54 protein-coding genes (1 of these 54 running past the window's edge) are annotated in these 57,671 nt (G+C 69.2%); 46 read left to right on the top strand and 8 right to left on the bottom strand.

Annotated features, from left to right (window positions below):
• From mutS to OXU32_13220, 31 genes are all read left to right on the top strand, one after another.
• Positions 1–2,331, top strand: partial view of a DNA mismatch repair protein MutS gene (mutS, locus tag OXU32_13370; GenBank protein ID MDE0074942.1) — the 3' portion only. 276 nt of this gene lie to the left of the window's left edge; 2,331 of the gene's 2,607 nt are visible here — the last part of the coding sequence; its start codon lies beyond the left edge, outside the window; the stop codon is at positions 2,329–2,331.
• Between the two features lie 47 nt (positions 2,332–2,378).
• On the top strand, positions 2,379–2,723 hold the full coding sequence (locus OXU32_13365) for an energy transducer TonB (GenBank protein ID MDE0074941.1): 345 nt from the start codon (positions 2,379–2,381) through the stop codon (positions 2,721–2,723).
• 28 nt (positions 2,724–2,751) lie between these two features.
• Positions 2,752–4,143: a pyridoxal-phosphate dependent enzyme gene (locus OXU32_13360; protein ID MDE0074940.1), complete on the top strand. Its 1,392-nt coding sequence runs from the start codon at positions 2,752–2,754 to the stop codon at positions 4,141–4,143.
• A gap of 25 nt (positions 4,144–4,168) precedes the next feature.
• Entirely contained in the window at positions 4,169–5,194 is a 1,026-nt protein-coding gene (locus OXU32_13355) for a D-alanine--D-alanine ligase (protein MDE0074939.1), read from the top strand.
• Positions 5,191–6,045 (top strand): rhomboid family intramembrane serine protease, encoded by an 855-nt coding sequence (locus OXU32_13350; protein MDE0074938.1) that lies wholly within the window; start codon positions 5,191–5,193, stop codon positions 6,043–6,045. The genes OXU32_13355 and OXU32_13350 overlap by 4 nt, the downstream gene beginning before the upstream one ends.
• A gap of 83 nt (positions 6,046–6,128) precedes the next feature.
• Positions 6,129–8,219: an elongation factor G gene (gene fusA, locus OXU32_13345; GenBank protein ID MDE0074937.1), complete on the top strand. Its 2,091-nt coding sequence runs from the start codon at positions 6,129–6,131 to the stop codon at positions 8,217–8,219.
• A 15-nt stretch (positions 8,220–8,234) separates the two neighbouring features.
• Entirely contained in the window at positions 8,235–8,984 is a 750-nt protein-coding gene (locus OXU32_13340) for a YebC/PmpR family DNA-binding transcriptional regulator (GenBank protein ID MDE0074936.1), read from the top strand.
• Between the two features lie 25 nt (positions 8,985–9,009).
• The gene (gene ruvC / locus OXU32_13335; protein ID MDE0074935.1) at positions 9,010–9,510 is read left to right on the top strand and encodes a crossover junction endodeoxyribonuclease RuvC; all 501 of its coding nucleotides are present in this window, start codon (positions 9,010–9,012) and stop codon (positions 9,508–9,510) included.
• Positions 9,507–10,106, top strand: a complete 600-nt coding sequence (gene ruvA / locus OXU32_13330; protein MDE0074934.1) for a Holliday junction branch migration protein RuvA — start codon at positions 9,507–9,509, stop codon at positions 10,104–10,106. The genes ruvC and ruvA overlap by 4 nt, the downstream gene beginning before the upstream one ends.
• On the top strand, positions 10,103–11,167 hold the full coding sequence (gene ruvB, locus OXU32_13325; GenBank protein MDE0074933.1) for a Holliday junction branch migration DNA helicase RuvB: 1,065 nt from the start codon (positions 10,103–10,105) through the stop codon (positions 11,165–11,167). The genes ruvA and ruvB overlap by 4 nt, the downstream gene beginning before the upstream one ends.
• Entirely contained in the window at positions 11,164–12,258 is a 1,095-nt protein-coding gene (gene queA, locus OXU32_13320; GenBank protein ID MDE0074932.1) for a tRNA preQ1(34) S-adenosylmethionine ribosyltransferase-isomerase QueA, read from the top strand. The genes ruvB and queA overlap by 4 nt, the downstream gene beginning before the upstream one ends.
• Positions 12,255–13,415 carry a tRNA guanosine(34) transglycosylase Tgt gene (tgt, locus tag OXU32_13315; GenBank protein ID MDE0074931.1) on the top strand — a complete coding sequence of 387 codons (1,161 nt, stop codon included), beginning with the start codon at positions 12,255–12,257 and terminating at the stop codon, positions 13,413–13,415. The genes queA and tgt overlap by 4 nt, the downstream gene beginning before the upstream one ends.
• Positions 13,416–13,463: 48 nt before the next feature.
• Entirely contained in the window at positions 13,464–13,805 is a 342-nt protein-coding gene (yajC, locus tag OXU32_13310; protein MDE0074930.1) for a preprotein translocase subunit YajC, read from the top strand.
• 10 nt (positions 13,806–13,815) lie between these two features.
• Positions 13,816–14,334 (top strand): peptide deformylase, encoded by a 519-nt coding sequence (gene def / locus OXU32_13305; protein MDE0074929.1) that lies wholly within the window; start codon positions 13,816–13,818, stop codon positions 14,332–14,334.
• Positions 14,331–15,278 carry a methionyl-tRNA formyltransferase gene (gene fmt, locus OXU32_13300; protein MDE0074928.1) on the top strand — a complete coding sequence of 316 codons (948 nt, stop codon included), beginning with the start codon at positions 14,331–14,333 and terminating at the stop codon, positions 15,276–15,278. Before def ends, fmt begins: the two co-directional genes overlap by 4 nt.
• Complete coding sequence (locus OXU32_13295) at positions 15,275–15,895, top strand: thiamine phosphate synthase (protein ID MDE0074927.1); 621 nt, start codon at positions 15,275–15,277, stop codon at positions 15,893–15,895. Before fmt ends, OXU32_13295 begins: the two co-directional genes overlap by 4 nt.
• Positions 15,892–16,119, top strand: a complete 228-nt coding sequence (gene thiS, locus OXU32_13290) for a sulfur carrier protein ThiS (GenBank protein MDE0074926.1) — start codon at positions 15,892–15,894, stop codon at positions 16,117–16,119. Before OXU32_13295 ends, thiS begins: the two co-directional genes overlap by 4 nt.
• A gap of 130 nt (positions 16,120–16,249) precedes the next feature.
• Positions 16,250–17,035, top strand: coding sequence for a thiazole synthase (locus OXU32_13285; GenBank protein MDE0074925.1), 786 nt, complete (start codon positions 16,250–16,252; stop codon positions 17,033–17,035).
• 16 nt (positions 17,036–17,051) lie between these two features.
• On the top strand, positions 17,052–18,362 hold the full coding sequence (locus tag OXU32_13280; GenBank protein ID MDE0074924.1) for a 16S rRNA (cytosine(967)-C(5))-methyltransferase RsmB: 1,311 nt from the start codon (positions 17,052–17,054) through the stop codon (positions 18,360–18,362).
• A gap of 122 nt (positions 18,363–18,484) precedes the next feature.
• A complete protein-coding gene (locus tag OXU32_13275) occupies positions 18,485–19,312 on the top strand; it encodes a PASTA domain-containing protein (protein MDE0074923.1) in 828 nt (275 codons plus the stop codon).
• Positions 19,309–19,866 (top strand): TlpA disulfide reductase family protein, encoded by a 558-nt coding sequence (locus OXU32_13270; GenBank protein ID MDE0074922.1) that lies wholly within the window; start codon positions 19,309–19,311, stop codon positions 19,864–19,866. The genes OXU32_13275 and OXU32_13270 overlap by 4 nt, the downstream gene beginning before the upstream one ends.
• Before the next feature lie 44 nt (positions 19,867–19,910).
• Positions 19,911–20,558, top strand: coding sequence for a YbbR-like domain-containing protein (locus OXU32_13265; GenBank protein MDE0074921.1), 648 nt, complete (start codon positions 19,911–19,913; stop codon positions 20,556–20,558).
• Entirely contained in the window at positions 20,555–21,598 is a 1,044-nt protein-coding gene (gene tsaD, locus OXU32_13260) for a tRNA (adenosine(37)-N6)-threonylcarbamoyltransferase complex transferase subunit TsaD (GenBank protein ID MDE0074920.1), read from the top strand. Before OXU32_13265 ends, tsaD begins: the two co-directional genes overlap by 4 nt.
• An 89-nt stretch (positions 21,599–21,687) precedes the next feature.
• On the top strand, positions 21,688–22,548 hold the full coding sequence (locus tag OXU32_13255; protein ID MDE0074919.1) for a prolipoprotein diacylglyceryl transferase: 861 nt from the start codon (positions 21,688–21,690) through the stop codon (positions 22,546–22,548).
• The gene (locus OXU32_13250; GenBank protein ID MDE0074918.1) at positions 22,545–23,429 is read left to right on the top strand and encodes a metallophosphoesterase; all 885 of its coding nucleotides are present in this window, start codon (positions 22,545–22,547) and stop codon (positions 23,427–23,429) included. The genes OXU32_13255 and OXU32_13250 overlap by 4 nt, the downstream gene beginning before the upstream one ends.
• Positions 23,426–25,675: a BamA/TamA family outer membrane protein gene (locus OXU32_13245; GenBank protein MDE0074917.1), complete on the top strand. Its 2,250-nt coding sequence runs from the start codon at positions 23,426–23,428 to the stop codon at positions 25,673–25,675. Before OXU32_13250 ends, OXU32_13245 begins: the two co-directional genes overlap by 4 nt.
• Positions 25,675–30,189: a translocation/assembly module TamB gene (locus OXU32_13240; GenBank protein MDE0074916.1), complete on the top strand. Its 4,515-nt coding sequence runs from the start codon at positions 25,675–25,677 to the stop codon at positions 30,187–30,189. Before OXU32_13245 ends, OXU32_13240 begins: the two co-directional genes overlap by 1 nt.
• Positions 30,186–33,077, top strand: coding sequence for an excinuclease ABC subunit UvrA (uvrA, locus tag OXU32_13235; protein ID MDE0074915.1), 2,892 nt, complete (start codon positions 30,186–30,188; stop codon positions 33,075–33,077). Before OXU32_13240 ends, uvrA begins: the two co-directional genes overlap by 4 nt.
• Positions 33,078–33,264: 187 nt before the next feature.
• Entirely contained in the window at positions 33,265–33,684 is a 420-nt protein-coding gene (locus tag OXU32_13230; GenBank protein MDE0074914.1) for a YbjN domain-containing protein, read from the top strand.
• 4 nt (positions 33,685–33,688) lie between these two features.
• Entirely contained in the window at positions 33,689–34,552 is an 864-nt protein-coding gene (locus OXU32_13225) for a PspA/IM30 family protein (GenBank protein ID MDE0074913.1), read from the top strand.
• Between the two features lies 1 nt (position 34,553).
• A complete protein-coding gene (locus OXU32_13220) occupies positions 34,554–35,405 on the top strand; it encodes a D-amino acid aminotransferase (protein MDE0074912.1) in 852 nt (283 codons plus the stop codon).
• Between the two features lie 7 nt (positions 35,406–35,412).
• Here the strand turns inward: OXU32_13220 and OXU32_13215 are convergent, their stop codons facing one another.
• Both OXU32_13215 and OXU32_13210 read right to left on the bottom strand, forming a co-directional pair.
• Positions 35,413–35,697, bottom strand: a complete 285-nt coding sequence (locus OXU32_13215; protein MDE0074911.1) for a hypothetical protein — start codon at positions 35,695–35,697, stop codon at positions 35,413–35,415.
• A 28-nt stretch (positions 35,698–35,725) separates the two neighbouring features.
• Positions 35,726–36,187 carry a hypothetical protein gene (locus OXU32_13210; protein MDE0074910.1) on the bottom strand — a complete coding sequence of 154 codons (462 nt, stop codon included), beginning with the start codon at positions 36,185–36,187 and terminating at the stop codon, positions 35,726–35,728.
• A gap of 200 nt (positions 36,188–36,387) precedes the next feature.
• On the opposite strand from OXU32_13210, the gene OXU32_13205 reads away from it, so the two are divergent.
• The 4 genes from OXU32_13205 (at position 36,388) to OXU32_13190 (ending at position 39,867) form a co-directional block, all read left to right on the top strand.
• Positions 36,388–36,927 (top strand): phosphoribosyltransferase family protein, encoded by a 540-nt coding sequence (locus tag OXU32_13205; GenBank protein MDE0074909.1) that lies wholly within the window; start codon positions 36,388–36,390, stop codon positions 36,925–36,927.
• A 63-nt stretch (positions 36,928–36,990) separates the two neighbouring features.
• Positions 36,991–38,331, top strand: a complete 1,341-nt coding sequence (locus OXU32_13200; GenBank protein ID MDE0074908.1) for a hypothetical protein — start codon at positions 36,991–36,993, stop codon at positions 38,329–38,331.
• A gap of 157 nt (positions 38,332–38,488) precedes the next feature.
• Positions 38,489–39,373, top strand: coding sequence for a hypothetical protein (locus tag OXU32_13195; protein ID MDE0074907.1), 885 nt, complete (start codon positions 38,489–38,491; stop codon positions 39,371–39,373).
• Entirely contained in the window at positions 39,370–39,867 is a 498-nt protein-coding gene (locus OXU32_13190) for a hypothetical protein (protein MDE0074906.1), read from the top strand. Before OXU32_13195 ends, OXU32_13190 begins: the two co-directional genes overlap by 4 nt.
• A gap of 24 nt (positions 39,868–39,891) precedes the next feature.
• On the opposite strand, the gene rho is transcribed toward OXU32_13190, so the two are convergent.
• Positions 39,892–41,142, bottom strand: coding sequence for a transcription termination factor Rho (rho, locus tag OXU32_13185; GenBank protein ID MDE0074905.1), 1,251 nt, complete (start codon positions 41,140–41,142; stop codon positions 39,892–39,894).
• Between the two features lie 188 nt (positions 41,143–41,330).
• Here rho and OXU32_13180 point away from each other — a divergent pair, with 188 nt between their 5' ends.
• From OXU32_13180 to trxB, 6 genes are all read left to right on the top strand, one after another.
• A complete protein-coding gene (locus tag OXU32_13180) occupies positions 41,331–41,690 on the top strand; it encodes a hypothetical protein (GenBank protein ID MDE0074904.1) in 360 nt (119 codons plus the stop codon).
• 86 nt (positions 41,691–41,776) lie between these two features.
• Complete coding sequence (locus OXU32_13175; GenBank protein MDE0074903.1) at positions 41,777–42,559, top strand: ABC transporter permease; 783 nt, start codon at positions 41,777–41,779, stop codon at positions 42,557–42,559.
• Entirely contained in the window at positions 42,556–43,302 is a 747-nt protein-coding gene (locus tag OXU32_13170) for an ATP-binding cassette domain-containing protein (GenBank protein MDE0074902.1), read from the top strand. The genes OXU32_13175 and OXU32_13170 overlap by 4 nt, the downstream gene beginning before the upstream one ends.
• Positions 43,299–44,285 (top strand): MlaD family protein, encoded by a 987-nt coding sequence (locus OXU32_13165; protein MDE0074901.1) that lies wholly within the window; start codon positions 43,299–43,301, stop codon positions 44,283–44,285. Before OXU32_13170 ends, OXU32_13165 begins: the two co-directional genes overlap by 4 nt.
• Before the next feature lie 2 nt (positions 44,286–44,287).
• Complete coding sequence (locus tag OXU32_13160) at positions 44,288–45,292, top strand: NAD(P)/FAD-dependent oxidoreductase (GenBank protein ID MDE0074900.1); 1,005 nt, start codon at positions 44,288–44,290, stop codon at positions 45,290–45,292.
• 52 nt (positions 45,293–45,344) lie between these two features.
• Complete coding sequence (gene trxB, locus OXU32_13155; protein MDE0074899.1) at positions 45,345–46,328, top strand: thioredoxin-disulfide reductase; 984 nt, start codon at positions 45,345–45,347, stop codon at positions 46,326–46,328.
• Positions 46,329–46,398: 70 nt separating this feature from the next.
• Here trxB and OXU32_13150 read toward each other — a convergent pair whose 3' ends face one another.
• The gene (locus OXU32_13150) at positions 46,399–47,163 is read right to left on the bottom strand and encodes an SDR family oxidoreductase (protein MDE0074898.1); all 765 of its coding nucleotides are present in this window, start codon (positions 47,161–47,163) and stop codon (positions 46,399–46,401) included.
• Between the two features lie 186 nt (positions 47,164–47,349).
• Here OXU32_13150 and OXU32_13145 point away from each other — a divergent pair, with 186 nt between their 5' ends.
• Genes OXU32_13145 through OXU32_13130 form a run of 4 tightly spaced genes read left to right on the top strand, consistent with a single transcriptional unit; the run spans position 47,350 to position 52,114 of the window.
• Positions 47,350–48,081: an SDR family oxidoreductase gene (locus OXU32_13145; GenBank protein ID MDE0074897.1), complete on the top strand. Its 732-nt coding sequence runs from the start codon at positions 47,350–47,352 to the stop codon at positions 48,079–48,081.
• A 37-nt stretch (positions 48,082–48,118) separates the two neighbouring features.
• Positions 48,119–49,090 (top strand): NAD-dependent epimerase/dehydratase family protein, encoded by a 972-nt coding sequence (locus OXU32_13140; GenBank protein ID MDE0074896.1) that lies wholly within the window; start codon positions 48,119–48,121, stop codon positions 49,088–49,090.
• Between the two features lie 25 nt (positions 49,091–49,115).
• The gene (locus OXU32_13135) at positions 49,116–50,354 is read left to right on the top strand and encodes an aminotransferase class I/II-fold pyridoxal phosphate-dependent enzyme (protein ID MDE0074895.1); all 1,239 of its coding nucleotides are present in this window, start codon (positions 49,116–49,118) and stop codon (positions 50,352–50,354) included.
• The gene (locus tag OXU32_13130) at positions 50,351–52,114 is read left to right on the top strand and encodes a glutamine--tRNA ligase/YqeY domain fusion protein (protein ID MDE0074894.1); all 1,764 of its coding nucleotides are present in this window, start codon (positions 50,351–50,353) and stop codon (positions 52,112–52,114) included. Before OXU32_13135 ends, OXU32_13130 begins: the two co-directional genes overlap by 4 nt.
• 13 nt (positions 52,115–52,127) lie before the next feature.
• Here the strand turns inward: OXU32_13130 and OXU32_13125 are convergent, their stop codons facing one another.
• A complete protein-coding gene (locus OXU32_13125) occupies positions 52,128–52,583 on the bottom strand; it encodes a PIN domain-containing protein (protein MDE0074893.1) in 456 nt (151 codons plus the stop codon).
• A gap of 25 nt (positions 52,584–52,608) precedes the next feature.
• Positions 52,609–52,857 (bottom strand): DUF2191 domain-containing protein, encoded by a 249-nt coding sequence (locus OXU32_13120; protein MDE0074892.1) that lies wholly within the window; start codon positions 52,855–52,857, stop codon positions 52,609–52,611.
• Between the two features lie 167 nt (positions 52,858–53,024).
• On the opposite strand from OXU32_13120, the gene OXU32_13115 reads away from it, so the two are divergent.
• A complete protein-coding gene (locus OXU32_13115) occupies positions 53,025–55,097 on the top strand; it encodes a prolyl oligopeptidase family serine peptidase (protein MDE0074891.1) in 2,073 nt (690 codons plus the stop codon).
• Positions 55,098–55,149: 52 nt separating this feature from the next.
• Here OXU32_13115 and OXU32_13110 read toward each other — a convergent pair whose 3' ends face one another.
• Positions 55,150–56,148 carry an Rpn family recombination-promoting nuclease/putative transposase gene (locus OXU32_13110; protein MDE0074890.1) on the bottom strand — a complete coding sequence of 333 codons (999 nt, stop codon included), beginning with the start codon at positions 56,146–56,148 and terminating at the stop codon, positions 55,150–55,152.
• A gap of 254 nt (positions 56,149–56,402) precedes the next feature.
• The gene (locus OXU32_13105) at positions 56,403–57,608 is read right to left on the bottom strand and encodes a 6-bladed beta-propeller (protein ID MDE0074889.1); all 1,206 of its coding nucleotides are present in this window, start codon (positions 57,606–57,608) and stop codon (positions 56,403–56,405) included.
• Positions 57,609–57,671: the final 63 nt, after the last annotated feature.

Here is a 57,671-nt window from a genome sequence, read left to right as displayed (position 1 = left end):
GCCAGCGCGGCCAAGGGGCTGGTGCGCCGCGAGGTGGTGGAGACCATCACGCCGGGCACGGTGGTTCACGACGAGTTGCTGGAGGCCCGGCGCAACAACTTCCTGGTCGCACTCGCGCCCGCGGGAAGGGAGACGCGCGGTCTGGCGGCCCTCGACCTGTCCACGGGCGAGTTGGTCCTCGAGGTGGTGGGCGAGGAGGCGCTCGCCGCCCGCATGGGTGAGCTGGCGCCGGCCGAGCTGCTGCTGCCAGGCTCTCTCGAACGGGAAGCCCTGCCGGGCGCGCCGCCGGATACGCTGCTCACCCGTCGCGACGACTGGATCTTCGGGGAAGAGGCGGCGCGCGAGGAGGTCCAGCGCGCCTACGGAGTGCTCTCGCTGCAGGGTTTCGGCATCGAGGCGGGCGATACGCCTGCGGTGCGCGCCGCGGGCGCCCTGCTCGCCTACGTCGCCGAGATCCGCCCGGGCGGGGTGGCCCACCTGCAGGCTCCCGCCATGCGCCGTCCCGGCTCGACCATGGTCGTCGACGAAATGACGCGCCGAAACCTGGAGTTGACCGAGCCGCTGCGCCCGGGAGACCAGGGCGCCACGCTCATCTCGGTGCTCGACGACACCGTCACCGCCATGGGCGCCCGCACGCTGCGGAGCTGGCTGCTGGCGCCGCTGCTGGAAGCAGGCGCGATCTGGAAGCGTCAGGAGACGGTGGGGGAGTTCTTCGAACGGTTCGAGGTGCGGCGCGAGGTCCGCGGGGCGCTCTCGGAGGTTGCCGACCTCGAGCGGCTGGCAGGGAAGATCTCGCTCGGCCGGGTCATGCCCCGCGACCTGCTCGCTCTGGCGCGCTCTCTCGACCAGGTCCCACCGGTCCGCCGGGCGCTGGCTACGGCCGAACTCCCCCGACTGCAGGAGCGGGGCGCGGGCCTGGACGCCATGGAGGACGTACGCGAGATGCTCGGTCGGGCCATCGCCCCGGACGCGCCCGCGACGCTGCAGGAAGGCGGCGTGATCAAGCCCGGCTACGACGAGGACCTGGACGCGCTCCGCCAGACCCGCGCCGATGCGCGCACCTCGATCGCGACGCTGCAGGCGCGCGAGCGGGAGCGCACGGGCATCGGCTCGCTGAAGGTCGCCTACAACAAGGTCTTCGGGTACTACCTGGAGGTCACCCGGGCGAACCTGGGCCGGGTCCCGGACGACTACGTGCGCAAGCAGACGCTGGCCAACGCGGAGCGCTTCTTCACCCCCGAGCTGAAGGAGTGGGAAGGCCGCATTCTGGACGCGGAGGACCGGATCGCCACCCTGGAGGCGGAACTGTTCGCGTCGGTGCGGGGCGAGGTGGCCGAGGAGGTTGCGCGGCTGCAGAAACTCGGGCGCGCGCTCGGGCGTCTCGATGCGCTGGCGGGACTCGCGGAGGTGGCGGAGCACCGCGGCTACGTCCGCCCCGAAGTTCATTCCGGCTACGCGGTCGAGGTGCGCGCCGGCCGGCACCCGGTGGTGGAGGCGGTGATGCCCGCCGGCAGCTTCGTCCCCAACGACCTGGTGCTGGACGAAGACGGCCGGGTGGTCGTTCTGACCGGCCCCAACATGGCGGGCAAGAGCACCATCCTGCGCCAGGTCGGGCTCATCCAGCTGCTCGCCCAGATGGGGTCCTTCGTGCCCGCCGACCGGGCAAGGCTGCCGGTCTGCGACCGGGTCTTCACCCGGGTCGGGGCGAGCGACAACCTGGCCCGCGGCCAGTCGACCTTCATGGTCGAAATGAATGAGTCCGCCGCGATCGTCCACGGCGCCACCGCGGACAGCCTGGTGCTGCTGGACGAGATCGGCCGCGGCACCTCCACCTACGACGGGGTCTCCATCGCATGGGCGGTCACCGAGCACCTGCACGAGGTGGTGGGCGCCAAGACCATCTTCGCGACCCACTACCACGAGCTCACCCAGCTGGGCGAGCTGCTTCCCGCGGTGCGCAACCTGAACGTGGCGGTGCGCGAGTCCGGCGAGGACATCGTCTTTCTGCGCCGTCTGGAGGAGGGAGGCGCCGACCGGTCCTACGGAATCCAGGTTGCGCGGCTCGCGGGCATGCCGCCGGCGATCGTGGAGCGGGCAAAGGAACTTCTGGCGGAACTGGAGGGAAGACGTACACGTGACGGAGGGTGTCTCGGGCGCAGGGGCGAACACCGGCCTTCATCGGCCATGGAGCCTGGCCAGCTTTCCCTTTTCGCTGCGGAAGCGGAGCTGTCCGCCCGCCTTCAGGAAATCGATCTCGACAACATGACCCCACTGGAATCCATGACGCTGCTCGCGGATCTGCAGCGTCTTGCGCGCGGCACGCGAGAGTGATGCCGTCGCCGTGCCGGCACAGGCGTTCCCGGGCCGGGACCGGGCGCTTGGCAATCCTGGCTCTCGGGGTCCCCGCTCTCGCGGCCTGCGCAGGCGATGGCGACGTGGAGGAGCCCGCGCCCCTCGGCGACGCGACCCCCATCGAATACCCGCTCGAGATGTGGGATCAGGGGATCGAGGGCGAGACCGTGCTCCAGGTGCGCGTCAACGAGCTGGGGGAGGTGGATTCCGTCGCGGTGATCGAGACCAGCGGCCACGAGCCGCTCGATTCGGCCGCCGCCGAGGGCGCGCGTGCGATGCGCTTCCAGCCCGGCCGAAGGGACGGCCGGGACGTACCGGTATGGGTACGCATCCCGGTGCAGTTCTCCAGGCAGTCGGGCCCCGAATCGTGATGCGCGGCAGAGCGGAGGGATCGCGGCCATGAGCGTCCGCAATCGCGAGCCCTACGACAACGTCATGGAGATGGTGGGGTGGACCCCGCTGGTGCGGCTGCACCAGGTGTCCGCCGACTGCCGCACCCCCGTCTACGGCAAATGCGAGTTCATGAGCCCCGGCGGTTCGGTGAAGGATCGCATCGGGCTCGCCCTGGTGAGCGCGGCGGAGCAGGACGGGACGCTGCGGCCGGGGGGCGTGATCGTCGAAGCCACCAGCGGCAACACCGGGCTGGCGCTCGCGATGGCTGCGGCGACCCGCGGGTATCGCTGCATCTTCACCATGCCCGACAAGATGAGCCAGGAGAAGGTGAAGCTGCTGCGCGCCTTCGGGGCGGAGGTGGTGATCACCCCCACGGCCGTCGGGCCGGATCACCCCGACCACTACCAGCAGGTCGCCCGCCGCATCGCCCGCGAGACTCCCGGTGCGGTGCTCGCCGACCAGTTCTACAACCTCGAGAACCCGAAGGCCCACTACGCCACGACCGGGCCGGAACTCTGGGAGCAGAGCGGGGGGCGCATCACCCACCTGGTGGGCGGGGCGGGCACCGGGGGCACCATCTCCGGCGCCGGCGCATACCTGAAGGAGCGGAATCCGGCGGTCGAGGTGGTGGGCGTGGATCCCGTGGGCTCGGTGATCTCGTCGTTCTTCAACACCGGCGAGATGGGGGAGGGCCACCCCTACCTGGTGGAGGGGCTCGGCAACGACAAGATCCCGGGCGCGCTCAACCTCGACGTGGTGGACGCCTACGTGACCGTAAGGGACGGCGAGGCCTTCCGCATGGCCCGGCGGCTCACCACGCAAGAGGGGCTCTTCGTGGGCGGCTCCTCGGGACTCAACACGCACGCGGCCGTGGAGCTGGCGCGCCGGCTGGACGACCCGGAGGCCTTCGTGGTCGCGATTCTGTGCGACTGGGGAGAGCACTACCTTACCAAGATGTACGACGACGAGTGGATGCGGGAAAACGGCTTCCTGGAGCGCGCGCGCAGGAGTGTCCACGACCTGGTGCGCGCCAAGGAGCCGCTGGGCTTCCGGCTGCTGACGGCGACGCCCTCCACCCCCGTGCGCATGGCGCTGTCCACGCTGAGCAGCCACGGCGTCTCGCAGTTGCCGGTGGTCCGCGACGGGGACTGCGTGGGCTCGCTGAGCGAGGGGCGGCTCATGGCGCGGGTCATTCAGGACCCCGGGGTGCTGGACGACCCGGTGGAGACGGTCATGAGCTCGCCCTTCCCGGTCGTTGACAGCCATCTCGACGCCGACAAGGCGACGCGGCTGTTGACCCGGGAGAATCCGGCGGTCCTGGTGAGGACCAACGGCAGGCTCGAGGACATCCTCACCCGCTTCGACATCGTGCGAACGCTCACGGGAGCGGCCGGTTGAGCGGCGCCCGGCCGGGGACGGGGTGATGAAGGTCGCCGTGCTCATGGGCGGCAGCTCCGAGGAGCGGCCGGTATCGCTCGTCTCCGGCGCCGAGGTCGCCGCCGCCCTGCGCGGTCGCGGCCACGAGGTCGTGGCGGTCGATCCCGCCTCGGGGGTGCTCAGCCGGGAACGGGAACGGGAGCTGCGCGAGTCGGGGGTGACCCGGGAGGCGCCGCCCTCCACGGGGCCGGGCGGCAGCGATCCTCTGCTCCTCCTCGGCGAAGCGTTGCGGGCGTGCGCGCCCGACGTGGTCTTCCCGGCGCTCCATGGGGGGGCCGGCGAGGACGGCACGGTCCAGTCGCTGCTCGACCTGATCGGGGTTCCCTACGCGGGGAGCGGGCACACCGGCTGCGCCCTGGCCATGGACAAGGACCTCACCAAGCGGCTGCTGCGCGACGCCGGCATCCCGACCCCCGAGTGGATCACGGGACGCGTGTCCCCGGAGCGCGTCGCCGCCGAACTGGGGCTGCCTCTGATCGTCAAGCCCCCGAGGGGCGGGTCGACGCTGGGCCTCACGCTGGTTCATCGCGCCGACGGGATTCCCGCAGCGGAGGGGCAGGCGCTGGCATACGGCGGCGAGGTCATGTTCGAGCGCTACGTGCGGGGACGGGAGCTGACCGTCGGCATCCTGGGCGAGGAGGCACTGCCGCCCGGTGAGATCATCCCCGAAAACGAGATCTTCGACTACGAGTGCAAGTATCAGCCGGGAATGGCGCGCGAGATCTTCCCGGCCCGCATCCCGGAGGATGTCGCCGCCGGACTCCGCCGGCAGGCGCTGGCGGTGCATGGCGTCCTCCGGCTGGAGGGCTTCAGCCGGGTCGACTTCATACTGGACTCCGCGGGCACCCCATGGTGCCTCGAGGCGAACGCGCTTCCGGGGCTCACCCCCGCCAGCCTGCTGCCGCGGGCCGGACGCGCCGCCGGGCTGTCCTTCGGCGAACTGTGCGAGCGCATCGCCATCCTGGCGCTGTCCGGACGCGCCGCGCCCGTCGCCGCCGGCTCGCGCGCATGAGCTGGTCGTCCTTCGAGCCGGGCTACGGAGCCTCCGTGCTCACGCCGTGGGTGAAGCGGCTGCTGATCGCCAACGCCGCGATCTTCCTGTTCATGTGGATCAGCGGAAGCGCGGGCTTCTTCGTGGAGTGGTTCGCCTTCCGGCCGTCCCGCATCCTCACGCGTCCGTGGGGCGCGCTGACCTACATGTTCCTGCATGCGGGCTTCTGGCATGTGTTCATCAACATGCTGATGCTGTTCTTCTTCGGCCTGCCGCTCGAGCGGCGATGGGGTTCGCGCGAGTTCATCAAGTATTACCTGCTGTGCGGACTCGGAGGAGTGGCCCTCAGCTTCGTCTTCCAGTCGTCGTCAATCATCGGGGCGTCGGCGGCGGTGTACGGCCTGATGGTCGCCTTCGCCATGACCTGGCCGGACGCGCCCATCTACATCTGGGGGATCTTCCCCGTCAAGGCGAAGTGGCTGGCCGCCTTCCTCTTCGTGGTGAGCACGCTGAGCGCCTTCGGCGGAGGAGGGGACGGAATCGCCCATTTCGCCCATCTGGGGGGGCTGGTCACGGGGTTCGTCTATCTCAGGACCGACTGGCGAACCCCCGAGTGGCTGCGGGGGCGCGGGGGCGCGGGTTCCTCCCGTCCTGGCGGAAGATCCGGCTCCGGTACGACCCCCGGAGGGCGGTCAAGGCGCCCGCCGAGTTCCTCCGGTGCGCGGAGAGGTGGCCGGAGGGCCGACGAAGAAGCCCTGCTGGACGAAGTGGACGCCATCCTCGACAAGATCTCGCGCAGCGGGATGAGGTCGCTGACGCGCAAGGAACTCGAACTTCTCAACGAGGTTTCCCGCAGGCGCCGCTCTTCCTAGGTTCCGCTCCCGGCGGTATCCGCCGTAACCACGACGCCGCGCCGCGTCGCCTCAACTCAACACCCTGTTTTTCAGGAGGTCAGATGGCGGAAGGGAAGGAATACCTGACGGAGAACATCCGCAACGTGGCCGTACTCGGTCACGGCGGCTCCGGAAAGACCATGCTGGTGGACGCCCTCGCCTTCGTAGGGGGCACCGCACGGCGCAAGGGCAACGTGGCGGAGGGTCACGCCCTCACCATGACCGCGCCCGAGGAGATCCAGCACGGGATCTCGATGCAGCTCACTCCCGCCTTCAGCGAGTGGAAGGGTACCAAGATCAACCTGATCGACACGCCCGGATACCTGGACTTCACCGGGGAGGCCCTGGCGGCGGTCCGGGTGGCGGACGCGGCCGTCATCGTGGTGAGCGCGACCTCCGGCGTCGAAGTCGGGACCGAGCGGGTGTGGCGCTACTGCGAGGAGCGCGGCATCCCGCGCATGTTCTTCGTTTCGATGATGGACAAGGAGCACGCCGACTTCCGCAAGGTCTTCGAGGACATCAGGGAGAAGCTCGCGGAGAGCGCGCTGCCGGTGGAGATACCGGTGGGCGCGGGGCCCGGTTTCCGCGGGATCATCAACCTGTTCAGCGGGCGCACGCACATGTATCGCGACGGTTCCGCCACCGGCGAGTACGATGAAGCCGACGTCCCCGCCGACCTCGAGGACATCTTCGAGGAGTGGACCACCGAACTGCAGGAAACCCTCGCGACCACCGACGAGGAGCTTCTGGACCGCTACCTGGAGGGTGAGGAGATCACGCGCGAAGAAGCTCTCGAGGCCATGGCCATCGCGATGGAGCGGGATGAGGTGGTCCCGGTTCTCTGCGGATCCTCGACGCGCGTCTACGGGATCCGGGCACTGCTGCGCAAGATGGTAGAGCTCTTCCCCGATCCGTCCGAGTCAGGCAGCCACTCCGCGTCCCGGCCGGGCCTGGACCAGGAGGCGGAACTCCAGGCGACCGATGACGGATCGTTCGCGGCGCTGGTCTTCAAGACCGCGACCGAGCCGCATGTGGGCGAACTCTCCTACTTCCGCGTGTTCAGCGGCGTCGCGGTCAACGGGATGGACGCACACAACGCGGGCCGGGGCTCGAGCGAGAAGCTGAACCACGTTTCCATACCTCTGGGACGGGAGCGCCTGGAGGTGCCGCGGCTGCACGCCGGCGACATCGGCGTGGTGGCAAAGCTCAAGAACACCGCCACCAACGACACGCTGTCCTCGCCCGGCCGGCCTCTCGTTCTCGACAGGATCGACTTCCCGAAGCCGGACGTGTCCGTGGCGATGAAGGGCGCGACCCGCGCCGACGACGACAAGATCGGCGAGGCCCTGCAGAAGCTGCACGACGAGGATCCGACCTTCCATGCCGAGTTCAACCCCGAACTGGGACAGACCATCGCGCGGGGGCTAGGGGAACTGCACCTGGACGTCCAGATGCAGCGCATGAAGCGCAAGTACAACGTCAGCGTCGAGACCGAGCAGCCCAGGATCGCCTACCGGGAAACCATCACGCGAACCGCGGAAGGGCGCGGACGCTTCAAGAAGCAAACCGGCGGGCGGGGTCAGTTCGGCGACTGCTGGGTGCGCCTGTCGCCACGCCCGCGCGGCGACGGTTACGAGTTCGTGGACAACATCAAGGGAGGCGTCATCCCCGGGAAGTACGTGCCTTCGGTGAACAAGGGCATACAGGAGGCGGCAGGCAAGGGCATCCTGGCCGGGTTCGCGCTGGTGGACTTCGCGGCCGAATGCTACGACGGCTCCTACCACTCGGTGGACTCCTCCGACATCGCGTTCAAGGTGGCCGGGTCGCTGGCCTTCCGCGAAGTCGCGTCCAGGGCGGGTCCGGTGCTGCTGGAGCCGATCATCGAGGTGGAGGTGTCGACGCCTGACGAGTACATGGGCGACATCATGGGCGACATCACGCAGCGTCGCGGCAAGGTGCAGGGCATGGTGCCCGGCAACGGAAGCACCACCGTGCAGGCGCTCGTCCCGGAAGCCGAACTCTACAAGTACGCCACCGCCCTGCGCTCCATGACCCAGGGGCGCGCCCACCACACGCGCACCCTCGCCGGCTACGAACCGATGCCGGCGCACGAGGCCCAGCAGGTGATCGAGGCGCTCAAGGCGGAGGAGTAGGGCAGGAGGCAGCCCGTGGCGGGACACAGCAAGTGGGCGCAGATCAAGCGCAAGAAGGCCGTCAACGACGCGAAGCGCGGACAGATGTTCACCAAGCTCATCCGCGAGCTGACGGTGGCCGCGCGCGACGGCGGAGGAGATCCCAACTTCAACCCGCGCCTGCGCCTGGCGGTGGACACCGCCAAGGCCGGCAACATGCCCCAGGAGAACATCGAGCGGGCGATCAAGAAGGGGACCGGTGAGCTCGCCGGCGTCAACTACGAGGAAGTGGTCTACGAGGGCTACGCCCCCGGCGGGGTCGCGCTCTACATCGAGACCCTGACCGACAACCCCAAGCGCACGGTGGCGGCGGTGAGACACCTCCTCACCAAGAACGGAGGCAGCCTGGGAACTGCCGGGTCGGTGGCGTGGCAGTTCGACCGCAGGGGTCAGATCTACATCGAGGCGGCCGGGCACTCCGAGGAGGAGGTGCTGGAAGCGGCGCTGGAAGCGGGAGCGGAGGATGTCGTGCAGGAAGGGGGCGATTTCATCGTCACGACCGATCTGGCTTCCTTTCACCAGGTTCAGGACGACATGCGGGAGGCCGGAATCAGCGTCGCGCAGGCGGAGCTGGCGATGATTCCGCAGAACGAAGTGGACGTGGCGGGCAAGACCGCGGAAAGACTGGTCCGTCTGATGGAGGCGCTCGACGGATCGGACGACGTGCAGAAGATCTCGTCCAACGGCAACATCGACGAGGACACCCTGGCCCGGCTGTCGCAATGAGGGTCGGCCGGCCGCGAAGCGGACGGTGAGGGCGCCGGACGGGGCGCTGATCGTGCTCGGGGTGGATCCGGGCACGGCGCGCACCGGCTACGGCGTGGTGGCCAGCGGCGAGGGCAGGTTGTCGCTGCTCGAATGCGGGGTGGTGCGCACCCGGCCCCGGCGCCCGCTTGCGGATCGCATCCGCCACATCTTCGAGGCGATGCAGTCGATCGTCCAGCGCTTCGAGCCCCACGTGCTCTCCGTCGAAAAGGTGTTCCAGGGGAAGAACCCGCAGAGCGCGCTTACGCTCGGCCATGCACGGGGCGCCATCCTGTTGGCGGGCGCGCTCGCCGGGGTCCAGATTGCCGAGTACTCGCCGACCGCGATCAAGAGCGCGGTCGTCGGCACCGGCCGGGCCACCAAGGAACAGGTGGGGTTCATGGTCAAGACACATCTGCGGCTGGTCTCCCCGCCGTCGCCGGACGACGCGGCCGACGGGGTGGCGGCCGCGCTCTGCCACTGCCTGATCGGGGACCGGCCCGGATGATCAGCCGGCTGCACGGGGTTCTGCTCGAGCAGGACATGGATTCGGTCGAGGTGGAGACCGCGGGCGGCGTCGTGTATCAGGTTCACGTGCCGGCCACGGTGGCAGGACGCCTGCCGCCCTCCGGCGAGCAGGTGCGGCTGCGCACGGTGCAGGTCGTGCGCGACGATTCGGTCGCCCTGTACGGCTTCCTGGAAGTCCACGAGCGCGACATGTTCCAGCGCCTGCTGGGGACGACCGGGGTCGGCGCCAAGCTGGCGCGCGAGATGCTCTCGACCTACTCCGCCCGGCGTCTGGCACAGGCTCTCGCCAACAAGGAGACGGCCGTGCTCACCCGCGTGAGCGGGGTGGGAAAGAAGACGGCCGAATTGCTCATCCTCAGGCTCAGCGACAAGGTGCGCGACCTCGCGCTGGCCCCGGCCGGGGGCGAGGCGGCGCCTCACGGCGCGCGGGAGGCGGTCAACGCGCTCATGGCTCTGGGGTACTCCTTCGCGCAGGCGGACGAAGCCGTTCGCGGCGTGACGGCCGGCGGAGGCGCGGGAGAGGAGATGAAGACCGAGGAACTGATCCGGAGGGCGCTGGAGCGCATTGGCCGGTGACGGATCGCTACGACGTGACCACGCCCCGTGAGCTCTCCGGGGAGGGTGGTGCGGAGCTGTCCCTCCGCCCGGCCAGCCTGGCGGAGTTCATCGGTCAGGCGAAGGTCCGGGAAACGCTCTCCATCGCGATCGCGGCGGCCCGCAAGCGGGGCGACGCGCTCGACCACCTGCTCTTCCATGGTCCTCCCGGGCTCGGCAAGACCACCCTGGCGCTCCTGCTCGCCTCCGAGATGGGGGTCGGCGTCAAGTTGACCTCCGGGCCGGTGCTGGAGAAGCCCGGAGACCTGGTGAGCATCCTCACCAACCTGAACGCCCGGGACATCCTCTTCATCGACGAGATCCATCGGCTGCGGCCCATCGTCGAGGAATTCCTCTACCCCGCCATGGAGGATTTCCGCGTCGAGATCCGGCTCTCCGACGGACCGGCCGCGCGCACCGTCACCATGCAGATCGAGCGCTTCACCCTGGTGGGCGCCACGACCCGCTTCGGGCTGCTCACGGAACCGATGCGCGCGCGTTTCGGGATGGTCGAGCGGCTCGACTTCTACGGGCCCGAGGAGCTGACCCGGGTGGTTCAGCGGAGCGCGGACATCCTGGGGGTGGATACGACGGAAGAGGGCACCTTCGAGCTGGCGCGTCGCGCTCGGGGCACCCCCCGGGTGGCCAACCGGCTGCTGCGGCGGCTGCGCGACTACGCCGAGGTGCGCGCCGACAGCGTGATCAGCGGCGAGGTCGCGCGCGCGGGGCTCCGGCTGCTCGAGGTGGACGAGTACGGGATGGACGAGATGGATGCGCGCGTGCTGCGCACCATCATCGAGAAGTTCGGCGGGGGCCCGGTGGGGCTGGCTTCGCTGGCGGTGGCGCTGAGCGAGGACGAGGGAACCCTGGAGGAGGTCTACGAGCCGTTTCTGATCCAGAACGGCTTTCTGGAGCGCACCCCGCGCGGGCGCAAGACCACGGAGCGCGCCCACCGGCGGTTCGGCCATCCATCGACCGGGAAGGAGGGGCGCTCGGACGCCGGACCGGGCGGAGACGGCCAGTCGTCGCTCTTCCGGTCATGAAGGCCGGACGCGACGCCACCCGGGACTTCGGCTATCACCTCCCCGAAGACCGCATCGCGCGCTACCCGGCAGCGCGGCGCGACCGGAGCCGCCTGCTGGTCGCGCCCGGCTCCGGGGGACCCTTCGAGCATCGGGTGTTCCGCGACCTTCCCGGCCTGATGCGGGCCGGCGACGTCCTGGTGGTGAACGAGTCGCGGGTGCTCCCCGTGCGCCTGCTGGGAGCCAAGCCGACGGGCGCGCGCGCCGAGGTGTTCCTGCTGCGGCCGCTGGGGGAGGAGCGCCCATCGGTCGCGGGTGGCAACGATGGGCGCGGGCGCCCCGCCGGCGGCCACATGTGGGAGGCGCTGGTGCGGCCCGGCGGCAAGCTCAAGCCCGGGCGCACGGTGGAGGTCGCCCCCGACCTGGTGGTCCACATCGTCGACTCGACCCCCGACCACGGCCGCATCGTGCGCGTCGAGACTCCGCTGCCGGTCGAGGAGGCGCTCGAGCGCTACGGCCGCGTGCCGCTCCCCCCCTACCTGCGCCGCCCGGACGAGCCGGTGGATCGCGCGCGTTACCAGACGGTGTACGCGCGCACGCCGGGCTCGGTGGCCGCCCCCACCGCGGGCCTCCATTTCACCCGCGAGCTCATGGATGCGCTGGAGGCGGGCGGGGTGCGCATCGCGTGCGTCACTCTGCACGTGGGGGTGGCGACCTTCCGCCCGGCGGGGCCTGACGGCGGCGACCCGCGCGGTCCCGGCGAGGAACGCTACCGCATCACGCGCGAGGCTGCGGCGCGGGTCGCCGCGGCGCGCGCGGGCGGGGGACGGGTGTGGGCGGTGGGCACCACGGTGGTGCGGACGCTTGAGAGCGCGGCCGACGGGACGGGCGGGGTGCGGGCGGGCGGCGGCACGACCGATCTCTTCATCCGCCCGCCCTTCGACTTCCGGGTCGTCGACGCCCTCATCACCAACTTCCACCTGCCCCACTCGACCCTGCTCATGCTGGTGGCCGCCTTCGCCGGCCATGAGCGCACCATGGACGCGTATCGCGAAGCCATCGACCAGGGGTATCGGTTCTACTCCTACGGCGACGCGATGGCGATTGCGTGAGCAACGACGTGGCTTCGGCCTTCTCGTTCGCCGTCGACGGCCGCGCCGACCACGCTCGTGCCGGGGTGTTCTCCACGCCCCACGGGAGCATCCAGACTCCCGCGTTCATGCCCGTCGGCACCCTCGCCAACGTGAAGATGCTGACCCCGGAGGAACTCCGGAACCTCGGCGCGCGCATGGTGCTGGCCAACACCTACCACCTCTACCTGCGTCCGGGGGCAGAGGTGGTGCGCGAGCTGGGGGGCCTCCACGCCTTCATGCGCTGGCCCGGTCCCATCCTGACCGACTCGGGCGGGTTTCAGGTCTTCTCCCTGAGCCGGATCAACCGCATCCACGACGACGGCGTCGTCTTCCAGAGCCACATCGACGGCTCCCGCCACCACTTCACGCCCGAGAGCGTCGTCGACGTCCAGCGGGCCCTGGGCGCCGACGTCATCATGGCGTTCGACGAATGTCCGCCCGGCGACGCCGGTCGGGCCTCGGTGGCGCGGGCCAACCGCCGCACCCTCGCCTGGCTGGAGCGGTGCGCGCGGCGCTTTCGGGCAACCAACACGGAGCAGGCGTCCGCTCAGGCTCTCTTCCCGGTCCTGCAGGGCGGCGTCTTCGCAGATCTGCGGCGTGCCTGCGCCGTCGACGCCCGTGGAATTGAGGACTGGCACGGCTTCGGGATCGGAGGGCTCAGCGTCGGGGAGAACAAGGAAGACATGTGGCGCATCCTGGAGCTGCTGGACGGCGAGCTGCCTGGCAGCCGTCCGCGCTACCTCATGGGGGTGGGGTATCCCGACGATCTGCTGGAAGCGATCGCGCGCGGATGCGATCTCTTCGACTGCGTGGCGCCCACCCGCAACGCGCGCCATGGAACCGCGTGGACCTCCCGCGAGGGCCAGGTGAACATGAAGGGCGCGCGCTTCCGGACCGACACGGATCCCCTCGACCCTGCCTGCACATGCTATACTTGCCGGCGGTTCGATCGTGCATACCTGCGCCATCTGCTGGTTGCGGGCGAGGGGCTGGCCCAGCGGCTGATCTCCATCCACAACCTGAGTTTTCTGGTGCAGCTGGCGAGCGAGGCCAGGCGCCGGATCATCGACGGCTCCTTCCCGCTGTGGCGCGCGGAATGGCTGCTCCGGTATCGTAGAGCGCGGACGAAGAAATAGAACATCAACCACCGGCCCCGGGCCGGCGCATCATCGGAGGAACGCATCTTGGCACTCTGGATCGCGATATCGGCCCAGCCGCTCCTGCCGTCACCTCTTCTGGGGGTGCCCCAGGGCGGGGGAGGCGGCTTCGTCTTCTTCATCCAGTTGATCGCGATCATCGCGATCTTCTACTTCCTGCTGATCAGGCCGCAGCGCAAGGAGCAGCAGCGTCACCGTGCAATGGTGGCGGCGCTCAAGAAGGGGGACCGGGTGGTGACCGCGGGCGGGATCGTGGGCAAGGTGATTCACGCCCAGGAACAGCACCTCACCATCGTGACTGCGGAAAACACCCGTCTCGTGATCGAGCGCTCGAAGATCGCGACGCTCACAAACCCGCGGGACTCGTAGCCGTATCGGGATGGCTCTGCGCAGGATCGAGCTGTACGGCAGCGAGGTTTTGCGGCGTCCGGCGGACCCGGTCGACGACGTCGATGACGAGGTGCGCGCGCTGGTGCGCGACATGTTCGAGACGATGTACGACGCCAAGGGCATCGGGCTGGCGGCGCCGCAGGTCGGCATCTCCCGGCGCGTCATCGTGCTGGACGTGGCGGAGGAGTCCGACGAGTCGAACCCCGTAGCGCTGGTGAATCCCCGGCTGGCGAGTTGGACGGCGAAGAAGGACAAGCAGACGGAGGGGTGCCTGAGCATCCCCGGGGTGGAGGCGGTCGTGCAACGCCCGGTATCGGTTGTGGTGGACGGCACGGACCCGGAGGGAAAGGGTGTGCGACTCGAGGCGGAGGGCCTGTTCGCGCGCGCCCTGCAGCACGAGATCGACCACCTGGACGGCGTGCTCTTCGTCGATCGGCTGAGTCCCCTCAAGCGGCAGCTGCTGCTCAAGAAGTGGAGGAAGCTGCAGGCCGAAGCCGCGGAGCCGTGAGGGTTCTCTTCTGGGGAACGGCGATCTTCGCCCTTCCCTCCCTCCGAAGCCTGGCCGATGCAGGCCATGAGATCGTGGGCGTGGTGACACAGCCCGACCGCCGGGCGGGCCGCGGACGGCGCCCGCGGCCCACGCCCGTGAAGGAAGCCGCCCTCGCCGCGGAATACCCGGTCTTCACCCCCGGGCGCCCGGGCCGCCCCGCCTTCCTGGCGCGCATGCGGGGCCTCCGGCCGGACCTCTCGGTGGTCGCCGCGTACGGGCACTTCCTGAGCCGCGAGGCGCTGGATCTCCCCGCCCTCGGGTCGATCAACGTGCACGCTTCCCTGCTCCCCGCACTGAGAGGCGCGGCCCCGGTGCACTGGGCCATCGCGCGCGGCCACCCGGTTACGGGAGTCACGATCATGCGCATGGTGAAAGCCATGGACGCCGGTCCCATCCTGCGGCAGGAAAGGACGGACATCCTCTCCGACGAGACCGCCGGCGAACTCTACGAGCGGCTGGCGCGGATGGGCGGCGGCGGGCTGGTGCGAGCCCTGGAGATGATGGACGCGGGCACGCTGGAGGAGCAGCCGCAGGACCACGCGCGGGCCACCTTCGCCCCCCGTCTCTCCCGACGCGACGCGCGGCTGCAGTGGGCTCGGCCCGCAGTGGAAGTGGCCCGCTGGATGCGCGCCATGGACCCGGCGCCCGGCGCGTGGAGCGAGCTGGAGGGCAGCCCCCTCAAGCTTTTTCGTCCGCGCGTGGTCCATGGCGGTGCCGCCACGGGACCAGAGGACCCGGAGCCCGGCACCGTGATCGGGGCGGACCCCGGCAAGGGGTTCCGCGTCGCGGCCGGGGAGGGCTCGGTAGAGGTGGGCGAGGTGCAGCCTGCCGGAAAAAGGCGCATGCCCGCGCGCGACTGGCTGCGGGGCCGGGCGGGCCGGGCGGGGCAGCGGTTGCGATGATACCCCCGCTGCACGTCGTCACCGACGACCGCATCCTGGCGAGATCGAGCTTTTCCGCGTCGGCCCTCGAGGTGCTGGAGGCGGGCGGCGCACGGGTCGCCCTCCACGTGCGCGGGCCGCGCACCTCGGGGCGCGCGCTCTATCGGGCCGCCGCCGGCCTCATCCGCCCGGCGCGCCGCAGCGGCGGCTGGCTGGTGGTCAACGATCGCGTGGACGTGGCCCTGGTGCTGGGCATCAGGCGCGTTCACCTGGGCGGCCGGTCGATGCCCGCGGCGGTTGCCCGCCGCCTTCTCGGAGCGGATGCCCATGTGGGCCGTTCGGTGCATTCGGCCGCCGAGGCCGGTGGGGATGACGGCCGGATCGATTATCTTCTTGCGGGAGCGGTGTTCGCGACGCCTTCCCATGCGGGGATCGCACCGGGCGGAATCGAAGTGGTGCGGGCCGTCAAGGCCGCAAGCCCGGCCCCCGTGGTGGGCATCGGAGGCATCACCGCCGGCCGGGCGCCACAGGTGCTCGCCGCCGGCGCCCGCGGAGTGGCGGTCATCCGCGCGGTGTGGGACGCACCATCGCCCGGGGATGGCGTGAGGCGTTTTCTGGACTCGTGGCCCGAGGAGTGACAACCACCGGAATGGACGGCAAGGTGACGATCCGCCTGAACGGAAAGGCGCGAGAGGTGGGCGCGGACATCACCGTGTCCGGCCTCCTCGACGAGTTGGGCCTGGTCCCCGGGATGGTGGTCGTCGAACGCAACCGGGAAATCCTCGCCCGCGAGAGCTACGCCACGGTGCGTCTGAGCGAGGGCGACCAACTGGAACTGGTTCACTTCGTGGGCGGCGGGTGATGCTTCCGGCGGCAGGGAGCCGCGGGGAGCGGAGTTGCGACCCCCGCCAGGCCGCCGAGCCTGATAACGCAGTAGACAACAATATATGTCAGTAGATACCAGTACCGGCGGACGGAGCCAAGAGGCGGTGATGTCGACACACGCGAGCGCCGACACCCCGTTCGTGGTCGGGGGCAGAGAGTTCCGCTCCCGCCTGATCGTGGGGACCGGCAAGTATCCCGACAACGAGACCATGGTGCGGGCCATCCGCGCCAGCGGCTCGGACATGGTGACGGTGGCGGTGCGGCGGATAGACCTCGACCGCACCCGCGAGGAAGGTATCCTGTACCATCTCGACCCCGGCGAGTTCTTCCTCCTGGCCAACACCGCGGGCTGCTACACCGCCGCGGACGCAATCCGCTATGCGAGGCTGGCCCGCGCCGCGGGGTTCAACGAGTGGCTGAAGCTGGAGGTGATCGGTGACGAGACCACCCTGCTCCCGGACACGCAGGCGACCCTCGACGCCGCCCGGGTGCTCGTGGCGGAAGGGTTCAAGGTGATGGCCTACACCAACGAGGACCTCATCACCGCCCTTCGGCTGGAGGATGCGGGGTGCGTGGCGGTGATGCCCCTCGCGAGCCCCATCGGGAGCGGCCTCGGGCTGCTCAACCCGTACTACGTGCGCGCGATCAAGGAGCGCTGCGAGGTCCCGATTATCGTGGACGCCGGGGTGGGCACCGCCTCGGATGCCTGCCTCACCATGGAGCAGGGGGTGGACGGGGTGCTCATGAACACCGCCATCGCGGCGGCCCGCGATCCCGTGCGCATGGCGGCCGCGATGCGCGAGGCGGTGGTCGCGGGCCGGCTCGCCTACCTGGCAGGCCGCATGCCCACGCGCGAGGTGGCGGTCCCCTCCTCGCCCCCGCTGCCGGAGTAGCACGCGCGAGCGGCGAATGGGCGCGGACGGATCGCGCGACGCCAGAAGAGTCGCGTTCCGGGTGCTCGCCGCCTGCACCCGGGGCCAGCGTCTGGATCGCGCTCTGGACACGCGCGCCGGCGCCCTGTCGCCCCGCGACCGGCACTGGGTGCACGCCCTCGCTTACGGGGTGGCGCGGCTGCGCGGCCGCCTGGACTACACGATCGCGCTGCACGCGCGCCGGGGACCTGAGCGGCTCGATGCGGCGGTCCTCGACCTGCTGCGCATGGGCGCGTACCAACTGCACTACATGGAGGGCGTGCCCACGTACGCGGCGGTGTCGTCCACAGTGGAGCTCGCGCGCGCGGCCGGTGCCGGAAGGGCTGCAGGACTGATCAACGCCGTTCTGCGCGCCTCGGCACGCGAGGGATCGCCCGCGGACGCCTTCCCCAACCGCGAGACCGACCTCGAGGACCATCTCACGCACTGGCACTCCCATCCCCGGTGGCTGGTGCGACGCTGGCTCGCGCGCTGGGGGGCGACCGCCACCGAGGCGCTCCTGAGGCATGACAACGGTGTGCCAGGGCTCTTCTTCCGCCCCGTGGGCATCGAACCCGAACCCGCCCTCAAGCGGTTGCGGGCCGCCGGCCTGACCGCAACCGCAGCCGGGCTCGGCTCCGGTTGCCTGCGTCTCGCGGCCGGGACCGACCCGGCGCGCGTGCTCGGGGCCGTCCCCGGCGTCATCCAGGACCCCGGCGCCGCGCTGGTGGCGCGCTACGCCGACCCACCTCCGGGCGCCCTCGTGGCCGATCTGTGCGCCGCACCCGGGGGCAAGGCGCTGGTGCTATCGGAACGCGCAGGGTACGTGCTGGCAGCCGACCTTTCCCCGCCCCGCCTGAAGCTCGTGACCGGGTCCGCCCTGCGCCTCGGAGCCCGCGTGGGCGCCGTGGTCGCGGACGCCGGTGCCGCACCCGTGCGCCGGGCCGACCTCGTCCTGGTGGATGCGCCGTGCACCGGCACGGGTACCCTGGCCCGCCGTCCCGACGTCAGATGGCGCCTGACGGAGACGGATCCCGCGAGGCTGGCCGGCGTCCAGTCCCGGCTCCTCGCGGGTGCATCCCGGGCCGTTCCCGCCGGGGGACTTCTGGTGTACTCCACGTGTACATTGGAGCCAGAGGAAAACGTCGACGTCGTGGAGGGATTCCTGAGCCGGCACCCCGAATTCCGCCGGGAAGCTCCCGAAGACATGGATCCGGAGGTCATGGACGATCGCGGTCACCTGTGCGTCCTGCCGCAGAGCACCGGTTTCGACGGCGCGTTCGCGGCGCGCATGCGGAGAATCCGATGAGGCTGGGAAGCTCGATTGGTCGGCGCAGGCCCGCCCGTGGCGGCGGTCGCAAGCGCCGTTCGACGAAAAGGAAGAGACGCGCAAGCTCCCGCGGAAGGCGTCCGGCCGGAGTCCTCGGGCGCGTGCTGCGCGGCGCGGTTCTGCTGGGCGTGATGTTCGTTGGCGGCTACGTGGCCGCCACTCGGGTCGTATTCCCGGTGCCCGCTCCGCCTCCGGACCTGCTGAGCGTGCCCGATCTGACCGGACTCGACCTCCAGGTCGCCGCTGCCCGCGCCGCAGGGGCGGGACTCGGGCTGGGCGCAGTCGACTCGATGTACCACCCCTCCGCCGCCACCGGCTCCATCCTGGGCCAGACCCCGCTGCCCGGCCAGCTCGCCCTTCCCGGAGCGGCCATCGAATTCGCCATCAGCCTGGGTCCGGAGCATCGCGCCGTTCCCGACGTGATCGGCCAGCACGAACGGAGGGCGCGCGTCCTCCTCGGAGCGAACGGGTTCACGGTCGCCGTGGACTCCCTGGAGGACGCGGAGCCCGCCGGCGAAGTGGTCGCCATGGAACCGGAGGCGGGAACCGCCGTGGCCCTGCCTTTCGAAGTGCGGCTCGCGATCAGCCTGGGGCCGCCGGTGGTGGAAATGCCGATCCTCCTCGGACTGAGCGAGGAGGAAGCCTTCCTCCTGCTCGACTCCCTCGGGCTCTTCGTCACCGAGATCGAAATGGACGCGCTCACGAGTTTGGAGCCGGCCGTGGTAATCGAGCAGGATCCGGCGGCGGCGAGCACCGTGGAGGTGGGGTCCGAAGTGCGGCTGGTGATCGGCGACCGCGCGCTGCTGCCGGGCGGCCTCCCCCGGCCCGACACAGCCGGAAACGCAGGAACAATCACCATGGGTGCGAACATGATAAGGGTGATATCGTTACAGGTTCGATCCGCTGGTTCCGAGAGGCCGTCGACATGACCCACAGACCTTCGCGCATTCCGTATCTGGTGGCCGTGCTGGGGGCCGGTGCGCTCGTCCTCATGGCCTGGGCGGGCCGGGGACGGTTTCAGCCGGTAGGCCTGGGGGCCGACGCCCCGGCCTTCACGATCTCCGACCTCCAGGGGACCCCCGTCTCCCTCGAGGATCACCGCGGCCGGGTGGTGCTGGTCAACATCTGGGCCACCTGGTGCGGCCCCTGCATCGTGGAGATGCCCTCGATGCAGCGCCTGTACGAACAGCTCGACGGCCAGCCCTTCGATATCCTCGCCGTAAGCGTGGATGCGGCGCAGGGCGAGCGCGATGAAGCCGGCAATCCCGGCGGCGACGTGGGCCTGTTCGCCCGCGAGCACGGGCTCACCTTCACGATCCTGCACGACGCGTCCGGGCGGATCAGGCAGACCTACCGAACCACTGGGGTCCCCGAGTCCTTCCTGATCGGCAAGGACGGGGTCATCTACAAGAAGATCGCGGGAGCAACCGAGTGGGATTCCCCGGAAAACCTCGAACTGATCCAGAGGCTGCTGGCAAGCTGAAGCTGCCCTGGCAGGCATCCGAGTCGGGGCGCAACTCGACTCCGATGCTTGCCGCGCTTGCGCTTGCTGTCGTTCTGTGGGTCGTCGTGCAGATGGAGCAGCCGGAGCGCCGGGCCTTCGACGGCGTGCCGGTGCGCGTGCAGCTGAACGATCCACAGTGGGCGGTCTCGGGTACCCCGACGCCCTCCAGCGCGACGGTTCGGCTGGCGGGCACGGCCCGTCAACTCCTGCGCCTCGCCGGGAACCAGCCTTCGATCATGGTCCCCGTGGATGCGGTGGGCTCCGCCGACACGTCCCTGGTGATCGATCGCAACTGGGTGCGCCTGCAGGGCATCGAGGGAGTGGTCGTCGAGGCCGTGGAGCCGGCCGCGGTCGCCATCGCCTTCGAACCCATGGTGGCGGTGGAGGTGCCCGTCGCCCCCACCGTGGTCGGCGTCCCGCGTGACGAGTTGACGTTGGCCGCGCCCCCCACCGCCTCCCCCGCGACCATTCGCGTAATCGGGCCGGCAAGCCGGGTCGCGGAGCTCAGCACGATTCGCCTCGATCCCGTGGACCTGTCGCGCATCGCGGGGTCGCAGGTGGTTCGCGTGGGCGTCGGCAACGGCATTTCGGGCGAGTTGATCAGCTTCTCGCCGGACACGGTCGAAGTGCGGGTCGAGCTGGTCGGCAGAGAGGGGTCCGAGGGGCGGTGAGCGATCTCCTCGTTCTCGGCATCGAGACCAGTTGCGACGAAACCTCCGCGGCCGTGCTCCATGGCGCGCACGATCTGCGCTCACACGTGATCCTCTCCCAGGACATGCACGCCGTCTACGGCGGCGTGGTTCCGGAGCTCGCCGCCCGGGCTCATCTGCAGGTGGTCGACGATGTCGTTGGCCGTGCGCTGGACGACGCCGGATGCATGCTGGCGGAACTCGACGGCATCGGCGTGACTGCCGGCCCCGGGCTGATCGGAGCCCTGCTGGTGGGGGTGTGCTGGGCGAAGGCGGCCGCCTACGCGTCGGGGGTCCCCGTCGTGGGCGTGCATCACATGGAGGCCCACCTGTTCGCCCCCCACATCGAGGATCCCGGCGCGGAGCCACCCTTCGTGGCGCTTCTGGTCTCCGGGGGACACACGCTGCTCCTCCACGCGACCGCCTGGGGCGAGTACCGGCTGCTGGGCCGCACCCGCGACGACGCTGCGGGGGAAGCGTTCGACAAGGTGGCGCGTCTGCTCGGGCTGCCCTATCCGGGCGGAGCCCCGCTCGAGGCGCTTGCGACCGAGGGGGACCCGGCCCGGTACTCGTTCCCGCGGCCACTGCTCGCATCCTCCGGAAAGCCGGGCGCGACGGAGGCGCTGGACTTCTCGTTCAGCGGGCTCAAGACCGCGGTCGCGACCCAGGTTGCCGAACTCGAGGCCAACGGCGGCCTCGACGCGGAGCGCGCCCACGTGGCCGCATCCTTTCAGGCCGCGGTCAACGACGTCCTTGCGACCCGCGCGACGCAGGCGGTGGAACGCACGGGGACCGACAGGATCCTGGTGGCCGGGGGTGTGTCGGCAAACAGCGCCTTGCGCCGCGAGTTGCGCCGGCGGCATCCCCCCGAGGTCGAGCTCTTTCACGCGACTCCCCGGTTGTCTGTGGACAACGGGGCCATGGTCGCCCGCACAGCGGCTTTTCGCCTGCTCCTGGGGGAGAGTTCGGACCTGGACCTCTCGGCCGACGCTTCGCTCCCGTTCCCCGGGCTGCGCGAATGACTCCCGACGCTCTCGAAACCATCCGCGGAGCGGCATGCCCGAATCCCGTGCGCGCCGGCCCGACCCCACCCTGAACCCCCTGGCTACCCGTGTATCCAATCCTCTTCCGCTTTCCCGAATGGGTGCCGGTGCTCGGCGGAGAGCCGGTCACCTCCTTCGGGGTCATGCTCTTCCTGGCCTTCCTGGCGGCCGGCTACCTGTTGCGCGCACGGATGAGCGAGACCGGCATCCATCCCGACCGCGCCTGGGACCTCGTGTTCGCCGCGGTGATCGGGGGAATCATCGGAGCCAAGCTGTACTACGTGTTTCTCAACTTCCCCAGGCTCGTCGAGAATCCGCGGTTCCTGTTCGCGCGCGGCGGGCTGGTGTGGTACGGGGGCTTCCTCGGCGGAACCGCGGCCGTCCTGTACCAGATGAAGCGGCTCGGCCTGCCCGTGCGCCAGACGCTCGATCTGACCGCCCCGTCGATGGCGATGGCGTACGCGGTGGGGCGACTCGGGTGCTTCCTGGTCGGGGACGACTACGGCCGCCCGACGGCCTCGTGGGTGGGAATCCGCTTTCCGCAGGGTTCACCCCCCAGTTCGGTGGACAACCTGGCCCGCTTCGGGATCGAAACGGATCCGGCTCTGGTGGAAGCCTACGGACAGATCGTGCCGGTACATCCCACGCAGTTGTACGAGATCGCCATGGCGCTGGCGATCTTCGCGATCGTCTGGCGTCTGCGGCACGGCGCGCATCCTCCCGGCTGGGTGTTTGCGCTGTGGCTGGCGCTGGCCTCGGCGGCCCGCTTTCTGGTCGAATTCGTGCGCGCCAAGGACGACCGCTTCCTGGGCAGCCTGACCATCGCGCAGGTCATCAGCCTCCTGCTGATCGCGGCGGCGGCGGCGGCGATGGTCCGTCTCGCGTCCCGGAACGGTGGGCCGCGCCCGAAGAAGGCGAGGGCGCCGTGAGCCATCCCGGCCGCGCATTCACCATACTTCACGGCTCGGACCTGCACTTCGGGCGGCCGCACGCGCCTGCGGCCGCCGCCGACTTCCTCACGTTGGCGCACTCCGTCTCGCCCGACCTGATCGCGCTCTCGGGCGACTTCACGCAGCGTGCCAAGAACCGCGAATACGAGGCGGCGGCCGCCTACCTGAAGCGCCTTCCCCAGGTCCCGCTTGTGGTCACGCCCGGCAACCACGACGTGCCCCTGTACCGCCTGTGGGAGCGCGCCTTCGCACCCTTCCGCAACTACCGCCGCTGGATCGCGGACGAACTCGACACCGAACACGACCTCGGCGGAGCGGTCGTGGTCGCGCTCAACACCACCACGCCCGACCGCACCATCGTGAACGGCAACGTGGCCGACGAACAGCTGGAACGTGCGGCGGCGGCGTTCGCCCGGGCCGGAAACGGGGGCCTGCGCGCGCTGGTGGTGCACCACGCGCTGGTCGGAGCGCCCGAAGGGGATCTCATCGCTGCCCTCCCCCGCGCCCGCCGCATCGTCGCCCGGCTGGCCGAAATGGGCGTGGAGCTGGTGCTGTTCGGCCACCTTCATCGCGCTTTCATCTCGGTGGGCGTTCCGAGCGGTCCGTCGACGAATGGATCGGGGGAGGCGGATTCGCCCGTGCTGCTGGTATGCAGCGGCACCACGGCGTCCGACCGGGGGCGCGGAAGGGAGAAGGGCAAGAACAGCTGCAACCTTGTGCGGGTGACGAACGACAGGATCGCGGTGACCCGGTATCTGCGCTCCTCCCTGGAGGATGGCTTCCGGCCGGTCGCGCGCGACACCTTCCCCCGCCACGACTTCGCACAGCCACCGTCGCCAGGTACCGCGGGCAGCGCGTGACCGGCAGTCTGCGCGCGCACCCCGGGCGGCGATGCGCCGGGACGGTCCTCGCCCTCCTTCCCGCCCTGCTCGCTACCACAGTCCCCGTGTCGGCGGTCCAGGGGGAACTGGAAGAGGTCACCACGCTTCGCTTCGAGGGCAACGACGTCTTCTCCGATCGCGCGCTGGGCGCTTCCATCATGACGCGGTCGACCGACTGCCGGCACTGGCTGCTCTCCGTCTTCTGCTGGTCGGGAAGCTCTTTCGCCATCGACGAGCACTTCCTGGGTCCGCGCGAATTCGAACGCGACGTGGTGCGCCTGCGGCTCTTCTACTACCGGCACGGATACCGGGAGGCGCTTATCGAACCGAGTCTCGACCGGAACGGCGACGGGGTTGGGATCACGTTCCATATCGAGGAAGGAAGGCCGGTGCTCATCGATTCCCTGGCCTTCAACGGGCTCGATCCGCCCGGCGACCTGGATCTCCTCGACGATCTGCCGGTGGGCGCGGGAGATCCGCTCGACCAGCTGGTGCTGGGGGCGGCCCGTGATTCGCTCACCATCCGGTTGCGCAACGCCGGGTACGCCCACGCCGAAGTCCTGCTCGACATCCTCATTCCGGCCGCGCAGCCGTACGGCGCGCGGGTCAACTTCGATGTCTTCAAGGGAGCTCCGGCACGCTTCGGGGCCATCTCGATCGAGGGAAACGAAAGGGTGGACCAGGGCGTCATACTGGGCATGATTCCCTTCCGCGAAGGCAGCACCTACGACGCCGACCTCGTCTTCCAGGCGCGGCGCAACCTCTATGGCATGGAGGTCTTCAGCAATGTCGCGGTAACGGAGGAACTGGACGCGCAGCCGGACAGCGTAATCCCCGTATCGATCACGGTCGTCGAGGGCGACATTCACCGATACCGCGCGGGAGGCGGCTGGAGCACGGCCGACTGCGTGAACGGAGAAGCCAGCTGGACCAGCCGGAATTTCTCCGGGGGCGGACGCCGGCTGCAGTTCCTCGGACGGCTCTCGAACATCCTGAACTCCCCGCTCAACTCGACGCTCTGCCGCGATGCCGGCACCGGTCCCTACGGGCGCTACAACTGGTCGCTCTCGGCCCAGTTCTCCCAGCCCCGTCTCTTCTCGCTGCGCACCACTTTCGCCGCCAATGTGTTCTGGGAGCGGCAGAGTCTGCCCGACCTCTTCGTCCGCCAGAGCCTGGGCGTCGATCTCTCCGTCACCCGGGGAGGCGCGCAGGGGCGTGCGCAGACGATCTTCTTCCAGCCCACAACGGGGAAGCTGGACGCGGCGGACATCTTCTTCTGCTCCAGCTTCCTGGTATGCGACTTCGAGGGCATCGAGGTGCTCCAGCGCAGCAACTGGCTGTCGCCCGTGGGAATCCGCCTCGCGCACGAGGAAATCGGCCAGGGCATCGGTGCCGCCGCGAGATACTCGCTGATCGCCGAGATCGAGCACGCATCCCGCCTGACCGGATCCGACTTCGCCTACAACCTGGCCGTGGGCGAGGCATCCGGAACCCGCGAATTCCTGGAAGGCTGGGTGCTGGCCGGGCGGGTACGCGGGGGATGGCTGGGCGCCGGAGGATTCGGAGCACTGGGCCGGGACGTCGGCTCCGAGATCGCGCACCCGCAGAAGCGGTTCTATTCGGGGGGCGCCACCTCGGTGCGCGGCTTCGCCCACAATCAGTTGGGCCCGCGCGTGCTGTTCGTGGACGTGGAAACGTTGCTGGCCCCCGGAGACGGCGGCCCGGCGCCCTGTACCCCGGACCAGATCATCGACTTCACCTGCGATCCGCGCACCCTTGGTGACGACCGCTTTACGTCCAATCCCACCGGAGGCAGCCGGCTGCTCGAGGGCAACGTCGAGGTACGCTTTCCGCTCAGTTCCGCAGACTGGCAGGGAACCCTGTTTCTCGACTTCGGCCAGGTCTGGTCCGACGACAGCTCCCGGGATCTCGCGCGCCTCGAATGGACCCCGGGGATGGGCGTCCGTTACTTCACCGCCATCGGTCCTCTGCGACTGGACGTGGCGTACCGGCTGAGCGGGGGCGAGGAACAGCGCGTCCTGACCTCGGGGATCCGGCCCTACCATTCCGACGTCGATCACGACGAGGCAAAGCTGGCCGCGGCGCCCGACTTCGTTCGCTCGGGCCGGCTCGAGATCCTTCCGCACCCGGTACTGTACGGCGAATCCGCGGATTGGTCGCTGAGCCGGCTTCAGCTTCACCTCTCCCTGGGACAGGTCTTCTGATGTCCGGCGCAGGCCCCGCAGCGGAAACCGAAACGGGATCCGGCGTCCGCCGCGCCCGCGGCGGGCGGGTTCTGCTGATCGGGTGCCTTTCGCTGGCCGCGCTCCTGTGTGCGGCGACGGTGGCGCTGGTGTACACCCGGCCGGGCCAGCGCATCGTTGTGGGGGAAGTCCTCCGCCGGGCGTCGGCACGGCTGAGCGCCGACGTCGCGGTCTCGGGAATCCGCTCCGCGAACCTGCTCGCCGGGGTCACCCTGTCCGGCGTCACGATCGCCGAAGCGGGAAGACCCGCCGCGTTCGTTGCGGACTCGATCCGCGTTCGCTATTCGCTCCGGAGCCTGTTCGGCGGGGAGTTGGCGCTAGCCGGGCTGGAGCTGTGGAATCCCTTGCTGACGGTCGAGCGCGGTCCCGGCGAGGACGAGTCGAACTGGAGCCGCATCCTCGCGGATCCGCGGGAAGCGGCCACCGCGCTCAACCTCCAGTCCGGGCCCGAGGACGAGGAACCCGGCCTGGTCCTGCGCGACGTCGCGGTCTTCGACGGCGACGTCATCGTGCGGGTGGACACGGACGCGCCTCCGGGACGCACGGGGGGTGTGCCGGCGGCGGGCGGCGGCGGCTTCGTGGGCGAACAGCGCTTCAGCCGTATCCGCGGGCGGCTGCGGGGGGCGGAATTCGGGGCGGAGCAGACCGCCCTCGACGTGTTCGCGTTGTCCCTGCAGGGGAGCGTGACCGAAGAACCATTCGAGCTGGCCGACCTTCGCGGGCAGATCCTCGTGGGAGAGGACGGACTCTCCTTCGACGCCGAACGTCTCTGGCTCCCCGAGACCGAAATGTCGGGAACGGGCACGGTCGCCTGGGACGGGGACCTGCGCATCGACGCAAGCCTGAGCGCTCCGGTTGCGGCGCTCGAGGACATTCACTGGCTGGTTCCGGGGCTGCCTCCGGCCCGCGGGTCCCTGGAACTGGGCCTCGGTCTGAGGCCGGGGTTGACGTCGCTCGCCTTCTCCTCCCTCGATCTTGCCACCGCCGACGGGGGACTCGAGGGTAGCCTCACCCTGACCATCACGCCGGATTCCTTGCTTCTGGACGGTGACCTCGGCCTGCAGGAGCTGAGTGCCGCCGCGTTCGATCCGTGGCTGACCTCGCCGCTCCCGTGGCGGGGTGCGCTCGCCGGCAGCCTGCGCTTCCAGGGCGGGCCGGAGGATCTGGAGGTTTCCGGCGACCTCGAGACGGTCGCGACCGCCCCGGCCGACGCCACTTCCCGGTTTGAATTCGGGGGTCGGGTGCACGTCGGGCCGAACCCCGGCGTGACCGGCTTTTCGCTCACGTCGATGCCGTTCCAGTACAGCCTGCTGGGCGAATTGGACGAGCCCGTCGCCATCGGAGGCTTGGGCTCGCTCCGCATTGAGGCAGAAGGACGCCTGTCGGACGGAATCGACTTCGTCGCGTCGGCGGCGCATGCGGCTGCGGGGCTCCCGCAGTCGGACGTGACCGTCAGCGGCACGATCGGACACGGGGACGGCGCAACGTTCGTGGACCTGTCCGGCGACCTCCAGCCGCTGTCGTTCACCGCACTGGGCGCGTTCTTCCCGTCCCTGCCGGTTACCGGCGAGGTCACCGGCGGCGTGAGCGCCCGCGGACCCCTCGCCGACCTCGAGGTCGAACTCGACCTCGAGACCCCCGCAGGGCCTCTGGCCATGAACGCGCGCCTCGATGCGCGCGACATCGGCCGCAGCTACCAGGCCGAGACCGAGGTGCGCGACTTCCACCTTTCGCGCATCGTGCCCGAACTGCCGGAACCCACGATCGTGACCGGCGGCGTGTTCGTGGACGGTCGCGGGCTCCAGCCCGACTCGGTCGTAGCCGACGTGCGAGTTCGCATCGCTTCCGCTGCGGTCGGGGTCGTTGCCGTGGACTCGGCGAGGTCCGCGTTTCGCCTGGAAGCGGGCGCGGCCACCCTGGACACGCTGCACGCCGTGACCAGCCTGGGCACTCTGGACGCATCCGGGGACCTGGGTCTCGCGGAGGGCCTCCCGCCCGGAGAGGTCCGCATCGCTTTCGCCAGCGAATCGCTGGACGGCCTGAGGCCCTTCTTCATGGCGGGTCCGATCATCGCGGCCGACACGCTGTCGCGCCTGGAGATCGAGTTGCTGCGCCTCGAGGGAATCGATCCCGACACCCTTCCCCTGCTGAGGGAGGTCGAGGTCGATGGGCGTGTCTCGGCCGAAGCCACCCTGCGCGGCGCGGTCGACAGGTTCACGGCGGAGGGCATCGTGACCATCGATGGCTTTCGCTTTCGCGAGAACGCGATCAGCCGGGCCGAACTGGACGTCCGGATCGACGGTCTGCCGGGGACCGACGGGCGGCTCATCGCCTCCATCCTCACCGACTCCTTCGCGGTTGAAGGCAGAGATTTCGCCTCCGCCGCCATCGACCTGGATCTTTCCCGATCCGAGGGCCGGCTGCGCGCCGACCTGCAGCGCTCGGCCGAAGAGAGCTACCAGACGCGCGCCACCTACCAGGCGGACGCAACCAGCGGAATACTCCACCTCGACGAGCTCACCACCCGCTTCGCCGGCGGCCGCTGGAATCTGGGCGGGCCGGCGCGCCTCCTGTGGGACGGCGAGCGTTTCGTGGTCGACGACTTCAGCTTCACGCGTCCCGGCGTGGGCGGCATGAGGATTGAAGCCGACGGCGTCATCCCGCGCGGCCCAGGCTCGGCGGACTTCGAGCTGGTGGTGCGGAGCCTCCCACTGGAGCGCCTGACCCACGTGGCGCGGCTGACCGGCCTGGAGGAAGACAACCTTCGCGGAGTGGTAAGCCTCGACCTGCAGGTATCCGGGACCGGAGACGACCCTGGAATGGAGGCCTCCTTCCAGGCCGACGGCCTGGGATACGGCAACGTGGACCTCACCCGGGTAGCGGGCGACCTCGAGTACCTGGACCGCCGGATCACCGGTGACGTCGAGGCGTGGAGCCAGGAAGCCCAGGTCCTGTCCGCCCGCGGCTCCCTGGCCGCGGCGCTGGAACTCGGGCGGGCGCCCGAACGCTTCCCCGACGAACCCATGGACATCGCGGTCGTCGCACGCGCGTTCCCGCTTGCGGTCGTTTCGCGCGTCGTTCCCGGCCTCGAGGACGTCGAGGGCGTGGTTGATGGAGAACTGCGTCTCACCGGTCCCCCGGCTAACATTCGCACGAACGGCGGACTGTCTCTGGCCGGAGGCGCCCTCGCACTGCCGGAACTGGGGGTCCGGTACACGGATGTGGAGGCCGTGCTGGGGTTCACCGAGGACGCCCGCGCCACGCTCTCGGGCAGTCTGCGTTCCGGTGGCCTCGCCACGGTGAACGGATCGCTGCACCTGCGCCCCCTGCGCGACCCGGCGCTCGACCTCGCCATCGACGGAACCAGCTTCAGGGCGGTCAACCGCTACGACATCGAGGGAGTGGTCAGCGGGCAGTTGCGGCTGACCGGAAACTACCGCAGCCCGATCGTGCAGGGGGACCTGGACGTCGAACAAGGGACCCTCTACCTCGACGAGTTCGCGCGCTACCAGACCATCGTCGACCTGGCGGACACCACCTTCTTCGCCGCCGTGGATACCACCCTGGCCGGGGTGCTGCCCATCATCGAGGCCGGACAGAACCCGTTCCTCGACAATCTGGTCGCGGAGATCGCACTGAGTGTGGAGAGCGACAGCTGGCTGCGCAGCCGCCAGATCGACATGGAGATCGACGGCGGCCTCGAGCTGGAGTACGACCGTGGGGCACGCCGCTTCGTGGCGGTCGGGGAGCTCGCGGCCATCCGGGGATCCTACAACTACTTCGGCCGCCGCTTCGTGGTGCAGGAGGGAACCCTCGAGTTCATCGGCATTCCCGGCGTCAACCCGAACCTGGACATCCAGGCGGTGGCCCGCCTGCGTGCCGGGGACAGCCCGCTCAACGTGATCGCCAACGTGGGCGGCACCCTGGTGGCTCCCTCGGTGTCGCTCACCAGCGACGCGGCCGCGCCCATCGAGGAACCGGAACTCGTCAGCTACCTGGTGTTCGGCCGGCCCCCGGCACTGCTGGGCTCCGGCGAGTCGTCACTGCTGGGCGGGGCGATCATCACCGATGGCCTGTCGCTCGGCCTGGGTCGGCTGGCAGACGAGTTCCAGGAGGCCGTCGCGCAGGAGATCGGCTTCGTGGACTACTTCGCCATCTCCAACCAGCGGGCCACGCAGCGCCTTGGCCCCAATCCCAGCCTGCTGGGCACCCTCGCCTCCACGCAGATCGAGTTCGGCCGCTATCTGTGGGACGATGTCTTCCTGTCCGTCGACCTGGCTCCGGTCGGGACCACCACCCAGACGCGCACCCGAATCCCCAACGCGCGCCTGGAGTGGCGCTTCGCCGACCTGTGGGGCTTCGAGAGTTTCGCCGAGGACCCGCTCCTGCGCCGGGGCGTGCTCGGGGTCCAGCAGAGCGGCCCGACCTACGCACATTCGCTGGGGCTGTTCATCTATCGCGAGTGGGGCCGATGACCGGCGACACGCTCATCATCCGGGGAGCGCGCGAGCACAACCTCCGCAACATCAACCTCAAGCTCCCCCGCGAACGTATCGTCGTCATCACCGGCCTGTCCGGATCGGGGAAATCATCGCTCGCGTTCGACACGATCTACGCCGAGGGACAACGGCGCTACGTGGAATCGCTTTCCGCCTACGCCCGTCAGTTCCTGGGCCTGATGGAGAAGCCCGACGTCGACTCCATCGAGGGGCTGTCGCCGGCGATCTCCATCGAGCAGAAGACGGTGAACCGAAACCCGCGGTCGACGGTGGGCACGGTCACCGAGATCTACGACTACCTGCGCCTGCTGTGGGCGCGCGCGGGCACCCCGCACTGTCCGGAGTGCGGCCGGCCCGTCCTGCGCCAGAGCGCCACCCAGATCGTGGAACAGCTTCTGGAACGGCAGGCGGGCAGGCAGGTCGAGGTCCTCGCTCCCCTGGTGCGGGGGCGCAAGGGCGAGTTCCGGGAGCTGTTCGAACGGGCGCGCCGCACCGGCTTCGTGCGGGCGCTCGTCGATGGCCAGGTCTACGACCTTTCTCATCCTCCCGCGCTAAATCGGTACGAGAACCACGATATCGCCATCGTCGTCGACCGCCTCACGGTGCGCGACTCCGACCGCGGCCGCCTCGCCGACTCGATCGAAACCGCCCTCTCGACGGCCGAGGGCGTCGCAGGGGTGCGGGTGCGCGGAGAAGACGATCCCCTGCTCTTCAGTGAGCAGTATGCGTGCGTGGAGTGCGGCACCAACCTGCCGGAGCTGGAACCGCGCCAGTTCTCCTTCAACTCCCCCTTTGGCGCGTGCGAGGACTGCGGCGGGCTGGGGACGCGGCGGGAGGTCAACCCGCAACTCCTGCTCGGCGACCCCGGGCTCTCGGTCATGGAGGGGGTGGTGCTTCCCTGGGGGGATCCCGCCGGACATCTGCGCCGCTCGGTGATCCCCGGGCTGGCGGCCGCCTACGAGTTCGACCCGCGCGAGCCCTGGAACACCCTGGACCCCGAGGTCCACCAGGGCATCCTGTGGGGTTCGGCTCCCATGAAGATCCGCTTCCCCTACCGGTCGGCGGGATCCGCGGGATACTACGAGGACGTCTGGGAGGGCGTGGTCGCCAGCGTCGAGCGGCGCTACCGGGAGACCGGATCGGACTACGTGCGCGGCCAGCTCGAGTCCTACATGTCGGTGCTGCCGTGCAAGGCGTGCGACGGGACGCGCCTCGGCCCCCGCTCCCGGGCCGTGACCCTGGGCGGCCGCTCCATCGGCCGGGTGATCGAGCTGCCCATCTCGGAGTGCCTGGCCTTCGTGCGCTCGCTCCCGGTGGCCGGCCGCCTGCGCTCCGACACCCTCGCGCAGGCTCCCGGCCCGCCGCTCCCGGCCGAAATCGCCGGTCCGATCCTCAAGGAGGTCGAGAACCGCCTCCGCTTCCTGACCGCCGTGGGCCTCGACTACCTCAGCCTGGGCCGCTCGGCCGACACCCTCTCCGGGGGGGAGGCGCAGCGCATCCGCCTGGCGACCCAGATCGGCAGCGGCCTGGTGGGCGTGCTCTACATCCTGGATGAACCGTCGATCGGCCTGCATCCACGCGACAACCACGGCCTGCTCGACACGCTCCGCTCGCTGCGCGACCTGGGCAACACCGTGCTGGTGGTGGAACACGACGAGGACACCATCCTCGCCGCCGACCACGTCGTCGACCTGGGTCCGGGGGCCGGCCGTCAGGGGGGCGAGGTGGTGGCCGCGGGGACGGTGCAGGAGGTCGTCAACCATCCGCGCTCGCTCACCGGCGCGTACCTGCGCGGCGCGCGCGAAATACCCGTGCCGGCCCGGCGCCGGCCCGCCGACCCCGAGCGTCGGCTCGTGGTTGAGGGCGCGCGCCAGCACAACCTGCGCGACCTGGCGGTAGGGTTTCCCCTGGGGTGTTTCATCGCGGTCACCGGGGTCAGCGGGTCGGGCAAGTCCACCCTGGTGAACCATACCCTGTACCGCGCCCTGGCGCGCCGCTTCTACCGGTCCGTGGCCCTCCCCGGAAATCACGACGAGGTGCACGGCGCCGAGCTGATCGACAAGGTCATCGAGGTGAACCAGTCGCCCATCGGACGGACGCCGCGCTCCAATCCCGCGACCTACACCGGCCTCTTCACCCCCATCCGCCAACTTTTCGCGAGCCTACCCGAGTCACAGGTGCGAGGCTACGGTCCGGGCCGTTTCTCGTTCAACGTCAAGGGAGGCAGATGCGAATCGTGCAAGGGCGACGGGCTAGTGAAGATCGAGATGCACTTCCTGCCCGACGTCTACGTGCCGTGCGACGTATGCCGGGGCCGGCGCTACAATCGCGAGACCCTCGACATCGCCTACAAGGGCCGGAACATCGCCGAGGTTCTTGCGATGCCCGTCGCGGAGGCCCTCGAGTTTTTCGATGCCGTGCCCCGCGTTCGCCACCGCCTCAGGACGCTGGCGCAGGTCGGGCTCGGCTACGTTCGGCTGGGGCAGCCGGCGACGACCCTCTCGGGCGGCGAGGCGCAGCGGGTCAAGCTGGCGAGCGAACTCTCCAAGCGCGCGACCGGCAGGACCCTGTACATCCTCGACGAACCCACCACGGGACTGCACTTCGAGGACGTGCGCGTCCTGCTGGAGGTGCTGCACCGCCTGGTGGACCGCGGCAACACGGTGGTGGTCATCGAGCACAACCTGCACGTCATCAAGACCGCCGACTGGCTCATCGACCTCGGCCCGGAAGGGGGCGCGGGCGGAGGGCGGGTGGTCGCAGCCGGAACACCCGAAGAGGTCGCCGCGCAGCGGACCTCGTACACGGGGGCCTTCCTGGCGGATCTGCTGCGGGACAGGAACCGGGAGCGGCGGAGGGCGTAGACAGCAGCCCCGCCGCCCGGTGCGAAACTGGCCGCGGCTCCCCGGCGTCTGCTAGTGTTATAGGTTATGCCGCCGGGTGGCGCGACATTCCGGTCGCATCGCGGCCGGCAGCACGCGTCCGGCGAGCAGGCTGACACCAGGAGCGGGCAGAGCCACCTGCCCCCCACCCCGGAGACGGAGTGAAGTCATGGTAAGTCGAGAGGATGTCGAAGGCTTCCTGATCCGCATGGATCTGGACTATCAAGAGGTCGACGAGGGCATGTTCCTCGCACACGGCGACAATGGCGGCGCGGGCGTGGTGGTCCACCACTCGGATCCCGTGCTGGTGCTGCGCCTCAAGATGATGGATCTTCCGGCGGAGCCGGAGGACGAGCTCACCGGGCTGTACCGCACACTGCTGGAACTCAACGCGACCGACATCGTGCACGGCGCCTACGGAATCGAGGAGGGGGAGCTGATCCTCACCGACACCCTCGAACTGGAGAACCTGGACTTCACCGAACTGCAGGCCTCGATCGAGAGCCTTCAGCTCGCGGCGTCGAGTCACATGGGCAGGATTCGCGAGCTTGCGCAGGCGAGCAGCGCACCGCAGGCGATGGAGGGCTGAACTCATGGGAATCTTCCAGAAGCTGTCGACGCTCATCAAGTCGAACATCAACGACCTGATCGCGAAGGCGGAAAACCCGGAGAAGATGCTCAACCAGATCATCCTCGACATGCGGGACCAGCTCGCCAAGGCGAAGCGCGATGTCGCGGGAGCGATCGCGGACGAGCGCAAGCTCGGAGCTCAGCTCGATGCCGAGGTCAAGCAGGCCCAGGCGTGGCAGAAGCGGGCGGAGCTGGCCGTGAGGGAGGGCCGTGACGACCTCGCCATGCAGGCTCTGAGCCGGCAGCAGGAACACACCCAGCGCGCAGGGGCGCTGGAGCAGACCTGGCGTGCGCAGAAGGAGGAGACCGAGAAACTCAAGGGATCGCTCCGGACCCTGAACGACAAGATCGAGGAGGCCAAGCGCAAGCGGAACCTCCTGATCGCGAAGCAGAAGCGGGCTCAGGCGCAGAAGCGCATCCACGCCACCATGTCCGGGCTCTCGGACCAGTCGGCGTTCGAAGCGTTCAACCGCATGGCGGCCAAGATCGAGGAAGAGGAACGCCGCAGCCTCGCTCAGGCGGAAGTCACCGAGGCGCTGACCGGGGATTCGCTCGAAGATGAATTCCTGAGGCTGGAATCCGGCAGCGAGGACACCGCAGTGGACGACCGCCTGCTGGCCCTGAAGGCGAAGATGGGATTGCTTCCGGGAGGCGCGCCCGAGCCTCCCCGGCAGCTCACCGCCGGGGGCGCGTCCGCCGAGGCCGCATCCGCGGAAGACGCCGAAGCCGACGATTCCGACGCCTCCTCCTCCGCTCCCGTCGCGCCCATACAGGAGGCGCAGCTTCTCGAGGAGTTCGAGCGGCTGGGCAAGAACGACGGGTCGTGACGTGGACACGGTCTATCTGAACGGCGAGTACCTGCCGAGGGCCGAAGCCCGCATAGGCGCGGACGACCGCGGCTTTCTGTTGTCCGACGGCATCTACGAGGTCACCCCTGCGTACGGGGGACGCTTCTTTCGCGGGGACCGCCACCTCGCGCGCATGACCCGTGGCCTGGCGGCGCTGCGCATCGACTACGACACGGGCCGGCTGCCCGCCGTCAAGCAGCGGCTGCTGGAGCTGAACGGCCTGGCCGACGCCGACTTCGCCTACGTCTACATGCAGGTGACGCGGGGCACGGCTCCCCGCACTCACTACTTTCCGCCGCACGCCGTGGAGCCCACCGTGTACGCGTATGCACGCCCGCACCAGCGGCCTTCCAGCGAAACCTGGGAGCGAGGCTACCGGGCCATCACCGCCCCTGACCGGCGCTGGGCCCGGGTCGACATCAAGAGCATCGCGCTGCTGCCCAACGTTCTGGCCATGCAGGCCGCCGTGGACGCCGGGGTGGACGACGTCATCCTGGTGCGCGACGGGGTCGCCATCGAGGGGGCCCACAGCAACTTCTTCGCGGTGACAGGCGGTGCGCTGGTGACCCACCCGGCCACCCACCAGATCCTGCACGGCATCACCCGCGAGTACGTGCTCGAGCTGGCGGCCGGACTGGGAGTCGCAGTCGAGTTGCGCCCCCTCGCGGTGGAGGAACTTGCATCCGCGAGCGAGGCGTTCCTGACGGGCACGACCACGGAGGTCCATCCCATCGTGGAGATCGACGGGCAGCCGGTCGGCGACGGAAGGGTGGGGCCCGTGGCGAAGCGGCTGTCGGAAGCGTTCCGGAAGGGGCTGCCGGGCGCGGCGTAGGAAGGTCTCAGGGCAGAGGTTCGCCCACCGCCACCACCGCGCCTTCGGGCACCAGGTGCAGGTCGTCCTCGATCAGGTGAGTGGCCTCCGCGAGCACGATGACGATTCGTTCGGCCTCGAGCCCCTGGTCGTGCCCGGGGATCGAGTGGTAGTCGTCGCTCGGCGAGTGCATCACCACCCGACCGCGCCTGAGCGAGCGGTCCGCGCAGGTGCCCACAAGACGCACGGTGGCCCACCCCGGGCGGGGGCTCCAGGCCACGTTGCGCGGCGTGTAGATTCGTTGCTCGTCCATTCCCGGCTCTCCTGGATGCCCTGGCAGCCTAACCTTCCCTCAAGGTGAAACGTCCGTCAACCAGCAGGTCGCGAGTCGCCTGCTGCGCGGGCGACGGATCGCGCGGTTGGGCAACGAGCAGCGCGCGTCCCCTCCCTCCCTTCGGCAGGTGCAGTACCAGCGCCTCCGGATCGGCCGGAGTCGCGTATTCGCGCGCCAGCCCCGTCCGGTCGATGGCGACGGTTCTTCCCTCGAAGGTGAGCCGCGCTATCGTGCGGCCGTACTCGACCCAGGCGGTAATCGGTTCCTCGCCCGCGGCGATCGACGGGATCAGCCGGTCACGATAGTGGCCGAGCGCCTGCTCGAAGGCGGCCGCATCGACGCCCTTCAGTTCCCGCAGGCGCTCCCTGCAAACGCCTCGCGGGTCGCGCGCGCCCGCTTTCTCGAGCGCGGCTTCCAGGCGCTCGTCGGCCAGGGCCTGCGGGTCTTCGGTCTGGTGGGTGCTGGTCATGTGCTCCTGGTTCCGGCCGGCCGCTGCGTGCCCCTCCCCGTGCTGATATTGCCGGCTGTCAGCCGGGAGCGCGACACCTGGTCGCTCGGTGGCGTGGCCCGCCGACTGTTCCTAACTTCCTCTGCCCGGAACCTCGCCGGGATGCAGGTCCGGCGCATCCGGTCCGCATCTCATCCCCGATTCAGTCACGTCAGGCCGACATGCCATCCAGATACAACCAGCCCCGCTTCCCGGACCCGACCGGAGACTACCTCGACGTGTCCTGGGAGATGTTCGGGGAACTGTGCCGGGCGCTCGCGCTCAAGGTGGCGCGCGAACACAGGCCCGACCTGGTCGTCGGCATCGCTCGCGCGGGCGTCATTCCGGGCGCCATCGTCGCGTCCATGCTGCGTCTCGACTTCCACTCGATGAAAATCTCGCGCCGGGGAGACGACAACTCGATCCGGGAGCGCCCCGAGGTGCTCGACGCGGCTCCCCGCGTCGCCGCCGGCCGCCGGGTGCTGCTCGTGGACGAGATCACCACTTCCGGGGAGACCCTGCGGCTGGGGCTCGCGGCCGTACGCGACGTCGGGCCCGCCGAAGTCCGCACCGCGACCTGCTTCGTGCGGCCGCGGGGCTACAAGCCCGACTACTTTGCGCTGGAGACCGGTTCCACCGTAATATTTCCGTGGGACAGGAAGATCTTTCAGGATCGGCAGTTCGTCGTGAATCCGAGGTACGAGAGCGTACTGGACGAATAGAGTTGCATGCCGGCCGCATTCCCCGGAGCGGCCCTGCGTTACGATGCCCGACAGGAGGACGAAATGACCATCTCCCGGTATTCCGGCCGCGCGCTGCCCCCCGCCTTGCTGTGCGCCGCCCTGCTGGTTTCCGGCGCCCTGGCGGCGCAGTCGACCAACGGAGACGAACCGGAGATCACCTTCACGCGCGACATCGCTCCCATCGTGCAGGAGAACTGCCAGATCTGCCATCGCGAATCGTCGGTGGCGCCGATGTCGTTCGTGACCTACCGGGATGTGCGCCGCTACGCCCGCCGCATCCGCGAACAAGTGTCGCGCCGCCTCATGCCGCCCTACCACCTCGACGTGGGCGTGGGCATCCAGGACATCAAGGACGACTGGCGCCTGGGGCAGGAGGACATCGAGACCATCGTCGCCTGGGTGGACGCGGGCTCGCCGGAGGGCGACCCGGCGGACATGCCGCCTCCGATGGATTGGCCCGACAGGCAGATGTGGCAGCTGGAGCACATCCTCGGCCCGCCCGACCACGTCATCAAGTCGACGCCCTTCACGGTTCCGGCCGAGGGCGGCGACACCTGGTGGCGGCCGCGCGTGCCGACCGGGCTGGGCGACGACCGCTGGGTGCGCGCCTTCGAGACGCGTCCCTCCTTCCCCGGCGGCCGTGAGGTTGTCCACCACGCCATTCCGCGGCTCCTCAGGCTCAACGAAGAAGGTGAATTCCGGCGCATCGCCAGCCTGTCCGAATACGCCATGGGCAAGGTCGGCGAGATCGTTCCGATCGACGCCGGCCGCCTCCTGAAGGCGGACGACCAGATCGAGTGGGACGCCCACTACTACCCGATGGGCTACGAGGTGCCGGACGACCAGGTAGAACTCGGCATCTGGTTCCACGAAGAGGGCTATACGCCCGAGTTCGAGCAGGATCTGCGGCTGTATCCGCTGCAGGGCGACATCGCCCTCGCTCCGGGCGGCACGGCCATGACCCAGGGCTTCAAGAGATGGGACCATCCGGTTCGCCTCGACAGCTTCCAGCCCCACGGACACGTGCACCTGCACGCCATGTCGATCCGGGCGATCTATCCTGACGGGCGGGAAGAACTGATCAGCATGGTGACCGACTTCAACGCGCGCTGGCACCACAGCTACATCTACGGCGACGATTCGGCTCCCCTCCTCCCCGAGGGCACCGTGCTGGTGATGACGGGCTGGTACGACAACACCGCGGACAACCCGCTCAACCCGGATCCGGAGATCTGGTACGCGCGCGGAGCAAGGACCACCGACGAGATGTCGCACGCCTGGCTCGCCGTGACCCATCTCACGGACGAGGGCTACGAGCGCCTCGTCGAGGAGCGGGAGGCCAAGGCCCGGGTGGTGAGCGACGGCAGCAGCGGCTCGCGTTGACGAAAGCCAGCCGAATCCGCGACCTCATCCATGGGGTCGCCGGGCCCGGCCGACAGTTGGAGCGAAGGAGCTCACCGCGGAAGTGGGGGGCTCCTTCCCCATTGTGGCTGACGGCGCATCCCGGCCAACCGTGTTCAGTCGATTCCCAGAGGGAGACATGAAGAGCCTGCAACTCAGATTTGGAATAGCCGCCCTGCCTGCCGTGGCGCTTGTTGTCGCCCTGGCGGCTCCCCTCGGTGCGCAGCAGGTCCAGCGGCTGCCGCTGGCGCCCATCCCTCCGACCGGTGAGCCGGTGGCGCCCTTCTTCGAGGGCTGGTACCGGAATGACGACGGGACCTTCACCTTCTCCTGGGGCTTTTTCAACCTGAACACCGAGGAGATCCTCGACATCCCGCTCGGCACCGAGAACTTCATCGAGCCGGCCGAGTTCGACGGAGACCAGCCCACTCACTTCCCGGTGCGGCCGCGGCGCGACCGGGGGGTCTTCTCGGTGACCGTGCCCGAGAGCTACGCGGACACCAGCCGGCGGGTAGTGTGGACCATCACGAGCAACGGTGTCACCTACTCTACGCCCGCCCGGGTGGGGATCGATGCGCTCCAGCTCGACTACGGCCCGCGGGCGATGGGGTCGATACCCCCCCTCGTCCGTTTCGGCGAGGACGGAGAAGTCGGCCAGCACATCCAGGGCGCGCATTCGGAACCACGCACCGCCACCGTGGGCGAACCCATGTCGCTCACACTGTGGGTGTCCGAGGTGTCCGAACGGGCCCCGGACGACCTCGCCAACACTGACGTCGAGGTGCGGGTCACCTGGTTCAAGCACCAGGGGCCGGCCGACGAAGTGATCTTCGAGCCCGGGCAGATCACGGTTCCCGGCACCGGAGAAGCCAGCACCCAGGCGACCTTCACCGCGCCGGGCGAATACCTGCTGCGCGCCCGTGTGGACAACTTCGGCGCCAACGACAGCTCGGGGGGCGACCAGTGCTGCTGGAGCAACGGCTACGTATCGGTGACCGTAACCGACCCCGCCGGAATGCGATGAAGCCGCTCGGCTTCCTCGCCGTCACCGCGGCGGTCGTCACCTCCACGGCCGGCGCCAGCCCGGCTGCGGCGCAGGAAGCGATGAGCCTCGACCGCCTCATCGAGCGCGCGGGCGTCTACCTCGAACCGGGCACCCTCGAGCCCTACAGCGGCCCGGTGGTGCGCATGTGGACGCCGGACATCGTGCGCGAACGCGGCACCCTGGCCGACGGCCGCTGGACCGGCGTGCACGAGTGGTTCCACCAGACCGGCCGGCTCTCAGGCCGGGAGACCTGGCAGAACGGCGTTCTACACGGGCCCGCGGAGATGTACTTCAAGTCCGGGCTGCTATCGGTGCGCGAGAACTACGCCGACGGCGAACTCGACGGGCCCTACGAGTCGTACTGGACGCGCGGCGCGCTGGCCGAGCGGGGCGCCTGGCGCTCGGGCAGGCCGTGCGGCGAGTGGACCAGCTTCGGCCGCCCCGTCGTCTTCCCCTCCTGCTCGCAACCGTAGGGTCGGGCCGCCTTCCGCGCCGAACTACCCCGCCTGCATCGAGTCCATGAACTCCCGGTTGGTCTCCGTCCGGTTCATCCGTTCGATCAGGAACTGGATGGCCTCGGAAACCGGCATGTCGGAGAGGAAGTTGCGCAGCAGGTACACCCGGTTGCGCTCGGTCTCGGTCAGCAGCAGCTCTTCCTTGCGGGTGCCGGAACGGTTGATGTCGATGGCCGGGAAGACGCGCTTGTCGGCGATGTTGCGGTCGAGCACCAGCTCCATGTTGCCGGTGCCCTTGAACTCCTCGAAGATCACCTCGTCCATGCGGCTTCCGGTCTCGATCAGGGCGGTGGCGATGATGGTGAACGACCCTCCGCCCTCGATGTTGCGCGCGGCTCCGAAGAATCTCTTCGGCTTGTGCAGCGCGTTGGAGTCTACGCCTCCCGACAGGATCTTCCCCGAGTGCGGCACGGTGACGTTGTAGGCGCGCGCCAGGCGCGTGATCGAGTCCAGCAGGATCACGACATCCCTGCCCTGCTCGGCCAGCCGCTTGGCCTTCTCAAGCACCATTTCCGCGACTTGCGTGTGGCGGTCCGCCGACTCGTCGAAGGTTGAGGCGATCACCTCGGCGTCGACGTTCTCCTCCATGTCGGTGACTTCCTCCGGCCGCTCATCGATGAGCAGCACGATCAGGTGCACCTCGGGGTGATTCTCGCTGATGGAGTTGGCCACTTTCTGCAGCAGCATGGTCTTCCCCGCCTTGGGCGGGGAGGTGATGAGCCCGCGCTGCCCCTTGCCGATGGGCGCGACGAGATCCACCACGCGCGTGGACATGTCGCGCCTCGAGCACTCCAGCCGCAGGCGCTCGTCCGGATAGCGCGGGCGCAGGTTGTCGAACGTCATCCGATGCCGGGCCTTGTCGGGCGGCTCGAAGTTGACGTTCTCCACCTTGAGCAGCGCCAGATAGCGCTCGCCCTCCTTCGGAGGGCGCACCTGGCCCAGGATGGTGTCGCCGGTGCGCAGATCGAATCGCTTGATCTGCGAAGGACTCACGTAGATGTCATCGGGGCCGTAGAGGTAGTTCCAGCTCTGTGAGCGCAGGAATCCGTAGCCCTCGGGGAGGATTTCGAGCACGCCTTCTCCGCGCAGCACGACGTCGCTGTCGAGCAGCTTGTGCTCGATGCGAAAGATCAGATCCTGCTTGCGCAGCCCGGAGTAGTTCGGGATGCGCAGTTCGTTGGCCAGCTCATGAAGCTCGCTGACCTTCTTGCTCTTGAGTTCGGCGATGTCCAAGGGGAACTCCGATGGAAAGGCGGAGCGCGCGGGCCGTGAACACGGCGGCGCGGGCGGGATGGCGTGGAGCGGGGTGTGGGCGGGAGTGGGGCGGGACGTGTCGGGACGCTGTGGCGGGGCTTGCATCCCTGGTGGGTCGCCGGGATGTTAAGCGGGCCGTTTCAGGGGGTCAAGGGATCGGAGGTGGCTTGCCGAGGCACAATCGGAAGGGTCGGGGACGCGATCAGCGGGGCTTCCGCTACCTGATCAGCTATCAACCCGACTCGCTCAGGCGCATCACCGTGACCCGTTCGCTGGCGTCGGGAAGGCAGTCCACCAAGACCCTCTTCCGCAATCCGGCCTGTGTTCGCGAGGCCTCTCCGGGGAAGCGGGTTCGCACCCGCATCACCTCGCCCGAGCAGGGAATCGACTTCGAGGTATCGGTTAGCGCCGCCCAGACCGCGGTGACCCGTGTCCAGGTCGCGTGTCCCCTGCGTTCCGGGCACCCGGCAACCCGGGACGACGAGGTCGTCTTCACGCTGGAAAACGGACTCCCGCCGCCCCCGTAGACGGCACTTCAACCGGGACATTTCCGGGGGCGACGGGAGTACCCACAGGTGACACCTGCACCCCGATTTCCTCTATCTTCACCCATATGGCGGGCAAGACGCTGGACTTCGTCGGCGCCACCGGCCGCGCAGCCTTGCGGTTCGCGGCGACGGTTGGCGAATGGGGCGTCCTCATGCAGGACACCATCCGCGGTCTGCGCGCGGTCCGCATCTGGGGAGGGCTGGTCTTCGAACAGATGATGCGCATCGGCGTCGCCTCGGTGCCCATAGCGCTCTTCATCGCCGCCTTCACCGGCATCGTGCTGGCTCTGCAGGCTTCCTACACCTTCACCGGGGCGGTGCCCGTGTACCTGGTGGGCAGCCTGGTAGGCAAGACGATGATCATCGAGTTGGGACCGGTGCTGACCGGGCTGGCGCTGGCGGGGCGGGTTGGCGCGAGCATCGCCGCCGAGCTGGGGACCATGCGGGTGACCGAGCAGATCGACGCGCTGGAAACCATGGCCTACGATCCGGCGGCGTACCTGGTGCTCCCCCGGGTGCTCGCGGGCGCGGTGATGTTTCCGGCGGTTACCCTGCTGGCGTCGTCGCTGGGCATCGTGGCCGGCTGGCTGACCGCCATCCAGCTTCTGGAGATGTCCACCCCCGAGTTCGTGCGCGGGCTTGAGACCTTCTTCGTGCCCTTCGACGTGGTCTTTTCGGTGATCAAGTCGTTCTCGTTCGGTTTGACGGTGACGTCGCTGGGATGCTTCTTCGGCTTCCGCACCCGGGGAGGGGCCGCCGGAGTGGGCCGCGCCGCCACTTCGGCCGTGGTCGCAAGCAGCATGGTGATCCTGGTGTTCGACGCCTTCTGGGCCGCCGTACTGCTGTGATCCGTCTGCGCGGCGTGCACAAGGCCTTCGGCGAGAAGGTCGTGCTGAAGGGCTTCGACCTGGACGTGCCCAGGGGGTCCACGGTAGCGCTGATCGGTGCCTCCGGGGCAGGAAAGTCGGTCGTGCTGAAGCATATCGTGGGACTGCTCGCCGCCGACCAGGGAAGCGTGAGCGTCGACGGCCGGGAGGTCGCCGAGCTGGATCAGGAGGCGCTGTACGCACTGCGGCGCAGGGTCGGCTACGTATTCCAGTTCGCGGCGCTGTTCGACTCCATGACGCTCGCTCACAACGTGGAGATGGGGCTGCGCCGGATTCCCGGCCTGAGCCGCCGGGACATCCGCCGGAGGGCCGCCGAGTGCCTGGAGCTTGTGGACCTGCGAGGATTGGGAGACCGTTATCCGGCGGAGATCTCCGGGGGACAGCGCAAGCGGGCGGGGATCGCGCGCGCGATCGCGACCCGTCCCAGGTATCTCCTCTACGACGAGCCCACCACCGGGCTCGACCCGGTGACGACGACGGTGATCGGCCGACTCATCCTCAGGTTGCGGGAGGAGATCGGGGCCACCGGCCTGGTGGTCACGCACGATCTCGGGACCGCCTACGAGGTGGCCGACTCCATGGCATTCCTGCACGACGGGCGGGTGCGGGCCCATGGCGCGCCCGGTGAGATCCGGATCTCCGCGGACCCTGTGGTCAGGTCGTTCATCGAAGGGGCTCCGGAACTGATGGAGACGATAGCATGAGACGCAACGAAGTGTGGGTCGGGGTCGTGATTCTTCTGAGCGTCGTGGTCGCGGTGGCGGGGAGCTTCTGGCTTCGCGGGTATCGCCTGACCCGGGGCACGACCACGGTCGAGGCGCTTTTCAGCGGCGTGGGGCAGCTGCCGGACGGCGCCTCGGTGAAGCTGCGCGGGGTGACGATCGGACGCGTGAACGGCATCGCCGTCGAACCGGACGGAACCGCGGTGCGGGTTGGCCTCGCCATCAATGCCGACGTCCAACTGCCCGCCGACGCGGCCGTGCTCATCGCGCCCGAATCGATGTTCGGCGACTGGGGCGCGGAGATCGTGTCGCGCTCCGCCAACCCGCGCCTGGATTTCTTCGAGCCTTCGGATCCCGGCGTTCTGGCCGGTTTCAGCATCCCCGACCTTTCCCGGCTCACGGCCACGGCCGACCAGATCGCCGACAACCTGGCCACCATCACCGACCGGGTGGAGGTCGCCTTCACCCAGGAAACGGCTGAAAACCTCAGGCTGGTGATCGAGAACGTGGGCAGGGTCAGCGAACAGGTGGCGGAGCTTGCCGATGCCCAGATCGGGGCGGTTGAAGAACTGGTCGACAACGTTCGCACCTCCACCCGCGAGGTCGAGGCGGCGGCGGCGCTGGCGACCCGCACGCTCGGCGAGGTGGAGCGGCTGCTCTCGGGCGGGGTCGTGGATTCCATCGTGGGCGACACCCGCGTGACCGCCGCCGAATTCCGGCGCCTGGCCACCGATCTGCGCGAGACCACGACCGGGCTCTCCACCACGCTCGAATACGCGGATTCCACGCTGGTCCGCTTCGAGCGCATCGGGCGCGAACTGGAGACCGGGGAGGGCACCCTGGCCCATCTCCTGGCCGACTCCACGGTGGCCGTTCAGACGCAGTCGGTGCTCACGCAGCTGACCCTGCTGCTCGAGGACTTCCGTGAGAACCCGGGGCGCTACGTGCGCCTTTCGATCTTCTGACCATGAAGGACATCGTCGATCTGACCATCATCGGCGGCGGTCCCACCGGCCTGTTCGGGGCCTTCTACGCCGGGATGCGCGGCATGTCCTGCCGCATCGTCGACTCGCTTCCCGAGCTGGGGGGACAGCTCACGGCCCTGTATCCCGAGAAATACATCTTCGACGTGGGCGGCTTTCCGAAGGTCCTCGCCAAGGACCTGGCCCGGGAGCTGGTGGATCAGGGCCTTCAGTTCGGCGCAGACGTGGTGCTGGACGAGGAGGTGCGCGGGCTTCGCGAACAGGACGGCGTCTTCGTGCTCGAGGGCGCGTCATCGGAGTACCGCACCCGCACGGTGCTGATCGCCGGCGGCAAGGGCGCCTTCGAACCCATGGTGCTCAGGTGCCCCGGTTACGAGGAACTCCTGGGCCACGGGGTCGACTACTCGGTGCGCGATCCCGAGGTCTACCGGGGCAAGCGGGTCGTGCTCGTGGGAGGAGGAGACTCCGCGCTGGACTGGGCACTGATCCTGAAGGACATCGTCGAGCGGCTGGTCGTCGTACACCGGCGGGCCGTCTTCCGGGCGCACGAGACATCGGTGGCCCGGCTCGAGGCAGCGGCGAAGTCGGGCGAGCTGGAACTGAGGATATTCTGGGAGGTGAAGGAGATCCGAGGCAACGGCAGAGTGGAAGGCTGCACCATCTTCGACAACCGGAGCGATGCGGAGGAGTCGTTCGCGGTGGATGCGGTGTTGACGTTCCTTGGCTTCAAGCCGGACCTGGGGCCGATCAAGAGCTGGGGACTCGAAGTGGACAAGAAACGCATTGTGGTCGGCCAGTTGATGGAGACGAGCTGGCCGGGCATCTATGCGGCCGGAGACCTGGTCAGCTACCCGGGCAAGCTCGACCTCATCGCCACCGGCTTTGCCGAAGCGGCAATTGCCGTGAACAACGCGATTCGCCGGGTGGACCCGAACGCGCGCGTGAACCCCGGGCACTCGACCAACCTCAAGATCTTCAAGGACAAGTAGCCGACACCCTCCTGCGGGTTTTCGGTTTTCGAATACAGAAAAGGGGATGAAGATGACAGCACAGCACGAACGGGTCGTGATCATCGGGTCGGGCCCGGCGGCATGGACGGCGGCCATCTACGCGGCGCGGGCCGCGCTTTCGCCCCTCGTCGTGGAGGGGGCCGGCAGCCGCACCATGATCCCCGGCGGACAACTCATGTTCACGACCGACGTCGAGAACTACCCCGGCTTCCCGGAGGGCGTGACCGGCCCCGAGATGATGGATGCCTTCCGCGCGCAGGCGCTGCGCTTCGACACGCGCGTGATCACGGATGATGTGGTCGAGGTGGAGCTCGAGGGGCAGCCGAAGCGCCTCGTGACCGGACGCGGCCCGGAGATTCTCGCCGATTCCGTGATCGTGGCCACGGGGGCCAACGCCCGCTGGCTGAGCGTACCCGGAGAAGAGCGTCTGGCCCAGAGCGGCGGCGGCGTGTCGGCGTGCGCCGTGTGCGACGGGGCGCTTCCGTACTTCCGCGGCCAGGTCGTGGCCGTGGTGGGCGGCGGCGACAGCGCCATCGAGGACGCCACCTACATGGCGAAGTTCGCGGGCCGGGTGATCGTGATTCATCGGCGCGACGAGCTGCGCGCCTCGGCGATCATGCAGCAGCGCGCCTTCGACAACGACAAGATCGAGTTTCTGTGGAACAAGGTGGTGACCGAGGTGCTGGGCGGCGAGGTGATCACCGGGCTGCGGCTGAAGGACACGGTCACGGGGGAGGAGAGCACGCTCGAGGCGGGGGGGATGTTCGTCGCCATCGGTCACATCCCCAACACGGGGTTTCTGAACGGCCAGGTTGAACTCAAGGCGAACGGCTACATCGAGCTGCCCACCCCGTGGCGGACGGACACTTCCCTGCCCGGCGTGTTCGCCGCCGGGGACGTGATGGACGACTACTACCGCCAGGCGGTGAGCGCCGCAGGGACGGGCTGCATGGCCGCGCTGGACGCCGAGCGCTGGCTGGCGCACGGGGGCCCGGCGGAGAACGGCGCCTCGTAAAGAGAGCCGTGCCCGCGACTGGCGGCGGCATGAGAGCCGGTGCTCCCGGGACCGAATGCTCCGGGAGCCGTCAGGTGGCGCCGTGCGCGCCCCCGTCCACCACGATCACCTCGCCGGTCATGAAGGGCGACCGGTCGAGAAAAAGCACCGCGCGCGCCACGTCGTCGGGCGATCCCCAGCCGCCCAGCGGAATGCGCGCGGCGGCCGCCCGCACGGCCTCCGGGGTGGCGTCTTCTTCGGGGAGCACCGAGCCGGGCGCGACCGCGTTGACCCGCACCCGGGGCGCCAGCGACCGCGCGGCCACCCGGGTGAGGTGGGCGAGCGCGGCCTTGGAGACCGAGTGGTGGGGATAGCGCGCCCACGGCCTGAGCGCCGACAGGTCGACGATGTTGACCACGCTGCCCCGGCTGGCGGCGAGTGCCGCCGCGGTGGCCTGGATGAGCAGGAAGGGCGCCTTCAGGTTGACCGCCATCACCTGGTCCCATTCCTCCTCGCCGACCTCCTCGAACGGCGTAGCCAGGAAGGTGGAGGCATTGTTGACGAGCAGATCGAGACGCCCCCAGACGGTTGTCGCGGCCTCGGCCAGCGCCCTCGCGCCGGTGCTCGTGGCGAGGTCGGCCCGCACGGAGTGCGCGCGGCGTCCCCTGCCCTCCACCTCCGCGACCACCTCCCGCGCCGCGTCCGTCGAGCCGTGGTACCCCACGACCACGTCGAAGCCCGCGTCCGCCAGGGCCAGGGTGATGGCACGCCCGACGCGCACCGCCCCACCCGTGACCAGAGCCACCCGGCCGCCCGGTGGCGGCGCCTCGTTTCGGGTGCGCGGGCGGTCCGTCACGCGCAGGGATCGTCGCTTGTGGAAGGGTGTTGGATCACGGGTGTCGGACCCCCTCTTTCCGGCGGGCCGCGCGCGGCCACCTTCGAATCTGATCGCGCCTGCGAGCCATGCCGTGAGTAAGCCCGGAGAAGCTACCGGAGCCCGCGGAGGGCGGCAAACGAAGATGAGCGGAAGGTGGCACACGAAATGAGCGGAACCGGGAATCTCGCCGGCACGGCGTGCGTTGTGACGGGAAGCACGCGGGGCATCGGGCTTGAGATCGCGAGCGCGCTCGCGCGCCGCGACGCCGACGTCGTCGTCAGCGCCCGGACGGACGGCGATGTCCGCCGGGTGGCAGACGAGCTGGCGGCGCTGGGTAGCGGACGCGCGGCCGGAATCGCGTGCGACGTGCGGCATCCGGAGGAGTGCCGGCGCCTGATCGATTCCACCGCGGAGCGCTTCGGACGGCTGGACGTCCTGGTGAACAACGCCGGCTGGGGCCGCTTCGCCCCCATCGACGAACTCTCCGTCGAGCACTGGCGCGAACAGATCGACACCAACCTGGGCGGCGTCTTCTACTGCTCCAGGGCGGCGGTTCCGCATCTGACCGCGGGCGGCGGCGGCTGGATCATCAACATCGGCTCGCTCGCGGGCCGGCACGCCTTCGCCGGTGGAACGGGGTACAACGCCAGCAAGTTCGGCCTCCTCGGCATGACCGAAGCGATGATGCTCGACCTGCGCCACCAGGACATCCGCGTGAGCCTCATCATGCCCGGCAGCGTCAACACCGGGTTCCGCGGCCAGTCCGCCTCGCACGACTGGAAACTGGATCCGCGCGACGTGGCACGGGCCGTGGTGGACCTGCTGGCCTATCCCGGGCGCGCCCTGCCCAGCAGGATCGAGTTGAGGCCCAGCCGACCGACTCGAAAGCGAACGTGACCACCCGAACCGGGACGACCCGCGAGCGCATCTCCGCATGAAACGGACTCTGGTGATCGGGGCCGGCGGCCAGGTGGGCACCGAACTGGTTGTGGCGCTGCGCGCCCTTTACGGGCAGGAGAACGTGCTGGCAACGGACCTGCGCCAGGAGGCGGCGGCGACGCTGGGCGGTCCCTTCGCACCCCTCGACTGCACGGACGGCGAGGCTGTGCTGGCGACGCTGCGACGCTTCCGCCCGGACACGGTGCTCCATCTCGCGGCGCTCCTGTCGGTGACCGGGGAGCAGCGCCCCCGGCTGGCGTACCGGGTGAATCTGGGCGGTCTGGTCAACGTACTGGAGGCGGCGCGCGCGCAGGGGTCGGCCGTTTTCTTCCCGAGCTCCATCGCGAGCTTCGGCCCCTCCATTCCACTCGAGCGAGTGCCGCAGGAAGCGGCCCAGCGGCCCGTCACCATGTACGGCATCACCAAGGCCGCGGGGGAGATGATCTGCGACTTCTATCACCTGCGCTTCGGCGTCGATACCCGCGGCGTGCGCTTTCCGGGCCTCATCTCGCATGTGGCCGAGCCCGGCGGCGGCACCACCGACTACGCCGTGGACGCCTTCCGGGAGGCGGGTGCGCGGGGCGCCTATACCTGTCCCCTGCGGCCCGATACGCAGCTGGACATGATGTACATGCCGGACGCCGTCCGCGCCGTGATCGAGCTGATGGAGGCGGACCCGCGCCGGCTTGCGCACCGCAACGCCTACAACATCACCGCCATGCAGTTCACTCCCCCGATGCTCGCTGCGGAGATCACGCGCCATCTGCAGCACTTCCGCATGGCCTACCGGGTGGACCCGCTACGGCAATCCATCGCCGACTCCTGGCCCCGGCGTCTCGACGATTCCGCGGCGCGCGAGGAGTGGGGATGGAGGCCGGAGTACGATCTTGCCGCAATGACCGCGGACATGTTCGCGCGGCTGCGGGATCCGGACTCCGCAGCCTCTGCATACCCGGTCACCACCTGACCGCCCCGACAACTCCGGAGACCCCATGCCCCTTGACCGCCTGACCGACGTGCTGGACGGCCACGTCCGCGAACTCGAACGGAAAGGCACCGCCAAGGGCGCGGAAGCCGTGGTCACGGCCGTGGAGATGCCACGCGGGGAGCGTGGTCCCAGGGTCAGGCTGGAGGGCGAGGGCGAGCGCCCCTTCATTCGCCTCAACTCCAACTCCTATCTGGGGATGGGCCTGCATCCCGACGTCATCGCGGCGGAGGAGGCCGAGGCGCGGGCGTCGGGGGCGGGTCCGGGGGCGGTGCGCTTCATCAGCGGCACCTATGCGGCGCACGTGGAACTGGAGCGCCGGCTGGCGCGCTTCCACGGGCGCGAGGAAGCCATGCTCTTCTCCTCCGCCTACGCGGCGGTGGTGGGCTGCCTGGTCCCGCTCATCGACGCAGGAACCGCGCTCATCTCCGACGAGCTGAACCACAACTCCATCATCAACGCGGTGCGCCTGGCACGCCCCCTGTCAAAGGTGGTGTACCCGCACCTCGACATGCGCGCGCTGGACCGGGCCCTCACGCAGGCCGCCGGCAAGGCCCGCCGCGCCGTCGTGGTGACCGACGGCATCTTCAGCATGCGCGGCGTGCACGCGCCCGTGGACGAGATCATGGAGATCGCCCAGCGCCACGACCGCAACTTTCCCGAGAACGTGGTGGTGGTGCTCGACGACTCCCACGGAGTGGGCGCCATCGGAGCCACCGGACGGGGCACGGAGGAATACACCGGCGCCCCTCTCGTGGACATCCTGGTTGCCACCCTTGGGAAGGCGCTCGGGGTCAACGGGGGCTACGTCGCGACCAGTTCGGCGCTGGTCCGCTATCTGCGCGAGAGCGCCCCGTTCTACATCTACTCGAACCCGATCACGCCCGGGGAGGCGAGAGCCGCGCTGAAGGCGCTGGAGATTCTCGACAGCGAGGAGGGACGGAAGCTGCTCGAGCGCCTGCGCGCGCTCACCCGGCGCTTCGAGGATGGCCTGGTACGGCTCGGGATCGAAGTGCTGAAGGGGGAGCATCCGGTGGTTCCCCTGATGATCCGCGATACCGCCCGCACGCATGAACTCGTGCGCCACCTGCGCGACCATGGTATCCTGGCAACCGGTCTGGCCTTTCCCGTGGTGCCGCGCGGAGACGAGGAGATTCGCGCCCAGATCAACGCCGACCACACCGAGGCCGACATCGACTACGTGCTGGACGTGCTGGCGAATCGCCCGGGAGCTGGGGATACATGAGCGGGGACAAGGGAGGGGGAAGCGACGGGCGGGCGCCGGGACGCGACTTCGTGCGCGAGATCGTGGCTGCGGACCTGGCCAGCGGGAAGCACGGAGGGCGGGTCGCCACCCGCTTCCCGCCCGAACCCAACGGGCTGCTGCACATCGGCCACGCCAAGGCCATCTGCCTCGATTTCGGGGTTGCCGCCGAGAACGGGGGCACGTGCAACCTGCGCTTCGACGACACCAACCCCGAGACCGAGGAAGCCAGCTACGTCGAGGCCATCAAGCGCGACATCCGCTGGCTGGGCTTCGAGTGGAGCGGGCTGCGCCACGCCTCCGACTACTTCGAGCAGCTCTACGACTACGGCGTCCACCTCATCGAGAAGGGATCGGCGTACGTCGACAGCCTGAGCGAGGAGGAGATCCGCGCCCACCGGGGCACCGTGACCGAGCCCGGGCGCCCCAGCCCCTGGCGGGATCGTCCCGTGGAGGAGAGCCTCGACCTCTTCAGGCGCATGCGCGCCGGCGAATTCGAGGACGGAGCGCACGTGCTGCGTGCCCGCATCGACATGGCATCGCCCAACATGATCATGCGGGATCCGGTGCTCTTCCGGATCCGCCGCGCGCACCACTACCGCACCGGATCGGAGTGGTGCATCTACCCCATGTACGACTTCGCGCACTGCCTCTCCGACTCCATCGAAGGCATCACCCACTCGCTGTGCACGCTCGAGTTCGTGAACAACCGGGCGATCTACGACTGGCTGCTGGAGGAAGTGGAGGCGCCCGAACCCGTGCCCCGGCAGTACGAGTTCGCGCGGCTGAACCTGGAATACACCATCGTCTCCAAGCGCAAGCTGCTGCGCCTGGTGCAGGACGGGCACGTGAGCGGATGGGACGACCCGCGCATGCCCACCCTCTCCGGGCTGCGGCGGAGGGGGGTAACGCCGGCCGCCATCCGCAACTTCTGCGGCCTGGTGGGCGTCGCCAAGGCCGACAACCGGGTGGACGCGGCCAAGCTCGAATACGCCATTCGGGACGATCTGAACATGCGCGTGCCCCGCGTCATGTGCGTGCAGCGGCCGCTCAAGGTGGTCATCACCAACTTCCCGGAAGTCGAAACCGACTGGCTGGACGCGCCGCTCTACCCCCACGACGTGCCGCTGGAAGGGACCCGTCCGGTGCCCTTCACGCGCGAGCTCTACATCGAGCGCCACGACTTCATGGAAGACCCGCCGCGCCGCTTCTTCCGGCTGGCCCCCGGGCGCGAGGTGCGCCTGCGCTACGGCTACTTCATCCGTTGCGAGGAGGTGGTGAAGGACGAGGCGGGCGAGGTGGCGGAACTGCGCTGCACCTACGACCCGGCGACCCGGGGCGGCTCGGCCCCCGACGGCCGCAAGGTGCGCGGCACCATCCACTGGGTGTCGGCGGAGCACGGGCGGCCGTGTGAGGTGCGCCTCTACGACCGGCTCTTCCGCACGCGCGACCCCGACCGCGGCGACTTCCTCGCGCAGCTGAATCCCGACTCGCTTGTGGTGCACGCGGACGCGCGCGTCGAGCCCAGCATCGCCGACGATCCTCCCGGCACCCGCTACCAGTTCGAGCGGGTGGGCTACTTCATCAGCGACGAGGAGGACTCGCGGCCGGATCGGCTGGTCTTCAACCGCACCGTCGGCCTGCGCGATTCGTGGGCGAAGATCAGGAAGCAGCAGATGGCGCAGGAGGCGCGGAAAGCGAAGGGGCGGGGGAAGAAGAAGAGGAAGCGCGGGAGGCGTTGAGGGAGCCAAGGGCTCAGGCCAGCAACGCCTCGTTCTTCCGGAACGGATCCCGGATCCGCAACTCCGGGAAGAGCATCAGGTCCCGGTCGCGAGACAAGAGCACTTCGACCCCGTGCGCGACGCAGATCGCGGCAACCCGCGCGTCGTGCACCACACCCCCGTGCATGCGCGGGCGCTGGATGAACCGTGCCAGCGTATGCGGAAAGTCGTCGGTCTCTCCGATCAGACGATTCGACGGCGATGCGGCCCAGGCTTCCAGCTGCTGCCACGCCTGCTCCGATGAGCTGGCCCCATCCTTCCAGATCCGGCGGTTGGTGACCACGCTCAGGAACTCGAAGCAGCATGGCCAGGGAATGGCCCATGGGTGGCGCCCCTCCGCCAGCCTTCGCATGATCTCCCGAGCGGCCGAGTGCACCCGGGATTCGCGGCGGTGCGCGTAGACCAGCACGTTGGTGTCTACGGCGATCAACGGTTGCGCCGGAGGTCGTCGTTCGTCACCGGTGCTCCCGGTCGTCGTAGATGATGTCGCGCAGGTCCTTCCAGGAGTAGTCTTCAAGCGGGTCGCGAGCACCCGCGCGGCCGACGCTCAGATCCGGAAGCTCGTAACGCGGAGGCGGTCCCGATGCGTCCAGCACCCGGCGGAGGCCTTCCTCGACCACCGCGCGCAGAGGCCGACCGATCTTGCGTGCATGGCGCTTGGCGCGCGCGAACAGTTCGTCCTGGATGTCGAGCGTGGTCTTCATGATTACATACTACCCATATGAGATGATATGGGCAACCCATATCAACTGGAGGAACCCCGATGGCTGCATCTGGACATCGTGAATCCGGCGCCGGTCGGGTCCCCCGCTTCCCGATCGATCCCACGCACAGTCAACGACGGCACTGCCTGTGGAGCATTCTGCCGGCGATGCTGGCAGTTGCGTGCGGAAGCCCCTATCCGCCGCCACCGGAGACGGTGCAGGACCCCGTCGTGGACACCCTGCACGGCGTCGTCTTCAGCGATCCTTACCGCTGGCTGGAGGACCAGGACAGTCCCGAGACGCGGACCTGGATCGCCGAGCAGAACGCGTACGCGGAGCAGATCGTGGGGGAGTCGGCGTTGCGTGCCGGGCTGGAGGCGCGCCTGCGGGAGTTGATGGATGTTCCCGGCGTGGTGTATCCCCAGCGTCACGGAGACTACGAGTACTTCGCCTACCGCAAGCCTGGGCGGGAGGTGGGGGCGATCTACCGGCGGACGGCGCCTGACGAGCCGGATGATGTCCCGTTGGACGTCGCCGCTGACTACGAGGTCGTTGTCGATCCGCTGGACCTGCGCGCCGACGGAACCACGAGCGTCGGGATCCAGGACTTCTCGCGCGATGGCCGCCTGATGCTCTACTCGATCCGGGACGGGGGCCCGGACGAAATCGAAGTTCGGGTGCGCAACCTCGAGTCGGGCGAGGATCTTCCCGACCGGCTGCCGACGGCACTCTACGGCAGCATCGCCTTTACCTCCGACGGCACCGGCTTCTACTACACCCATCGCTCCCGTCAGACTGGCCCCCGTGTGCGCCGGCATATCCTGGGCACCGACATGTCGGAGGATGTTGAACTGTTCGGAGCGGGGATCGGGCCGACCGCTTTCGTCAACGCCTCGGAGGTGGAAGAAGGCCGCTACCTGATCTACACGGTGCAGCACGGCTGGGCGCGCACCGACGTCTACCTGCATGACCTTCGGTCCGGGGCCGCCGCGGTACCGCTCATCGTTGGAGCGCCGGGACGCTTCCGGCCCCGCTGGGTGGACGGCGAGATCCACCTGCTCACCAACCTGGACGCGCCGCTGAACCGGGTGGTGGCCGTGCGGCCCGAAGCCCCCGACCCCAGCCAGTGGCGCGAGGTCATCCCCGAGGCCGAGGACCTGCTGACCGGCTACCAGTTCATCGGCGACGACATCTTCGCCGACTACCTGCACAACGTGAGCAGCCGCATCGTGCGGTACGGGCCGGACGGCACCATGAGGGGTGAGATCCCGATTCCCGAACACCATGTTGCCACGCTACGTGGGCACGGCGAGGGCGCTGCCCTGCTCTCGCTCACCTCGCTTCTCACGCCCCAGACCGTGCTCCAGCTCGACCTCGAGACCATGGAAACCGAGGAATGGCGGCCCTCCCCCGTCCCGTTCGACGGCAGCGCCTACGAGATGAAGCAGGTGTGGTACACCTCGGCGGACGGAACCGAGGCGCCGATGTACGTAGCGCATCGCCGGGGACTCGAACTCGACGGCTCGACCCCGACCCTGCTCTACGGCTACGGGGGCTTCAACGTGAACCTGCTGCCCCGCTTCGACGCGCGCGCGGCTGTGTGGATGGAGCAGGGAGGCGTATACGCGATCGCGACGCTGCGCGGAGGGGGCGAGTTCGGCGAGGAGTGGCACCGCGACGGCATGCTCGAGAACAAGCCCAACGTCTTCGCCGACTTCATCGCGGCTGCCGAGTGGCTGGTGGACAACGACTACACCAACCCGGACAAGTTGGCCATCCGGGGCGCGAGCAACGGGGGACTGCTGGTCGGGAGCGCGCTGACGAAGCGGCCGGATCTCTTCCGCGCCGTGTTCGCCGGCCTCCCCGAGCTCGACCTGGTGCGCTTCTACCAGTTCACCGAAGCCAACAACATGCCGGCGCTGCTGGAGTACGGGAATGGCGCCGTCCGCGAGGAATTCGAGGTGCTCCGCACCTTCTCGCCCTACCAGAACGTGCGTGACGGGGTGGACTACCCTGCGGTCATGCTTACCCAGGGCGACCTGGACACGCGCGTGCCCCCGCTGCAGGCCCGCAAGATGGCCGCCCGGCTACAGGCGGCCACCGGCTCGGGGCTCCCGGTGATCCTCGACTACGACGAGCGTACCGGCCACGCCGGCGGGCGCACCTTCAGCCGCAACGTGCACAACGCCGCCATGGAGCTGGCGTTTCTGCTGCAGCAGTTGGGGGCGGGGGAGGGGTAGATTTAGCGCGGCGGCTGGCACCTCGATAAAGCGGCTTCAACCCTCGTCCACTTCAGGAAGCCGCCTCGCATGACACCCCCGCGCCGGACACGCGGGCAAGGAACTCGTCGGTGCCGTCGCAGTCGATCGCTGCATCGAAAACCACGCCGACGACATCCGGGGCCGCAAGCGCCTCCACGCTCCCGACAATCTCCCGGGCCACCTCCGCGCCGAACTTGCGAGCCACCAGCCGCCGCAGCAAACGCAACTGCTGTTCGATGCCGCGCTCGATTCCTTGCGCACGCCCGTCGTCGAGACCGTCCTCGTACCAGCGTACCGCCCATTTTCCAGTCGGCTTGATCACTTCCATCACCTCGCTCGTCGTGTTGGCCGCTGCCAGTTCGTCCTCCAGCCCGGCGTCCAGCGCGGAGATCACGGATTTCAGCCACTCGGCCACCGCGCGGTCCAGCGCACCGCCCCGCCGCTCGTGGGTCCAGTGCCGCAGACGCGAAACCGCGCGGACCATCGCCTCGCTGTCGCGCGCCCTCGCCACCGACAGGAGCGCACCGACCAGATTGTGCTCCGGTGACACGGTCGTACCCCCGCGCCGCTCCTCCAACAACAGGTATTCGTAGCGCGGTTGCGCGGCAAGCCATCGAGCGCCGACAGCCGGGAAGAGGTCGACCAGGTTGGATGGCGGGGTCCAGGGGCGCCTTCCGCCGTAGACCAGCACGGGCATGACCAGTGGGACCTTCTCCCCCGCCGCAGGGGCGGCGGCACGGGCCCACTCCAGCCAGGCGGCGGCGGTGTACTGCAGGAGCCGCAGCGGCATGGCGTGGTCGATTTTCGACTGGAACTCGATGACGATGAGCACCGCGGCGCCGTCGTGCAGGCGGCAGGTCCACACCATGTCGCCGTAGCGCTGACGCCGTTCCGTGGCGGGGTATTCGGCGGAGAGCCTGCGCAGCTTTGAGAAGTTCGTTTCCGCGGCTCGGCTCGGCGCGAGGGCGCGGACAAGCGCCTGGACGGTGTCGGGAAGCGAGTAAAGCACCTTCGAGACGGCATCGTGCACCCTGGATCCCCCGGTTTCGGATCGCCCAGCGGAACGGCGGCACCAAAAGGGTGGATCCAAACCAGGGGCGGGTCCATGGCTGAAGCGGACTTCGTGGTGGAGATGGCGGCACCCGGTTCGACGACAACGTGAGCTACGCCGTTCCGGGGGGCGCGCCGGTGGACCGGCTGATCGTGCGCCCGGATCTGGACCGCATCTTCGAGTATCGGCGCAACGCGATTGGGGAACTGCGGGCGGGTTCCTGAGGCGTCCGGCTATCCGCCCCGGTCAAGCGGCCAGACCTGTACGCGTTCCACATCGAATTCGTCCGCGGTCGACCCGAGGAAGTAATCTTCGCCGATCTCGAAGACGTCGAGGCCGGGCGGCGTCTCCACCAGACCCTGCACGCGGCCCTCTGCATCGAAAACCGTCCACAGGCTTCCGTCCTGGCCGGGCAGTCCGTACTCCCGGACCCAGAGGTTCCCCAGCGGATCGGACCGCAGCGCGTCGAACGCGGGGAAAAAATCTACGAGGGGCATGTCCGCAGTCTCGGCGAGCAGACCCATTCGCCGTTCTTCCGGCAGGTCCGCGTAGCGGTCGGACAGTTCCGCGTCCAGTTCCGCCTGCGTAGGGCTTCGGGGCTCGTAGTCGCGGCGGATGATCCTCACCAGCGTGCCGTCGCTCCGGTAGGCCCGGAGTTCGTAGCGGTCGGTCGGGGCAACGACCACGAGATCGCCCCAGATGGTCGCAGCGGTGGAGCGCCCGAAGGGATGGGGCATCGCCATCGGACCCGCGGGCGACGAAAACCACTCCTCGCCCGGGAGTGCTCCCAGCGACACGCGAAGCGAGCCGTCGGGCAGGAGCAGACCGAACTCTTCATCGCGTCTGAAGAGCGGTGCCCCGGCAACGAACACCCCGGTCAATACGGTGCTTGGCTTCACCAGCATCGTGCCGTCCGGCATGACCCCCAGAAGCGAGTGGTAGCCATCGGCCAGGGTGACGGTGCGGCCGGGGTTGCCCTGCAAGTCGAAGATCTCCACCCGCGCGGCCAACATGTTGCCGGCGACGATCGAGTCGCCGGGCCAGCGGCTCACTGTCTCCGGCGTGTACGCGCTGAATTCCCCAGGGCCATCGCCCTGCCCTCCCCACGCCTCCAGATACGCGCCGTCCGCGCCAAAGACACGCAGCTCGGAGGTGCCGGCGTTCGCCACCACGATCCTGCCATCGGCGAGCTTGGTGGCGTCCAGGACGATGAACAGCATCTCGCCCTCATCGCCCTCGTCGGTCCCGATGGAAACGACCGGTGCGTCACCGATCCTCCAGCCGAGGCGCGAGTCCCGGGCAGGACGCCCATTTTCGACGATCGTGATGCCGGCGCTGTCGCGGGCCTGGGATTCGAGGATCGGTCGGTGATCGCCTTCCGGCACGCACGCGGCCCAATGAACGGCCACGATTACCCCGAGCATCGTACGACGAGTCATCGCATGGAGCCGGGTGTCAGGTGATTACCGTATGTGGACGCCCGGAAATGGGCGAGTACGGAT

The organism is Gammaproteobacteria bacterium, from assembly GCA_028819075.1.
GTDB lineage: Bacteria > Gemmatimonadota > Gemmatimonadetes > Longimicrobiales > Gaopeijiaceae > BD2-11.
Note: the sequence above shows the minus strand (reverse complement) of the source record. Positions and strands in the feature narration are given on the sequence as shown.

Bases quoted from the DNA above. Each gene is read 5' to 3' on its own strand.
- OXU32_13175 (MDE0074903.1), top strand. From the start codon at position 41,777: ATGGCGGGCAAGACGCTGGACTTCGTCGGCGCCACCGGCCGCGCAGCC.
- OXU32_13295 (MDE0074927.1), top strand. From the start codon at position 15,275: ATGATACCCCCGCTGCACGTCGTCACCGACGACCGCATCCTGGCGAGA.
- OXU32_13215 (MDE0074911.1), bottom strand. From the start codon at position 35,697: ATGGACGAGCAACGAATCTACACGCCGCGCAACGTGGCCTGGAGCCCC.
- OXU32_13200 (MDE0074908.1), top strand. From the start codon at position 36,991: ATGACCATCTCCCGGTATTCCGGCCGCGCGCTGCCCCCCGCCTTGCTG.
- queA (MDE0074932.1), top strand. From the start codon at position 11,164: ATGAAGGCCGGACGCGACGCCACCCGGGACTTCGGCTATCACCTCCCC.
- trxB (MDE0074899.1), top strand. From the start codon at position 45,345: ATGACAGCACAGCACGAACGGGTCGTGATCATCGGGTCGGGCCCGGCG.
- OXU32_13140 (MDE0074896.1), top strand. From the start codon at position 48,119: ATGAAACGGACTCTGGTGATCGGGGCCGGCGGCCAGGTGGGCACCGAA.
- uvrA (MDE0074915.1), top strand. From the start codon at position 30,186: ATGACCGGCGACACGCTCATCATCCGGGGAGCGCGCGAGCACAACCTC.
- OXU32_13280 (MDE0074924.1), top strand. From the start codon at position 17,052: ATGGGCGCGGACGGATCGCGCGACGCCAGAAGAGTCGCGTTCCGGGTG.
- OXU32_13230 (MDE0074914.1), top strand. From the start codon at position 33,265: ATGGTAAGTCGAGAGGATGTCGAAGGCTTCCTGATCCGCATGGATCTG.
- OXU32_13240 (MDE0074916.1), top strand. From the start codon at position 25,675: ATGTCCGGCGCAGGCCCCGCAGCGGAAACCGAAACGGGATCCGGCGTC.
- OXU32_13115 (MDE0074891.1), top strand. From the start codon at position 53,025: ATGCTGGCAGTTGCGTGCGGAAGCCCCTATCCGCCGCCACCGGAGACG.
- OXU32_13205 (MDE0074909.1), top strand. From the start codon at position 36,388: ATGCCATCCAGATACAACCAGCCCCGCTTCCCGGACCCGACCGGAGAC.
- OXU32_13160 (MDE0074900.1), top strand. From the start codon at position 44,288: ATGAAGGACATCGTCGATCTGACCATCATCGGCGGCGGTCCCACCGGC.
- OXU32_13195 (MDE0074907.1), top strand. From the start codon at position 38,489: ATGAAGAGCCTGCAACTCAGATTTGGAATAGCCGCCCTGCCTGCCGTG.
- OXU32_13360 (MDE0074940.1), top strand. From the start codon at position 2,752: ATGAGCGTCCGCAATCGCGAGCCCTACGACAACGTCATGGAGATGGTG.
- OXU32_13105 (MDE0074889.1), bottom strand. From the start codon at position 57,608: ATGACTCGTCGTACGATGCTCGGGGTAATCGTGGCCGTTCATTGGGCC.
- OXU32_13165 (MDE0074901.1), top strand. From the start codon at position 43,299: ATGAGACGCAACGAAGTGTGGGTCGGGGTCGTGATTCTTCTGAGCGTC.
- OXU32_13190 (MDE0074906.1), top strand. From the start codon at position 39,370: ATGAAGCCGCTCGGCTTCCTCGCCGTCACCGCGGCGGTCGTCACCTCC.
- def (MDE0074929.1), top strand. From the start codon at position 13,816: ATGGCTCTGCGCAGGATCGAGCTGTACGGCAGCGAGGTTTTGCGGCGT.
- OXU32_13120 (MDE0074892.1), bottom strand. From the start codon at position 52,857: ATGAAGACCACGCTCGACATCCAGGACGAACTGTTCGCGCGCGCCAAG.
- OXU32_13285 (MDE0074925.1), top strand. From the start codon at position 16,250: ATGTCGACACACGCGAGCGCCGACACCCCGTTCGTGGTCGGGGGCAGA.
- ruvA (MDE0074934.1), top strand. From the start codon at position 9,507: ATGATCAGCCGGCTGCACGGGGTTCTGCTCGAGCAGGACATGGATTCG.
- fusA (MDE0074937.1), top strand. From the start codon at position 6,129: ATGGCGGAAGGGAAGGAATACCTGACGGAGAACATCCGCAACGTGGCC.
- OXU32_13350 (MDE0074938.1), top strand. From the start codon at position 5,191: ATGAGCTGGTCGTCCTTCGAGCCGGGCTACGGAGCCTCCGTGCTCACG.
- OXU32_13135 (MDE0074895.1), top strand. From the start codon at position 49,116: ATGCCCCTTGACCGCCTGACCGACGTGCTGGACGGCCACGTCCGCGAA.
- OXU32_13210 (MDE0074910.1), bottom strand. From the start codon at position 36,187: ATGACCAGCACCCACCAGACCGAAGACCCGCAGGCCCTGGCCGACGAG.
- OXU32_13270 (MDE0074922.1), top strand. From the start codon at position 19,309: ATGACCCACAGACCTTCGCGCATTCCGTATCTGGTGGCCGTGCTGGGG.
- OXU32_13355 (MDE0074939.1), top strand. From the start codon at position 4,169: ATGAAGGTCGCCGTGCTCATGGGCGGCAGCTCCGAGGAGCGGCCGGTA.
- OXU32_13130 (MDE0074894.1), top strand. From the start codon at position 50,351: ATGAGCGGGGACAAGGGAGGGGGAAGCGACGGGCGGGCGCCGGGACGC.
- OXU32_13225 (MDE0074913.1), top strand. From the start codon at position 33,689: ATGGGAATCTTCCAGAAGCTGTCGACGCTCATCAAGTCGAACATCAAC.
- OXU32_13145 (MDE0074897.1), top strand. From the start codon at position 47,350: ATGAGCGGAACCGGGAATCTCGCCGGCACGGCGTGCGTTGTGACGGGA.
- OXU32_13265 (MDE0074921.1), top strand. From the start codon at position 19,911: ATGCTTGCCGCGCTTGCGCTTGCTGTCGTTCTGTGGGTCGTCGTGCAG.